48 protein-coding genes, 12 tRNA genes, 1 pseudogene and 1 riboswitch are annotated in these 57,671 nt (G+C 33.0%); of the genes and pseudogenes, 47 read left to right on the top strand and 14 right to left on the bottom strand.

Annotated elements, in window-relative coordinates; translation table 11 throughout:
• The first annotated feature begins 109 nt into the window (after positions 1 to 109).
• From ACIQAA_RS27335 to ACIQAA_RS27275, 13 genes are all read left to right on the top strand, one after another.
• A tRNA-Leu gene (locus ACIQAA_RS27335) sits at positions 110 to 194 on the top strand.
• Positions 195 to 246: 52 nt separating this feature from the next.
• A tRNA-Gly gene (locus ACIQAA_RS27330) sits at positions 247 to 321 on the top strand.
• A gap of 5 nt (positions 322 to 326) precedes the next feature.
• Positions 327 to 415: transfer RNA gene (locus ACIQAA_RS27325), tRNA-Leu, on the top strand.
• 23 nt (positions 416 to 438) lie between these two features.
• A tRNA-Arg gene (locus tag ACIQAA_RS27320) sits at positions 439 to 515 on the top strand.
• 8 nt (positions 516 to 523) lie between these two features.
• Positions 524 to 600: transfer RNA gene (locus ACIQAA_RS27315), tRNA-Pro, on the top strand.
• Positions 601 to 613: 13 nt separating this feature from the next.
• A tRNA-Ala gene (locus ACIQAA_RS27310) sits at positions 614 to 689 on the top strand.
• Positions 690 to 709: 20 nt separating this feature from the next.
• Positions 710 to 786: transfer RNA gene (locus ACIQAA_RS27305), tRNA-Met, on the top strand.
• Positions 787 to 823: 37 nt separating this feature from the next.
• Positions 824 to 916 (top strand) — tRNA-Ser (locus ACIQAA_RS27300).
• 29 nt (positions 917 to 945) lie between these two features.
• Positions 946 to 1,030: transfer RNA gene (locus ACIQAA_RS27295), tRNA-Tyr, on the top strand.
• Between the two features lie 10 nt (positions 1,031 to 1,040).
• Positions 1,041 to 1,114 (top strand) — tRNA-Trp (locus ACIQAA_RS27290).
• A 90-nt stretch (positions 1,115 to 1,204) separates the two neighbouring features.
• A tRNA-Leu gene (locus tag ACIQAA_RS27285) sits at positions 1,205 to 1,285 on the top strand.
• A 112-nt stretch (positions 1,286 to 1,397) separates the two neighbouring features.
• Positions 1,398 to 2,339 carry a tyrosine-type recombinase/integrase gene (locus ACIQAA_RS27280; RefSeq protein WP_402626021.1) on the top strand — a complete coding sequence of 314 codons (942 nt, stop codon included), beginning with the start codon at positions 1,398 to 1,400 and terminating at the stop codon, positions 2,337 to 2,339.
• 183 nt (positions 2,340 to 2,522) lie between these two features.
• Complete coding sequence (locus ACIQAA_RS27275) at positions 2,523 to 3,344, top strand: hypothetical protein (RefSeq protein ID WP_402626020.1); 822 nt, start codon at positions 2,523 to 2,525, stop codon at positions 3,342 to 3,344.
• Here ACIQAA_RS27275 and ACIQAA_RS27270 read toward each other — a convergent pair.
• Both ACIQAA_RS27270 and ACIQAA_RS27265 read right to left on the bottom strand, forming a co-directional pair.
• Positions 3,323 to 3,853 carry a hypothetical protein gene (locus ACIQAA_RS27270; RefSeq protein ID WP_402626019.1) on the bottom strand — a complete coding sequence of 177 codons (531 nt, stop codon included), beginning with the start codon at positions 3,851 to 3,853 and terminating at the stop codon, positions 3,323 to 3,325. The two genes, ACIQAA_RS27275 and ACIQAA_RS27270, sit on opposite strands and share 22 nt — an antisense overlap.
• 28 nt (positions 3,854 to 3,881) lie before the next feature.
• Positions 3,882 to 4,133 carry a hypothetical protein gene (locus ACIQAA_RS27265; RefSeq protein ID WP_402626017.1) on the bottom strand — a complete coding sequence of 84 codons (252 nt, stop codon included), beginning with the start codon at positions 4,131 to 4,133 and terminating at the stop codon, positions 3,882 to 3,884.
• Positions 4,134 to 5,331: 1,198 nt separating this feature from the next.
• Between ACIQAA_RS27265 and ACIQAA_RS27260 the strand changes: the two genes are divergently transcribed.
• The 8 genes from ACIQAA_RS27260 (at position 5,332) to ACIQAA_RS27225 (ending at position 19,982) form a co-directional block, all read left to right on the top strand.
• Positions 5,332 to 5,718, top strand: coding sequence for a hypothetical protein (locus ACIQAA_RS27260; protein WP_402626015.1), 387 nt, complete (start codon positions 5,332 to 5,334; stop codon positions 5,716 to 5,718).
• Between the two features lie 704 nt (positions 5,719 to 6,422).
• Positions 6,423 to 7,025, top strand: a complete 603-nt coding sequence (locus tag ACIQAA_RS27255) for a DUF1819 family protein (protein ID WP_402626013.1) — start codon at positions 6,423 to 6,425, stop codon at positions 7,023 to 7,025.
• A 2-nt stretch (positions 7,026 to 7,027) separates the two neighbouring features.
• Complete coding sequence (locus ACIQAA_RS27250) at positions 7,028 to 7,615, top strand: DUF1788 domain-containing protein (protein WP_402626012.1); 588 nt, start codon at positions 7,028 to 7,030, stop codon at positions 7,613 to 7,615.
• 22 nt (positions 7,616 to 7,637) lie between these two features.
• Entirely contained in the window at positions 7,638 to 11,207 is a 3,570-nt protein-coding gene (brxC, locus tag ACIQAA_RS27245; protein WP_402626010.1) for a BREX system P-loop protein BrxC, read from the top strand.
• A gap of 57 nt (positions 11,208 to 11,264) precedes the next feature.
• Positions 11,265 to 14,852 carry a BREX-1 system adenine-specific DNA-methyltransferase PglX gene (gene pglX, locus ACIQAA_RS27240; protein ID WP_402626008.1) on the top strand — a complete coding sequence of 1,196 codons (3,588 nt, stop codon included), beginning with the start codon at positions 11,265 to 11,267 and terminating at the stop codon, positions 14,850 to 14,852.
• Between the two features lie 65 nt (positions 14,853 to 14,917).
• Positions 14,918 to 17,467, top strand: coding sequence for a BREX-1 system phosphatase PglZ type A (gene pglZ, locus ACIQAA_RS27235; protein ID WP_402626045.1), 2,550 nt, complete (start codon positions 14,918 to 14,920; stop codon positions 17,465 to 17,467).
• An 18-nt stretch (positions 17,468 to 17,485) separates the two neighbouring features.
• Complete coding sequence (gene brxL / locus ACIQAA_RS27230) at positions 17,486 to 19,516, top strand: protease Lon-related BREX system protein BrxL (protein ID WP_402626006.1); 2,031 nt, start codon at positions 17,486 to 17,488, stop codon at positions 19,514 to 19,516.
• Between the two features lie 295 nt (positions 19,517 to 19,811).
• On the top strand, positions 19,812 to 19,982 hold the full coding sequence (locus ACIQAA_RS27225; RefSeq protein ID WP_402626004.1) for a topoisomerase DNA-binding C4 zinc finger domain-containing protein: 171 nt from the start codon (positions 19,812 to 19,814) through the stop codon (positions 19,980 to 19,982).
• Positions 19,983 to 20,099: 117 nt separating this feature from the next.
• On the opposite strand, the gene ACIQAA_RS27220 is transcribed toward ACIQAA_RS27225, so the two are convergent.
• The 3 genes from ACIQAA_RS27220 to ACIQAA_RS27210 all read right to left on the bottom strand — a co-directional run bounded on the left by ACIQAA_RS27220 (position 20,100) and on the right by ACIQAA_RS27210 (position 21,562).
• Positions 20,100 to 20,417, bottom strand: coding sequence for a hypothetical protein (locus tag ACIQAA_RS27220; protein WP_402626002.1), 318 nt, complete (start codon positions 20,415 to 20,417; stop codon positions 20,100 to 20,102).
• Positions 20,418 to 20,589: 172 nt separating this feature from the next.
• Complete coding sequence (locus ACIQAA_RS27215) at positions 20,590 to 20,835, bottom strand: hypothetical protein (protein WP_402626001.1); 246 nt, start codon at positions 20,833 to 20,835, stop codon at positions 20,590 to 20,592.
• Between the two features lie 175 nt (positions 20,836 to 21,010).
• The gene (locus ACIQAA_RS27210; protein WP_402625999.1) at positions 21,011 to 21,562 is read right to left on the bottom strand and encodes a hypothetical protein; all 552 of its coding nucleotides are present in this window, start codon (positions 21,560 to 21,562) and stop codon (positions 21,011 to 21,013) included.
• 261 nt (positions 21,563 to 21,823) lie between these two features.
• On the opposite strand from ACIQAA_RS27210, the gene ACIQAA_RS27205 reads away from it, so the two are divergent.
• Positions 21,824 to 22,069 (top strand): hypothetical protein, encoded by a 246-nt coding sequence (locus ACIQAA_RS27205; protein ID WP_402625998.1) that lies wholly within the window; start codon positions 21,824 to 21,826, stop codon positions 22,067 to 22,069.
• A 28-nt stretch (positions 22,070 to 22,097) separates the two neighbouring features.
• On the opposite strand, the gene ACIQAA_RS27200 is transcribed toward ACIQAA_RS27205, so the two are convergent.
• Both ACIQAA_RS27200 and ACIQAA_RS27195 read right to left on the bottom strand, forming a co-directional pair.
• Complete coding sequence (locus ACIQAA_RS27200) at positions 22,098 to 22,778, bottom strand: hypothetical protein (RefSeq protein WP_402625996.1); 681 nt, start codon at positions 22,776 to 22,778, stop codon at positions 22,098 to 22,100.
• Positions 22,779 to 22,975: 197 nt separating this feature from the next.
• Positions 22,976 to 23,995, bottom strand: a complete 1,020-nt coding sequence (locus tag ACIQAA_RS27195) for an HNH endonuclease (protein ID WP_402625995.1) — start codon at positions 23,993 to 23,995, stop codon at positions 22,976 to 22,978.
• Positions 23,996 to 24,211: 216 nt separating this feature from the next.
• Between ACIQAA_RS27195 and ACIQAA_RS27190 the strand changes: the two genes are divergently transcribed.
• Together ACIQAA_RS27190 and ACIQAA_RS27185 are read left to right on the top strand one after the other, a co-directional pair.
• Positions 24,212 to 25,078, top strand: a complete 867-nt coding sequence (locus ACIQAA_RS27190; RefSeq protein WP_402625993.1) for a hypothetical protein — start codon at positions 24,212 to 24,214, stop codon at positions 25,076 to 25,078.
• A 386-nt stretch (positions 25,079 to 25,464) separates the two neighbouring features.
• Positions 25,465 to 26,112, top strand: coding sequence for a hypothetical protein (locus ACIQAA_RS27185; protein WP_402625991.1), 648 nt, complete (start codon positions 25,465 to 25,467; stop codon positions 26,110 to 26,112).
• A 143-nt stretch (positions 26,113 to 26,255) separates the two neighbouring features.
• On the opposite strand, the gene ACIQAA_RS27180 is transcribed toward ACIQAA_RS27185, so the two are convergent.
• Positions 26,256 to 26,735, bottom strand: a complete 480-nt coding sequence (locus tag ACIQAA_RS27180; protein WP_402625990.1) for a hypothetical protein — start codon at positions 26,733 to 26,735, stop codon at positions 26,256 to 26,258.
• Positions 26,736 to 27,308: 573 nt separating this feature from the next.
• On the opposite strand from ACIQAA_RS27180, the gene ACIQAA_RS27175 reads away from it, so the two are divergent.
• From ACIQAA_RS27175 to ACIQAA_RS27155, 5 genes are all read left to right on the top strand, one after another.
• A complete protein-coding gene (locus ACIQAA_RS27175; RefSeq protein ID WP_402625988.1) occupies positions 27,309 to 27,482 on the top strand; it encodes a hypothetical protein in 174 nt (57 codons plus the stop codon).
• Positions 27,483 to 27,692: 210 nt separating this feature from the next.
• Entirely contained in the window at positions 27,693 to 29,192 is a 1,500-nt protein-coding gene (locus ACIQAA_RS27170; RefSeq protein ID WP_402625986.1) for a DEAD/DEAH box helicase family protein, read from the top strand.
• 366 nt (positions 29,193 to 29,558) lie between these two features.
• Complete coding sequence (locus tag ACIQAA_RS27165; RefSeq protein ID WP_402625985.1) at positions 29,559 to 30,053, top strand: HNH endonuclease; 495 nt, start codon at positions 29,559 to 29,561, stop codon at positions 30,051 to 30,053.
• 822 nt (positions 30,054 to 30,875) lie between these two features.
• On the top strand, positions 30,876 to 31,472 hold the full coding sequence (locus ACIQAA_RS27160; RefSeq protein WP_402625983.1) for a GIY-YIG nuclease family protein: 597 nt from the start codon (positions 30,876 to 30,878) through the stop codon (positions 31,470 to 31,472).
• The gene (locus tag ACIQAA_RS27155; RefSeq protein WP_402625981.1) at positions 31,469 to 31,645 is read left to right on the top strand and encodes a hypothetical protein; all 177 of its coding nucleotides are present in this window, start codon (positions 31,469 to 31,471) and stop codon (positions 31,643 to 31,645) included. Before ACIQAA_RS27160 ends, ACIQAA_RS27155 begins: the two co-directional genes overlap by 4 nt.
• A 407-nt stretch (positions 31,646 to 32,052) precedes the next feature.
• Here the strand turns inward: ACIQAA_RS27155 and ACIQAA_RS27150 are convergent, their stop codons facing one another.
• The gene (locus ACIQAA_RS27150) at positions 32,053 to 33,345 is read right to left on the bottom strand and encodes a GTPase family protein (RefSeq protein WP_402625980.1); all 1,293 of its coding nucleotides are present in this window, start codon (positions 33,343 to 33,345) and stop codon (positions 32,053 to 32,055) included.
• A 1,072-nt stretch (positions 33,346 to 34,417) separates the two neighbouring features.
• Between ACIQAA_RS27150 and ACIQAA_RS27145 the strand changes: the two genes are divergently transcribed.
• The 5 genes from ACIQAA_RS27145 (at position 34,418) to ACIQAA_RS27125 (ending at position 41,771) form a co-directional block, all read left to right on the top strand.
• Positions 34,418 to 34,582, top strand: a complete 165-nt coding sequence (locus ACIQAA_RS27145; protein WP_402625978.1) for a hypothetical protein — start codon at positions 34,418 to 34,420, stop codon at positions 34,580 to 34,582.
• 416 nt (positions 34,583 to 34,998) lie between these two features.
• Positions 34,999 to 35,904 carry a hypothetical protein gene (locus ACIQAA_RS27140; RefSeq protein WP_402625976.1) on the top strand — a complete coding sequence of 302 codons (906 nt, stop codon included), beginning with the start codon at positions 34,999 to 35,001 and terminating at the stop codon, positions 35,902 to 35,904.
• Entirely contained in the window at positions 35,897 to 39,538 is a 3,642-nt protein-coding gene (locus ACIQAA_RS27135) for a DEAD/DEAH box helicase (RefSeq protein WP_402625974.1), read from the top strand. The genes ACIQAA_RS27140 and ACIQAA_RS27135 overlap by 8 nt, the downstream gene beginning before the upstream one ends.
• Before the next feature lie 164 nt (positions 39,539 to 39,702).
• Positions 39,703 to 41,544, top strand: coding sequence for an HD domain-containing protein (locus tag ACIQAA_RS27130; RefSeq protein WP_402625972.1), 1,842 nt, complete (start codon positions 39,703 to 39,705; stop codon positions 41,542 to 41,544).
• Positions 41,541 to 41,771 carry a hypothetical protein gene (locus ACIQAA_RS27125; RefSeq protein WP_402625970.1) on the top strand — a complete coding sequence of 77 codons (231 nt, stop codon included), beginning with the start codon at positions 41,541 to 41,543 and terminating at the stop codon, positions 41,769 to 41,771. Before ACIQAA_RS27130 ends, ACIQAA_RS27125 begins: the two co-directional genes overlap by 4 nt.
• A 173-nt stretch (positions 41,772 to 41,944) precedes the next feature.
• Here ACIQAA_RS27125 and ACIQAA_RS27120 read toward each other — a convergent pair whose 3' ends face one another.
• A complete protein-coding gene (locus ACIQAA_RS27120) occupies positions 41,945 to 42,433 on the bottom strand; it encodes a hypothetical protein (RefSeq protein ID WP_402625968.1) in 489 nt (162 codons plus the stop codon).
• A 105-nt stretch (positions 42,434 to 42,538) separates the two neighbouring features.
• On the opposite strand from ACIQAA_RS27120, the gene ACIQAA_RS27115 reads away from it, so the two are divergent.
• The 3 genes from ACIQAA_RS27115 to ACIQAA_RS27105 all read left to right on the top strand — a co-directional run bounded on the left by ACIQAA_RS27115 (position 42,539) and on the right by ACIQAA_RS27105 (position 43,802).
• Entirely contained in the window at positions 42,539 to 43,186 is a 648-nt protein-coding gene (locus tag ACIQAA_RS27115) for a hypothetical protein (RefSeq protein ID WP_402625966.1), read from the top strand.
• Between the two features lie 77 nt (positions 43,187 to 43,263).
• Positions 43,264 to 43,343, top strand: a tRNA-Leu gene (locus tag ACIQAA_RS27110).
• Positions 43,344 to 43,505: 162 nt separating this feature from the next.
• Positions 43,506 to 43,802, top strand: a complete 297-nt coding sequence (locus ACIQAA_RS27105; protein ID WP_402625964.1) for a site-specific integrase — start codon at positions 43,506 to 43,508, stop codon at positions 43,800 to 43,802.
• A gap of 219 nt (positions 43,803 to 44,021) precedes the next feature.
• Here the strand turns inward: ACIQAA_RS27105 and ACIQAA_RS27100 are convergent, their stop codons facing one another.
• The gene (locus tag ACIQAA_RS27100; protein ID WP_402625962.1) at positions 44,022 to 45,260 is read right to left on the bottom strand and encodes a cation:proton antiporter; all 1,239 of its coding nucleotides are present in this window, start codon (positions 45,258 to 45,260) and stop codon (positions 44,022 to 44,024) included.
• Between the two features lie 254 nt (positions 45,261 to 45,514).
• Between ACIQAA_RS27100 and ACIQAA_RS27095 the strand changes: the two genes are divergently transcribed.
• Together ACIQAA_RS27095 and ACIQAA_RS27090 are read left to right on the top strand one after the other, a co-directional pair.
• Positions 45,515 to 46,861, top strand: coding sequence for a TrkH family potassium uptake protein (locus tag ACIQAA_RS27095; RefSeq protein WP_402625960.1), 1,347 nt, complete (start codon positions 45,515 to 45,517; stop codon positions 46,859 to 46,861).
• A gap of 44 nt (positions 46,862 to 46,905) precedes the next feature.
• Positions 46,906 to 47,562, top strand: coding sequence for a potassium channel family protein (locus tag ACIQAA_RS27090; RefSeq protein ID WP_402625958.1), 657 nt, complete (start codon positions 46,906 to 46,908; stop codon positions 47,560 to 47,562).
• Between the two features lie 94 nt (positions 47,563 to 47,656).
• Here ACIQAA_RS27090 and ACIQAA_RS27085 read toward each other — a convergent pair whose 3' ends face one another.
• Positions 47,657 to 47,779, bottom strand: coding sequence for a bacitracin ABC transporter ATP-binding protein (locus ACIQAA_RS27085; RefSeq protein ID WP_402625956.1), 123 nt, complete (start codon positions 47,777 to 47,779; stop codon positions 47,657 to 47,659).
• A 129-nt stretch (positions 47,780 to 47,908) separates the two neighbouring features.
• Positions 47,909 to 48,052: riboswitch (cyclic di-AMP (ydaO/yuaA leader) on the top strand.
• A 150-nt stretch (positions 48,053 to 48,202) separates the two neighbouring features.
• Here ACIQAA_RS27085 and ACIQAA_RS27080 point away from each other — a divergent pair.
• Positions 48,203 to 50,029 (top strand): APC family permease, encoded by a 1,827-nt coding sequence (locus ACIQAA_RS27080; RefSeq protein WP_402625954.1) that lies wholly within the window; start codon positions 48,203 to 48,205, stop codon positions 50,027 to 50,029.
• A 101-nt stretch (positions 50,030 to 50,130) separates the two neighbouring features.
• On the opposite strand, the gene ACIQAA_RS27075 is transcribed toward ACIQAA_RS27080, so the two are convergent.
• Positions 50,131 to 51,126, bottom strand: a complete 996-nt coding sequence (locus ACIQAA_RS27075) for a potassium channel family protein (protein ID WP_402625952.1) — start codon at positions 51,124 to 51,126, stop codon at positions 50,131 to 50,133.
• Between the two features lie 240 nt (positions 51,127 to 51,366).
• On the opposite strand from ACIQAA_RS27075, the gene ACIQAA_RS27070 reads away from it, so the two are divergent.
• The 4 genes from ACIQAA_RS27070 (at position 51,367) to ACIQAA_RS27055 (ending at position 53,566) form a co-directional block, all read left to right on the top strand.
• A complete protein-coding gene (locus tag ACIQAA_RS27070) occupies positions 51,367 to 51,834 on the top strand; it encodes a hypothetical protein (protein ID WP_402625950.1) in 468 nt (155 codons plus the stop codon).
• A 50-nt stretch (positions 51,835 to 51,884) separates the two neighbouring features.
• Positions 51,885 to 52,217: a sensor histidine kinase gene (locus ACIQAA_RS27065; RefSeq protein ID WP_402626043.1), complete on the top strand. Its 333-nt coding sequence runs from the start codon at positions 51,885 to 51,887 to the stop codon at positions 52,215 to 52,217.
• Positions 52,218 to 52,222: 5 nt separating this feature from the next.
• Positions 52,223 to 53,011: a response regulator transcription factor gene (locus ACIQAA_RS27060; protein ID WP_402625948.1), complete on the top strand. Its 789-nt coding sequence runs from the start codon at positions 52,223 to 52,225 to the stop codon at positions 53,009 to 53,011.
• Positions 53,012 to 53,245: 234 nt separating this feature from the next.
• On the top strand, positions 53,246 to 53,566 hold the full coding sequence (locus tag ACIQAA_RS27055; RefSeq protein ID WP_402625947.1) for an AEC family transporter: 321 nt from the start codon (positions 53,246 to 53,248) through the stop codon (positions 53,564 to 53,566).
• On the opposite strand, the gene ACIQAA_RS27050 is transcribed toward ACIQAA_RS27055, so the two are convergent.
• Positions 53,524 to 54,387, bottom strand: coding sequence for a MerR family transcriptional regulator (locus tag ACIQAA_RS27050; RefSeq protein WP_402625946.1), 864 nt, complete (start codon positions 54,385 to 54,387; stop codon positions 53,524 to 53,526). The genes ACIQAA_RS27055 and ACIQAA_RS27050 overlap by 43 nt on opposite strands.
• A 106-nt stretch (positions 54,388 to 54,493) precedes the next feature.
• Here ACIQAA_RS27050 and norA point away from each other — a divergent pair, with 106 nt between their 5' ends.
• The 3 genes and pseudogenes from norA to prsW all read left to right on the top strand — a co-directional run bounded on the left by norA (position 54,494) and on the right by prsW (position 57,008).
• Positions 54,494 to 55,678, top strand: a complete 1,185-nt coding sequence (gene norA, locus ACIQAA_RS27045) for a multidrug efflux MFS transporter NorA (protein ID WP_402625944.1) — start codon at positions 54,494 to 54,496, stop codon at positions 55,676 to 55,678.
• A gap of 216 nt (positions 55,679 to 55,894) precedes the next feature.
• Positions 55,895 to 56,104, top strand: a pseudogene (locus ACIQAA_RS27040) (oxidoreductase); the annotation flags it as partial.
• Between the two features lie 181 nt (positions 56,105 to 56,285).
• Positions 56,286 to 57,008, top strand: coding sequence for a glutamic-type intramembrane protease PrsW (gene prsW, locus ACIQAA_RS27035; protein ID WP_402625943.1), 723 nt, complete (start codon positions 56,286 to 56,288; stop codon positions 57,006 to 57,008).
• Positions 57,009 to 57,671 lie beyond the last annotated feature (663 nt).

Below are 57,671 nucleotides of genomic sequence, written 5' to 3'. Positions count from 1 at the left end.
GTGTTGATTTTTGTCGTAATTCGTTGTAAGATTATCAATGTCGCTGCTATGACGCAGTGAAGTTAGCAACTTAGTTTTCTAGTTAGTTCTTTAGAAGGCAATATTACATGCGGGTGTGGCGGAATTGGCAGACGCACCAGACTTAGGATCTGGCGCCGCAAGGCGTGGGGGTTCGACTCCCTTCACCCGCACCAAGTTATTTTCGTTAGAAAATAACAATAAATAAAATAAAATTTCCATAATAATGCGGAAGTAGTTCAGTGGTAGAACACCACCTTGCCAAGGTGGGGGTCGCGGGTTCGAATCCCGTCTTCCGCTCCAATGTTGCCGGGGTGGCGGAACTGGCAGACGCACAGGACTTAAAATCCTGCGGTAGGTGACTACCGTACCGGTTCGATTCCGGTCCTCGGCACCATTTCTAGAATAGAAGTTATAATTGCGCCCGTAGCTCAATTGGATAGAGTGTCTGACTACGGATCAGAAGGTTATGGGTTCGACTCCTTTCGGGCGCGCCATATTTTATCGGGAAGTAGCTCAGCTTGGTAGAGCACTTGGTTTGGGACCAAGGGGTCGCAGGTTCGAATCCTGTCTTCCCGACCATTAAACGATTTTTGGGGCCTTAGCTCAGCTGGGAGAGCGCCTGCTTTGCACGCAGGAGGTCAGCGGTTCGATCCCGCTAGGCTCCACCATAACTTTATATGATATATTTGGCGGTGTAGCTCAGCTGGCTAGAGCGTACGGTTCATACCCGTAAGGTCGGGGGTTCGATCCCCTCCGCCGCTACCAAATATTTTCACAAAGTTATACTATCTGTTTTTACTGCGGAGGAATACCCAAGTCCGGCTGAAGGGATCGGTCTTGAAAACCGACAGGCGGGTTAAACCGCGCGGGGGTTCGAATCCCTCTTCCTCCGCCATAAATTTTAATTTTCAATTTCTCTCATGTGGAGGGGTAGCGAAGTGGCTAAACGCGGCGGACTGTAAATCCGCTCCCTCCGGGTTCGGCGGTTCGAATCCGTCCCCCTCCACCAATGTTTTTATAGGGGTATAGTTTAAAGGTAGAACGAAGGTCTCCAAAACCTTTGGTGTGGGTTCAATTCCTACTACCCCTGCCAACAATTTGCCGGTGTGGCGGAATTGGCAGACGCGCACGACTCAAAATAGAACGTGTCTAAGACAAATCTACATTGGTAATAATTTAATTTGCCTGAGTGGTGGAATGGCAGACACGCCGCACTCAAAATGCGGTGCCGCAAGGCGTGCCGGTTCAAGTCCGGCCTCAGGTATCAATTAAAGATAGACTTTCAACATTTTGTTGAGGGTCTTTTTTGCATTTCGCATAAGATTCAAACAGGCCGAAATCGTATGCTTCAAATCTTATGCGGAGGTGGAAGAAAAATGGCAAGAAGGGGATTACTAACAGAAGAAGAGTTACAGATAGTAAGAAAGAAATTAACTGATGAAGAAGGATTTGCTAAGTTCGAGAGGGACTGTCAGCTTAAAAACCTACGACCTTCAACAATAGAATTTTATCGGAGTGAACTTAATGCAGTTAAAAGGTCATTAGCTGAAATGGACATTAAGAAAGAAGTTGTTGAACTTAAGAAGAAAGATGTTGAGCAACTGATTCTTCATTTAAAGGACAAAATTAAGATTGTCAGCATCAACACCAGAATCAGAGCTTTAAGTGCTTTCTTCAATTATTTGTACAGAATTCGAGCTGTTACTCCGAATCCAATGAAAAATATTCAGCAGCTTAGAGATCGTCAGAGAGTTATTGAAACATTAGATGATGATGAAATTGTTAAACTAACTAAATTCATGAAAAAACAAAGGAGCTTCATCGGAGAAAGGGACTTAACAATCTTTTTAGTAATGCTAGATACTGGGGTTAGATTAGCAGAAACAGTAGGAATTAAAGTAGAGGACGTTCGAAAGAACAAGCTATTAATTAGAAATACGAAGAACCTTAATGAAAGACTTGTTTTTCCATCAAAGAAAGTTCAAGCTATTCTTGAGAATTACATCAAACTACGAGGGAAACTATCTCATGAATGTTTGTTCATAAACAGAGATAATAAGCCTTTAAAACCAAGAAGTATTCAAACAAGATTTGAGAAGTATAAAGAGGATGTAGGAATTGAAAAACAATTCAGTCCACATATTCTAAGACATACTTATGCAAAACGGTCAATAATAGCTGGAATGGATGCTTTCTCCCTAGCTGCTCTATTAGGTCATAGCGATCTTTCTGTTACAAAGAAATATGTAGCTTTATGGGGAAATGACTTGGAAGAAAAAGCGAAGAGATATAGTTCAATCGACAAGTTAGAAATTTAATTATTTACAGAATATTCCAACTTATATTTTACGTTAATGCTTTAAAGTGTTAAAATATAATTATAAACAAAAACCTTGTCGGTCAATGGGCGGCTACCCTACGACAAGGTCACAACAAATTCACAAGGAATCGTTTCTTTAATTATAAGACGAACTTCCTTGTATTTCAAGGAGAAGATGAAAATGAAATTATTATCTATTCTTAGTGGTAAAGGATTCGTTATGTTCAACAAAGAAATTGCAAGAGAAGTATCAGTAAACGGAGCGATCATCTTTGGACAATTGTGCAGCAGTTTTGAAAGCTTCGGAAATAAGAACATGTTGACTAATCGGAATGGGAAAGAATACTTCTATCTAACGAGTGAAGTTATAGAAGAAGAAACTGCTCTTACATACAGACAACAAGTGAAAGCAATAAAAGACTTAGAAAAAGCTGGATACATTGAAGCTGTTATAATGTGTTCACCTGCAAGAAAGTACTTCCATATTACAGACAAGATTATTCAACAGTTACTCCCAAAAGAATTAGTCAGCTTTGACATAAGGGCAGAACTGAATGAGACTAATGAACAAGAAAATATAGTGGTTGAGCCTTCTGAGGATTTTGTTAGCTTTGACAAAAGTGAAATCCTAGCCTGTAACAAAGGTAAATCCAAGCCTGTACAAAAAGTACAAGCATATAAAAAGAAAAATGAAAAAGAAAAATTGAAAAATAACAAGGATAAAATTGTTAACAAAGAAGGTAACAAGGATGATATCATATTCAATTTGACAAATGAATTCAGGCTTAAAGGCATGTCAAAAGAATTATGTCTTCGTGTGGTAGATGAAACTAATGCAGCTCAAGGAGTTCAGAATTATGCTGCTTATCTTCGGACATGTCTTACAAACACTTTAAACAGAAGTCAGGTTAAACATGGACTGATCGATCCATTTGATAAGATGGAAGAAAACTTAAAGAAGGGTGGCTCAAGTATTCCTTGCTACGATTGGTTGTCCAGCTGATTGTTCACTTTAGCAAAACGATAAAGATGAGCATCAGGATAAATATTTTTATATTTAAATGTTGGATAAATATTTTCCATAATGGTTTTTTGTACCCATCCCACACTCATTATTTTATTAAAAGCTGCATATTTAAACGCTTCTTGGGCTGTATGAAAATTTGTAATAATTTTCTCTTCTCCATTATTCTGCTTTTGATACAAAACTATCTTCGGTGTCCGTTCTTGTCGTTGTGGTTTGGGTGGATTTTTTACAGTAAATAAATCTTCCGGATACTTTTTCTTTTCAACATATACAAATCGGAATTGACTTGCATTAGGAAATTTCCTTGTATTAAAAGCCTCAGAGTATTCATTAATTATTAAACTTTTTTGTGCACAGTGTTGACTCATAATTCCGTTTGAAACAGACCAATTTTTAGCTTCTGTATTACTTCTAAATAATCCTATTTGAACTTCTGAGCCATCCTCTAATTTTTTATAACAAATTACTGGAAAACCTACTCCCATTAATTAATCTCCTTTATAATTATAACTATCAGTTTTTATAATCAAACACTTTTTCAAAACGATACTTATTGGCATTGGGGTACCTTCTCCAGTTAACATAAAGTAGATCTGGATAAATATTATCTTTTATACTTTTTTGCACCCATCCTACTCCCATGATATGGTTATCAGTTGCCCATTTACATGCTTCTGCTAGAGTATTGAACTCACGAACAAATACTTCAGAACCATCTTCTAATTTTTTATAACAAGCTACTTTCATAGAGTATCCAACAGGCATGAATATTCCTCCAATCTTCATTTGCAGTCGTTTTCATTTTACAACAAATAATGGCTTCATAATAGTCTTTAGTGGATAACAGAATGAGTGTTGTTACTTCTATTTGTATATAACTTACATTTACTAACATTTCGCTAAAAATTCAACAGATGATCCACGTATGACCTTTAGGATAAATTCTAGATTGTAATTCAGGGACAATTAGTTTGGTCTTTTAAAATTATTTATTTTGTTAAGTTCCTTCAAATTGCGCATAGGAACAATCTGAAGAGAAAGAAGGAAGATTATGATGGACAAAAAAACACTGCTGAAGAAATGATGGAAATTGTTAAAAATCTTGAAAGGTGGGTTTCGTACGGAGAACGGGCAGACTTCTTACGAGAAATGTTTTATGAGTTCTACAATCCAACTGGACTAGAATGAGTAGAAGAAGACTGGGACTAAGGAAGGCTGAACTTAAATGTACAGTCTTTTTATTTTGTTCTCCCAATTTACGTTTAGAAACATTTGATTACCTACTAAAAATTGTTGATTTTTTTATTTAGTCAAAAGTTGAAAATTTTTTTACCGATCACTTTAAATGGTAATCATAAGTCATACGTTAGCTTGCTGTGACTTTTTAAATACCATTTAATACGTAACTCACAACAGGGAATTCAAGAGTCATGACAAGCTATCATATGACTCCTTCTGTTCATTTCGTTGTCAAAGTGAGGTTTATAAGGCTAACTTGAAAATAAACGTTTTGAATTGACTACTATGGTCAATAGTATCGGCATCACATCAGATTTTACTTCAGATACAAATAGTTTCTTGAGTTTTCTATAACAAGAACATCATTCCTCGAATTGAGTTAAAAAATCAGCTGATTCATAAAAAAAATATCTTTCAAACTATTGGTAAATAAAGATTTACATCCAAGGTTTCTCGAAAATTTAATATTTTTTCTGATTTTGATTTACATTCGCTATAACGTCCCTATAATGACGCCGTAAGAAAAAACAAATTACGGAGGTCCTTAAAATGGAATTAAAATCATTCGAAAAAACTTTATCAAAGGAACAACGAAACAAATTAAATAAGTCTATAGAAGTTTTTGAAGTGAACTTACTAAAGAAGGATATACTGGGCCCCCCTTACAAGAATCGAACTCTTAGCAGCAATATCAATAAGGGATGCAAGAGAATAGTATCTGAAGATGGTTAAAAATACTAAAGGGGAGATTACAAAGTTTCAAACATTTAAAGATTTTGTTTTGTTTGGAGCAACTGAACAATCTACAATACTACCGGCAGTATTCGCAAAATCTATTATATCAAAATCAAAAGGTATCTTTGGAGGCTTAGACTTTGAAACAGGTTTAGCAGGAATATCTGAATTAGACTATGGTGTAACACCTAGTTTTTTAAAACCGAATAAACCCTTGTCTATGAAATTAGGTAGACATTTATTTGAAGAAAATAGTCAGAAGGACAAAGAAATTTTAACTATAATGGGAATCACAAAGAAGGAATTCAAGAAGACTGTTATGAAAAAGCTGCAAATACTAATTGGATTCCTGAATCTGCTGAAAAGTATTTTCTAGCAGGGAAATTATCTAAATGATCGAGCAGAGTTTGCTCGGTCTTTTTGTTATAAAATTTCTATTTTATTATTAAGATTCTTCAGAGTATCCTCTGGAAGTCAGTGAATGTGGGCTGATACTTGTGATTAATTTCAATAAATAAATCATTCCAATGAACTGCTAAATTCCATCAAGTAGAATGAGAGCATATTTGAAGCAATGGTTTGAATTTTCGGAAGGAAATCTTGAATATGTAAAAGATTAAGGCAGCTTAGGCTGTCTTATTTTTTTCTTGTGTTTCATTTTTGACAGACTTAATACTAAAAATCGAAATTATTTAGACGATTATTCCAAAAACATCGAATTCACTTAATCCCTGTAGTTCGCAGAATATGAACTCTCTTATACACGTCTTGTGGACTTTCCTCCATGTTGTATAGACGTAGAGGATTTTTTTATTCATATTATATTTTTTGCTTTGAATTACATGTATGGCACCAGTGGCATGATATAGAAACTAACTCACTCAATAAATATCACTTAAGAATAGTCAGGCAGAACCCAACGTATTAATTCGAACGCTCATAAATTGAGAGATAAAAGATATCTTATATGATGTATTATACAGAGTTTTGTTTTAATGGTTTCACCTACTATTTTAAGTTAAGTTTTTTAGTGTTACTATAGAAAAGAATATAAATTTCGGACCAAAGGAATGTTAGATAATGGTAAAAGACTTACAATATCGTTCAACAATTAAGTCGAGACCTTTGTTTTATTTTGAGATGAAAAAGGTTTCATCCCTTATAAATAAAGGAGTTAGTTTAGCTCAAGTGAAAGATATAGTGATTCAAGAAAATATTTTTCAAGTGAATACAGAAACCCGTAAAAAGGAAATTGCATCAACAGTGTTAGGTCGATTGAAGAACTTGGATGACTTCTTAATCCAACAAATAGCTGAAGCTGATGTGGAAACGAGTAAATTACTTGTTTTATATTCAGTCTTAAAGACAGATCGATTGTTCTTTGAATTTCTGGATGAAGTGCTGAAGGACAAACGCATATTGAAGGAGAATATGTTATCTGATAAAGACTTCAATATTTTTTTCCAAAGGAAGCGTGAAGAATCCGAAGTTGTGAATGGATGGCAAGACTATACGTTCTATAAACTACAACAAGTATATATTCGAATTTTGTTTGAAGTAGGAATTCTGAAGAATCAAAAAGACGATAGAGAAATCGGTGAGCCATTCTTTAGAGAAGATGTAAAAAATCATTTAAAAGAAATTGGGGATGAACATTTTGTTCATTTATTAGTAGGTGAATAAGCATGATAAATATTCAAAAACGATTGGATCAAATACGAGATAAAATTTCAGACCCATCATTCCGTGAAAGTAAAGGATTAGGAAATGAAATTGGTTATTACATTTTTGATTACGATCCCCAGGAAGAAATGAGGGTTCGTGAATACATAAGTTATTTAAAGCAACGTATCAATACTTCAAATTCATCTGTATATATTCGTGAATTTGATTTATATGAAATAGTATTAGAGATACTAGAAAATAAAGGTTATTTACAGAAAAACTTTGATTTGGAACAAAAGCGTGGAAGTGAATTTGTTCTAAATGCAACAAAGAAAGCATTACGCTTAACCCTAAATGGTGATTTAGTAGTGGATTATATTTCGCAACGGGTTGAAGAGAATGATGTGGTGTTCTTAACGGGGATTGGAAAGGTGTTTCCAATTATTCGTTCTCATACAATTTTAAATAATTTACATAGTGCAGTAGATTCAGTTCCTGTCATTATGTTTTTTCCAGGTTCTTACGATGGACAAGAACTCGTGTTATTTAATGAGATAAAAGATGATAACTATTATCGTGCCTTTCAATTAATTGATAAATACGAATGAGACTAAGGATGGGGTGTAGTCTGTGTTATTAAAAGAGATGTTTGTAAAGCGGATTGACCGTGATATTAAAGGTGTTATTAAAGTTGGTCAAGCAGATGAAGAAAATGTTGCGCAGGAATTAGATGAATATGTTGTAACCAATGAATTACTACGACATATTCGTGATTTTTATGCTTCTTATCAAAAAGGGATTGCTGGACACACCGATAAAATGGGCGTATGGATTTCTGGGTTCTTCGGATCAGGTAAATCACATTTCCTAAAAATTCTGTCTTATTTATTAGAGAACAAGACAGTAATGATTGACCAGGAAACGAAGAAAGCAATAGATTTCTTCAGAGAAAAAATCAGTGACCCAATGGTGCTTGCAAATATGAAGCAAGCTGGTGATGTTACGACTGATGTTATTCTCTTTAATATTGATGCAAAGAGTGAATCTGACTCTAAGAATCAAAAAGATGCTATCGTTAACGTATTCAATAAAGTGTTCAATGAAAAGCAAGGGTTCTGTGGCTCAATACCATGGATTGCAGATTTAGAACGCCAAATGGTAAAGGATAATACATATGAAGCATTTAAAACAAAATTTGAAGAACTATCAGGTTCTTCATGGGAAGATGCTCGCTATGATATTTACTACGAGGAAGACGGTGTAGTAGGTGCACTTGCAGAAACAACGAAAATGAGTGAAGAAGCAGCACGTAGTTGGTACAACAAAGCTGAAGAAAATTATTCATTAAGTGTGGAACGCTTTGCTCAAAAAGTACGCGAATATGTGGAAAGCAAGGGTAAGAATCATCATGTCATTTTCTTAGTCGATGAAATTGGACAATACATTGGTGATAACTCACAGCTAATGTTGAATCTCCAAACAGTAGTTGAAGAATTAGGAGTCCACTGTGCAGGGAAAGTATGGGTTATTGTTACAAGCCAACAAGACATTGATTCTGTTACAAAAGTAAAAGGAAATGACTTCTCTAAAATCACAGCACGTTTCAACACTCGTTTAGGCCTCTCAAGTGCAAATGTCGATGAAGTTATCAAAAAGCGTATACTCGAAAAAACAGGTGTAGCAAGGCAAACCCTTGAATTGCTTTATAAAGAAAAGAGCTCTATCTTAAAGAACTTAATTACATTCTCAAGCAATACAGCTGAAATGAAAATGTTCAAGAATGAGGATGATTTTGTAGATATATATCCTTTTACTCCATATCAATTCAATTTATTGCAGCATGTATTCAGTGGTATTCGTACACATGGTGCTTCAGGTAAGAGTTTATCTGAAGGTGAGCGTTCACTACTTGCAGCATTTCAAGAAACTGCGATGAAATATGCAGATAAAAAAGTTGGTTCACTGGTCCCAGTAGCATCTTTCTTTGATACGGTGTTTTCATTCTTAGATGCAGCAATCCGTACAGTAATCATTCATGCTGAAAACAACGAAAGACTACATGCAAATGATGTTGAAGTATTAAAACTATTGTTCTTAATCAAGTACGTAAAAGAAGTTCCATCAACCTTAGAAAATATATCAACACTGATGGTGAAACATATAGATGAAGATAAAATTGACCTGAAAAAAGAAATAGAAAAATCATTAAATCGTCTTGTGAAAGAAACATTGGTCCAAAAAAATGGTGATGAGTATATCTTCTTAACAAACGATGAGCAAGATGTAAACCGTGAAATCAAAAATATGAGTATTGATTCTGGTGAATTGACCCAAAAAATTGGTGAAGAGATTTTCGAATCGATTCTCACAAGTAAGAGATATAGCTATTCAAAACGCTATAATTTCGGATTTAATGCGATTATTGATGACCGTACACGTGGACAACAAAATAATGAAATTGGACTGAAAATATTAACACCATACTTTGATAATGGTAGTGACTTGAATTCATCTGAATTACGATCTATGTCAACAAGAGAAAAGAACGTTATTGTTCATCTTCCTTCTGATACTTCTTATTTAGAAGAAATGGAAGAAATCATGAAGATTCAAGCCTACCTAAAGCAAAAAGGTGGTATAGTATCATCTGCCACAATTGAAGATATTAAATCAAGAAAAGGTCGTGAAGTAACAGAACGTAAGAATCGTTTAACTGTTCAATTACAAGAAGCTCTTCGTCAAGCACATGTATATGTTAATGGTAGCTTGCTAGAAACAAAAGAAAAGAACCCAATTGAAAAAATCAATGATGGATTCAAAGTTTTAATTGATTCCCTTTATAATAAGTTGAATTATGTGAAAACGTTTATTGATTCACCAAGAGAATTACAGGCATTGTTGGATGAAAAAACTATGCAAATGTCTCTAGGTGTAGCTAATGAAGATCCAAATCACCTAGCAGTTCAAGAAGTAAATAGGTACATCATTCGTGCCAAAGATCGTAAGCAACAATTAACAGTAAAACTTATCACAACACAATTTGGTAAAGAGCCCTATGGTTGGAATGAACTTGATATTATCGCTATCCTCATTAAGCTTTTTAAGGTTCAGGAAATCAAACTGGAATTAGCAAGTGAGATGGTATCACCGACAGATAAAAATCTGATCAATTATTTAACAAAACGTGATCAAGTTGACAGAGTAATTGTCAAACAACGTGAACGCATCTCAACTACATTAATCAATAAAGCTAAAGACATTTGTAAAGAAGTATTTGGTATTACATCCTTACCAAATGACGAAGATGGATTAATGAAGCGTTTGAAAGACTTGGTTCGAGATGAAAAAAGTGAAGTTGAATCACTATTAGTAAACTACAAATTCAGACATTATCCAGGGCAACAAGTATTAGAAGATGGATTAGATGCATTTAATACGATACTCACCATTCAAGATACTGCGACTTTCTATTCTAAGCTAAAAGATGTGGAAGAAGATTTTTTTGATTATGGTGAAGATGTGGGTGTTGTAAAAAGCTTCTTTAAGGATCAAAGAGAAACGTATGACAAAGCAAAAGAAAAAGAAGTTATTTTTGAACGGAGTCAAACGTATGTAACAGATCAAGAAGCAAGGAAAATTATTAAAGATATGAAAGATATCTTGAAGAAAACAGAGCCTTATTCAGATATTTATAAGTTGCCGAAATTGGTTGATAAATTTGTTGAAAAATACACCGAATTACTTGAAAAAGAATCCGAACCTGTTCGGGACATTATTAAAGGAGATTTCTCTACAGTAATGGAAGAACTTGAGCAGTATGAGTTTAAGAATAAGTTTGTAGCTAAAGTAAAAGCTACTTTCGATAATCTATTGGTCAAATTAGAAACTGCCAATGAATTCTCACAAGTAATTGCCATGAAAGAAGAAAGTGATCGTATTAAAACTAGATTTTTTAATGAATTTGCATTGGAGAAAGAAAAAATTAAGCCTCCAGTGGTTCACCCAGATCCAATAGATGATAGTGATACACCACCTATTATTGTTTTACCGGTAAAAGAAATTGTAAATATAAGTATGCGTAGTTTACTTACAGGTACAATGGAGATTAAATCAAAAGGTGATGTTGATAAAGTTCTTGATAATATTCGTCAAAAGCTTGAAGAGAAATTAAATGAGGATAAAGTGATCAAATTAATCTAAAAGGGAGGAATGTTTCTCCCTTCTCTTTAAAATTCGAAGCTAAAGGCAGGTTACATGATGGATAAATCAGCAATTAAAAACTTTGCGACATCAGCACGTGTAAAGTTAATGGGAAATGTCATGCAAAATGCATATGAACTAGGCATAACAAAAGATGATATTAAAGAACCTGAAATATATCAAGATGGATTTCGTATTGGAGAGCGATTATTTAACAAAAATCAAAAGAAACAATACGATACATTAATCGCAAAGATTCGTGAAAAAGGCTATGAACAAGTAGTAGAAGAAGTTGCTTATACATGGTTTAACCGTTTTATTGCCATTCGTTTTATGGAAGTAAATGATTACTTACCGATTGGTATTCGCATATTATCTTCCCAACAAGAAGGGAAAATTGAGCCTGATGTTATTCAAGAAGTAACAAATATTACAGATGATTTAGAATTAGATATTGAACTTGTATTTGGTTTGCAAGATGAAAATAACTCAGAAGAATTATTTAAGTACATATTAATAAAACAATGTAATAAGTTAAACGACATACTACCATACATGTTTGAAAAGATTGAGGATTACACAGAATTATTATTACCTGATAACTTACTTCAAGAAGGATCTGTGGTACGTGATTTAGTTACAATGATTCCAGAAGAAGATTGGACAAAACAAGTAGAAATTATTGGTTGGTTATATCAGGAATATATTTCAGAAAAAAAAGCTGAAGTAGCTGCTGCTGTAAAAAAAGGAAATAAAGTAAGTAAAGAAAACTTGCCGGCTAAAACACAAATATTTACTCCGAAATGGATTGTAAATTACATGGTTGAAAACTCGTTAGGCCGTTTATGGCTAGAGTCCCATCCTAATGAAGAACTGACACAACAGTGGAAATATTATTTAGAAGAAACTGAACAAGAATCAGAGGTACAGGAACAATTAGAAAAACTAAAAAACAAAGAATTAAATCCCGAAGATATTAAAGTATTGGATCCATGTATGGGTTCTGGACATATTCTTGTGTATGCATTTGATGTTCTTTATCAAATTTATAAAGAAGCAGGCTATTCTGAACGTGATATCCCAAGGTTAATTATTGAGAAAAACTTATATGGTCTTGATATTGATGATCGTGCAGCACAGTTGGCGTACTTTGCTATAATGATGAAAGCACGTAGTTATGAACGTCGTATTTTTAGACATACTCTTGAGCCCAATCTAGTAGCTATTCAAGAAAGTAAAGAAATTTCAAAAGATGCAATAGATTTTTTTGTTAGTAGTAATAATAGTTTAGAGATAGAACAGGAAATATTAAGAAATAATCTGTTTTATCTTATTGAAACATTTAAAAATGCAAAAGAGTACGGGGCTATAATAGAAGTGACAAATTTCGATTTTACACTTCTTGAGAAAGGGATTGAAGAATTACAAAATAAACAAAGTTTTGAGAACATCTTTTCTATAGAATATCGAGACATCTTATTAGAAGTTATTTTGCCACTAATTAAACAGGCTAAGATAATGAGTGAGAGATTCGATATAATTATTACCAATCCTCCGTATATGGGTAGTAGTGATATGAATACAAAGTTATTGGATTTTACTCAAAAGTACTATCCGAATAGCAAAAAAGATATGAGTACTGTAATAATAGAAAAATCTATTGCCCTTTGTAAAGAAAATGGATATGTTGGAATGATAAATATTCCAACTTGGATGTATCTATCTTCTTATGAGGATTTTAGACATGAATTACTCAATAGCACAGCAATCATTAATTTACTACATCTTGGAAGAGGTGTTTTTGGATCCGATTTTGGGACTGTTAGCTTTGTCCTTAAGAATAGCAATATAAAAAATTATATTGGTCTATATAAAAAACTATTTGTTAAAAAAAGTCAAGTTGAATCCAATGAAATTAAAAAACAAAAATTCTTTTATAATGATAATGTTTATTACAATAAACAAATTGAGTTTAAATCTATTTCTGGAAATCCTATTGCTTATAATATCAACGAAACAATTTTAGGTTTTTATAAAAATGGAGTTAAAATAAGTGATATTGCTGACCCTAGACAAGGTTTAGCAACTGGTAACAACGATACTTTTGTTAGATTGTGGTATGAAGTTAATTTTAATAAAATTGGATTTGAATATAGAAATGTACAAGAATTTATAAATTCACATAAATTATATGTCCCATTTAACAAAGGAGGAAAATTCAGAAAGTGGTATGGGAATATTGCACATATATTAAAATTTGATAAGTTTAATTACAATCAATTATCCAAATCTGGAAACAAGTTACCTTCAAAACAATACTATTTTAAAGAGTGTCTTACTTGGTCTAAGGTCACAATAGGAGGTATATCATTTAGAAATGTAGAACAAGGAGTTGTTTTTGCCGATTCGGGATGCTCAATTTTTAATGTTCCTGGTAAGGAAAATGTGAAATATGCCTTATTAGGACTTTTAAATTCAAAAGTAGCGGATGTAGTTATGAGTTTTTTGAGTGCAACAGTTAATTATGAAGTGGGACATGTAAATAATGTCCCTGTAGAATTTGGTGAATATTTTAACGAAATACAATCTTTAAGTTTAGTAAATGTTAACATCGCTAAAATTGATTGGGGTTATAATGAAAATACTTGGGAATTTAAGAGGCATCCATTTATTCAATTGAAAGGCGAACACAGGGAACTGAAGATAATCTTTGAAGAGTGGCAAAAAACTACTAATAAAAATATAGAGATTGTAAAGCAGAATGAAGAAAGAATTAATGAAATATTTATTAATTTGTACAATTTGCAAAAAGAAACTGGTATAGAGGTATGTGAAGATAATATCACTTTAACAAAAGCAGATAAACATTATGATATCAAGAGTTTTATTTCATATGCTATTGGTTGTATGTTTGGAAGATATTCAATACATAAAGATGGACTAGCTTTTGCAGGTGGAGACTTTAATATTGAAAATTATAAGCAGTTCTCCTTTATAGTTAATGATAATGTGATTCCAATTACCGATGATTATTATTTTGAAGATGATATTGTGAGTAGGTTGATTAAATTTTTACAAGAAGTTTTTGGCGATGAGAAATTAGAAGATAACATAGAATTTATAGCTAATAGTTTAGGAAGAGGAGCTAACGAAACATCGAGGCAAAGTTTAAGAAGGTATTTTTTAAAGGATTTTTACAAAGATCATATTCAACGCTATTCTTCGAATAACCAAAAGAGACCAATCTACTGGTTATTTGAAAGTGGGAAGCAAGATGGTTTTAAAGCGTTGATATATATGCATCGTTATGATGAAAGTACAGTTGCCAAGGTACGTACTGATTATTTACATATGTTGCAGGGAAAGTATGAAGCTGAGATGCACCGTCAAGAAGTGATTAGTGAATCCGATGTTTCTGATCGTGACAAGAAATCTGCAAAGGATAAAAAAGAGAAACTTCAAAAGCAATTGTTAGAATGTAGAGAGTACGATCAAGTGATTGCACACGTTGCGAATCAACGTATTAGCATAGATTTAGATGACGGTGTAAAAGTAAACTATATGAAGTTCCAAGGTGTTGAAGTTCCTCAAGGTGAAGGAAAGAAGCCATTGATGGCGAATCTGCTATCACCAATTAAATTGTAAGGTGTACAATTAAAAATGGTTTAGCCAAAAGCGGCTAAGCCATTTTTTGAAGGAGTAGATTTGTGATGAATTTGAAGGAAGTACAACGAATGTTAATGGAGATGTTTGCTCGTCCATTAGGTGATGGAAAGCAGCGACATATTGTTTTTTGGTATGATGAAGCAGGCGAATTTCAAGAAGATATTATAGGACTATCATTAGAGAATGTTCGGATTTGGGAAATGACGCAGAATAACTTATTTGCGACAAAGTATGAAATTGAGAAAGTGGACCCAGTATCTCACTTTTTAATCTATTCGGTAATGCCAAAGCCATCTCCAAGAGAAGATTGGTTGTTAGATACATATAAGTATAGTTTTGAGTTTGCTACGGATAAGATTACGGTTATTATGCGTGATTTAGGTGTGGATGATGATAGTCTTCGTTCTGTATTTAAAAAATATGCGAAGTTTTTTAATAACAAAGAACGTTTTGCTCTTTTTTCAGGCTATCGTATAGAAAAGTATAACGAGGAAACTATTGATATTGCAGTATTATCCGCCCTTTGTAAGTGTACATATGAAAGCTTAGAAGAAGTACTTAAGGCATTATTTTGTGAAGAATGTAAGAAAACGAATAAGTATTGGGAAAGTATAGGGAAGTTTGGTGATGAAGAAACGTTTTGGATGTTAATGGAGAAAGGATTCGGCTACCAACATTCGGACAAATCATTAAAGAGTCTATTTACATTCTTCAGTATTTCACATCTTTCTGAGAGCTTAAAGGTAGAAATCCCTTTAACATGGACGTCATTTGTCGCACATAATGTAACAAATAGTGTTGTATTTATTGATCACTTTATGAACAATAAAGAAACATACGAGGTATTATCAGACCAAATATCAGAACGAATCAATGTAGAAAAGTATATTGCAAATTGGGACCTTACGGCATTTGTTGGCTGCGATACATTCCGTTATTTTGATATTCATATAATCAACAAGCTTTCCAAAGACTTAGTAGAAGGTCTTGAAGAGTATGAAGCATATAAAGGGATTGTAAACCAAAGAAGAAAATCACATTGGTATCCTATTTATAAATATGAGCTAGGTGCGATATATTGGGCAATTTCATTGTTAGAAAAGGTGAAGGATCTTGAACAAACAATTCATTATGCAGATGCACAAGAAATGTTTAAATCCTATTGTAATAGTTATTCATTCCTTGATAAAGCGTACCGTAAATTCTATGCAGCACTTGATAAAGTAAATCAAGGAGAGCAACTACATGGATTACGAGAAGTTATAGAAAATGTGTACACAAATTGGTATGTGAATGAGCTTTCTGTTCAGTGGTCAAAAGCAATTGAAATCAATCCAAATAACCAGTGGGAATTACTGGGATTACCACAACAGCACAAATTTTATAACAATCATATTAAAAGCCATGTGAATAAAGGGGAACGTGTATTTGTCATTATTTCTGATGCGCTACGCTATGAAGCAGCAAAGGAACTTTGTGAGTTATTAAATGTAGAGCGTAAAGCATCAACGGAAATTAGTGCAATGCAAGGCGTGTTACCATCATATACAGACTTAGGAATGGCATCACTTTTACCACATCGAGAACTAAGTCTCGTGGAAAAAAGTATATACATTGACGGATTGAAGGCTTCGAGTACAGAAAATCGAAATTCTGTATTAAATAAGCATGCAGGTGATGCTATTGCTGTTCAATATAAAGATGTGATTGACTACAATCGTCAGCAATATCGTGATGTGTTTACTGGAAAGAGAGTAATTTATATTTATCACAATACAATTGATGCACATGGGGATCATGCAGTAACGGAGCGTAAAGTATTCGAAGCAGTTGATGATACGTTTAAAGAACTACTTGTATTGGTGAATAATTTAATTAACCATGTGAGTGCATCGACCATTTATATTACTGCGGATCATGGGTTCTTATATCAACGCAGCTCATTAGAAACACATGAAAAAGTGATAAAAACAACAAATAATGTCGTCCTTGATAATCGTCGTTTTCTAGTTACAGAACAAGAGGAAGATATTCAAGGGACATTAACGTTCTCAATGGATTATATTTTAGGTAATAATAGTTATATATATGTAACTGTTCCTCGTGGTGCAGAACGTTTTGCAAAGCAGGGAGCAGGTGCAAATTATGTTCATGGCGGTGCAATGCTGCAAGAGGTTGTTGTACCAGTAATTAAATTCAAAAATGATCGTAGCAAGAACAGTAAGAATGACATTAAGAAGGTTGATGTACAGCTAACGAGCTTGACTCGTAAAATCACAAACAGCATTACATATTTAGATTTTTTCCAAACAGAAAAAGTGGAAGATAAAAAAGTTCCACTGCGCTTAAAAGTGTACATTTCAGATGAAGAAGGAAATCGAGTATCAAACGAGAACATTATCATTGCAGATAAACGCTCAGACAAACCAGAAGATCGAACATTTAAAGAGAAATTTGTACTTAAGAGCATGACGTATAATAAAACAAAACGCTATTATCTCATTCTTGAGGACGAAGAAGAAAGTGTAGAAAAAGAATACAACAAATACCCATTCACGATTGATATTACATTTACAAATGATTTCGGATTTTAGAAATGAGGGGAAGCGAAAATGGAAGACTTAAATAAAAAACTAAACACTCATTTTGCAGGAAAAGTTGTTCGTAAAGACTTAACCAAAAAGATAAAAGCTGGGGCAAATGTCCCGGTTTATGTTCTTGAATATTTGCTTGGAATGTATTGTGCAACAGAAGAGGAAGATAGCATTCAAGATGGTGTAGAAATGGTAAAGAAAATCCTATCTGATAATTTTGTGCGCCCTGATGAAGCTGAAAAGATTAAGTCCAAAATTAAAGAGCTACGTCAATACACAATCATTGATAAAATTAGTGTGAAGTTAAACGAGAAGAAAGACGTATATGAGGCTGAATTTTCTAATTTAGGATTAAAAGGTGTACCAATCTCAGCTCATTATTTACAAAAGTATGAAAAGCTACTAGCTGGCGGTATATGGTGCATTTTGAAGATGGAATATTTCTTTGATGAAGAAGCAAAAGGAGTAAGTCCATTTGTTATTGCGGGGCTAGATCCAATTCAAATGCCAAATATGGACCTACAAGATTTACTAGATCAACGCCAACATTTTACAAAAGATGAATGGATTGATATTCTGATTCGTTCAATTGGAATGGAACCGACTCAACTAGAAGATAAAGTAAAATGGCATATGCTTTTACGACTGATACCTCTAGCTGAAAACAACTATAACTTATGTGAGTTAGGTCCACGTGGTACAGGTAAATCTCACGTTTATAAAGAGATTTCACCAAACTCCATTTTAGTTTCAGGTGGACAAACAACCGTCGCAAACTTGTTCTACAACATGGCAAGTAAGCAAATTGGGCTAGTTGGTATGTGGGATACGGTTGCATTTGATGAAGTAGCGGGTATTACTTTTAAAGATAAAGATGGCATTCAAATTATGAAAGATTTCATGGCTTCAGGTTCATTTGCACGTGGACGTGAAGAAAAGAATGCAAGTGCATCAATGGTATTTGTCGGTAATATTAATCAAAGCGTAGATGTGTTATTAAAAACATCCCATTTATTTGATCCATTTCCTGAAGCAATAGCAAATGATTCTGCATTTTTTGATCGAATGCATTATTATTTACCTGGCTGGGAAGTTCCAAAGATGCGTCCTGAATTTTTCACAAATGATTATGGCTTTATCACTGATTATTTGGCGGAATACTTACGAGAAATGCGGAAACGCTCATTTTCAGATGCATTGGACAAATATTTCAAGCTAGGAAATAATTTAAATCAACGTGATGTAATAGCTGTTCGTAAAACAGTATCTGGTTTTATAAAACTATTGTATCCACATGGTGGATTTACTTGTGAGGACGTAGAAGAAGTATTACGCTACGCACTTGAAGGTCGTCGTCGTGTAAAAGAACAGCTAAAGAAAATTGGTGGCATGGAGTTTTACGATGTACATTTTTCTTATATTGATAATGAAACATTAAATGAAGAGTTTGTTTCCGTATCTGAGCAAGGTGGCGGCAAACTTATCCCAGAAGGTATGGGTAAACCAGGTCACGTATATACAGTAGCTCGTGGTAAATCAGGGATGATTGGTGTTTACAAACTTGAAACAGAAGTAGTAGCTGGTAACGGTAAGTTTGAAAAGACAGGCTTAGGAACGGACCGTGAAGCAAAAGAAAGCATTGACACTTCATACCGATACTTTAAGGCCAATAATAAAAATATTAGTGGCACAATTAGTACAACCACAAAAGATTACTTAATGCATATCCAAGATATACAAGGTGTTGGATTAACAAGTGAATTATCACTCGCTTCATTTATAGGTCTATGCTCAGGTGCAATGATTCGTCCTGTGCAAAGCCAGCTCGTAGTATTAGGTTCAATCAGTATTAGCGGTACGATTAATAAAGTAGAAGAACTAGCAAATGTACTTCAAGTCTGTTTCGATAGTGGAGCTAAGAAAATATTACTTCCAATGACATCCGCTGTAGATATTCCATCTGTACCAGCAGAATTATTTGCAAAGTTTCAAATCAGCTTTTATCAATCCGCAGAGGACGCGGTGTTTAAAGCTTTAGGTGTAGAATAAATAGTAATCAATTCAAAATAGGTGACCAAAGAGGATGCTGAAATCGATCTTTTGGTTCACCTTTTTTAAAAGTGGTCTCTATAGCCATTTTTTTCCTCTATATATTAAAATTAGAAATAATTACATTTAATAACATTTTAAGATAAGTATGAGTAACTTTATAGATGATTCTAGTCGCAAAACCCAATTAGGCATTCTTTTACTTAAAATTTAACACCAATCTTTAAGTAAGCTGTCTGTTAGTTGAAGTTTAAATTAAAATCTTAGTCATAATATTTTGTTTTAAAATCATTAATTGTTTTCTTTATATTTGGTTCGCAAAAAAGGACCCTATGGCGAGTTTTATGGATGTTCTAATTACCCGGATTGTAGGCATAAATTAAAAGTTGAAATTGTAAAAATAAAATTGAGAACTCTAAAAACGTTGCTGCTTTATAATACTTTATCGAATTGTATAAAGTTGTAAATGAACCTAAGTCTTAATATCATCCACAAAAAAATGTTTTCTAATTAATACAAAAAGCAGTGTTATATTATAATTGATTACTTCACTGCTTTTTCATTTTTTAATATATATATCTTTTTAACGATAAATTCCATTCGGATGAAAATACCACAACCAATTATCTACCTTTTTAAATTGCTTATCATCTGTAACAAATGACTTTACTTCAATTCCAAAGAGATGTTTATGATACGCTTTAAACTGTTCACATCTTCGTATGAGTTCAATTGCAGCCTCTTTCCCCATATGATCTGTCGCTCCAACAACAATAAATGGGGCATCTTCTTCAATCTTAGCATCTTCATAATGAAGAAATAATTTTCCTCCAAAATAAATATCGTACAATTCAGGTAATTCTTCTCTCATAGCTACTTCCATAAGTACAAGTCTACTCATTTTATCACTCCTTTTCCATTAATTATGAACTTATTTTTATCTTGTAAATGGAAAAATTGTGAAAAGAATTTGACTTTTTAAAACCATCCCTATATTAAGTAAGAAATAAAGTTCGTTATAATAAAAAATTTACTAAAATAGTAAGCGGGCTTACTTTCTAAAAAGGTAAATTCTAATTATCATCAATATTTGTTAATTCCTGTTTCTCCAATACATTAACTATCTCGGTGATATCTTTATCTCCATCGACCAATACTTTTTCTAACTCTGCATGGTAGGACATTTCTTTCTTGATCTGTTTCCACCAGTGATATGCAATAAATTCGGGTTTCCGACCTTTTGATTGAAAAGAACCATGTTGTGCACATTTGCTTGTAAAAGCTCTGTAATGAATTTCAATTGTAATGTTCACATTCATCATCCTTTAAAAAATTGCTGATATACGAACCAGACTTTGTTTGTTCTTTGTTTGTTATGAAACAAACCTTACCCAAAAATAAACTTATTTTTTTCTATAATGTTGTTGTATTCTACTACACTTAGCACGGTAAGATGCTCCGGAGTTATTATATTGGGCAGCGGTAATTCAAAATTTATTTGTTGAGGATCAAAACCCTTTTCCAAAAGAACTGGAGTTGTTTAAAAGTATCTTTGACAAGTTTATTATTATTCTCTGACTGAAATAAAGAACAATCAACTCCTGAAGCAATAATAACAACTGGTTCATACGAACAATTTATTATATGACTTAGAAAATCATTGTCCAACTCAATAGGAACTGAATATTCCTCTAGAAAAAGATAAAGAATCATAGTATTTGAAATAAGTTCGGAGCCATATTTATTCCTTGAATATCTAACTGCTGTAAGTTTGCTGGGTGTCAAATAAACACCGCTATAACGAAAATTAGCTACTGCTTGATTAACAATATCACTATTTTGTTTTAGTCGCCAATGTACGGACTTTGGCAAGAATTCAATATACTCATAACCTTTATGAACTAGTTTCCCAAGTGTTTCCATTATACTATACTTTTTTATTGGATTTACCGCCCCTAATCCTTTTGCTAAAATGTCTTCCAAGAATAAGGTTGAAGTACCATGGTATAAAGGAATCATAAGCCCTCCATCTTTAATAATTTCCATGAAATTGCGCTCCTTAGCTTCAAAAATTGTCGCTCTTATCTTTTGAAAAATGAATGAGAATAGCCTCTTCTTAGTATTGCTTTTTTCCGGTGTTATAGAAGTGAATTTGTTCAATCTTGAAGATCGCAATTGCATTTGAATGGCTGTGTCATGAGACTGCTTATGATGTGTTTGATTGAAAAAGATGTAATTTAGGGGATATTCTAGTAAAATATAAGAATGATGCTTGAACATTACGAATAACTGGATGGGAGGCTTTCTATGAAAGAATTTGATGAAATACAAGTAACAAAAAAAGTTCTGAAATCTATCACTTGCAACAAATGCGGTAAGTCTAAAGAAATAACTGACTTCGGTTTCGAACAAGATGAATTCCATTCATTTAATTTATCTTTTGGATATGGATCAGGTTTTGATGAAGAAAGATGGAAATTTGACCTTTGCGAATTATGCCTCGTTGATTTTGTAAAAACTTTCAAATATTCTCCTACTATTATTGAAATCTAGCGTATAATCGCTAGATTTTTTATTTTATTCATTTACTCTTTGTTTGAGTACGAATTGTTAATTCCCTAATTTGTCTTGCTATTTCTTTTTTATATTCCTCAACGCAAACCGGAGAATTGTGATAAGGTGCCGGTGGATAATATGGATAGATGGAATAACCTGTTTCTGGGTGTGTTTCATCCTTTAACCAACCGATATAATTAAAGTTTCGGGTTGCCTCAAGCTCCTGAATCATTTGTAGGGCCAAATTCTCGTAAGATTTCACGTAAATTTTGTTCGGTGGTGAAACAGTCCATGCAAGCCAAATCCATGGGGAATCAATTAGTTTTTCTAAAACAGGGTAGAGTAATTCAGTAGGGGTTTCATTCATTATCTTCTCGTAAGTTTCGTATGCTGTTTGCCTATTCGAATCTACCAAATTAAAGAGATTATAAATATAAAGGCGTCCATCTGGTTCTTCAAAAGCATATTCAATAATATCTTTTACTCTTATAAGTGGGTCATTCTGTAATATATCGAGCTCTCCAAATGCAATATTTACTTTACCATTATTTATCTCTGTCCAGAGCTTTTTGTTTTTTAAGGCAACACTTCCTGGATTATGCAGCAGAATTACTCCTAAAGTATTTTCACTATGTCCCCATTGTAAATATGCTTCTTTCCTGTAAAGACGATCTTTAAAATTTTCATAAGTACCAAAGCCTTTCATTGATATCTTCCTCTCAAAGCCAGAATTAAAAAATAAGAATTTCAATGTAACATAACCTATTCTTTTTGATGTATATACTAAATATATATTAATAATTCTATTAAAAGAGAGGTATTTCCTTCAATAAACTAGATGCTTTTATTAGTTGAAATGGATAATGAAATCAATTTTTTATCAACCAAAATAAAAAGGACCAGTTAGGCCCTATTTAAAATACGTTTTCTTAGTTGTTCTATTGATAAATAGTCACCATTTTCTTTTCGATGAAGCATAGCATGGCAGTTTGGACAAACAGGAATGAGATCTCGAATAGGATCTACTTCGTAGCCACGTTGTATTTTGTGAAGTGGTAATATGTGATGGACATGAATAAAATCTTTTCCTACTTCTCCATATGTATCTTCAAAATTCAAATCACAAATTTGACATTGGACCCCATAATGATCCATACATCGCTTCCGAGCAATAGGATTGCGTTCATATACATTGACCATTACTGTTTTGCGCATACCTTCTTCTAAATTATCAGGGACTTCATCTGGATAATAACCTTCTGTTAAATCATGTTCAAAGTATACCATGATATAATCTCGAAGTTCTCCAGTGAGTTTCATCGGACCTTGGACATTCCCTTTCAAACCATGTTCACGTAATTTTGAAAGAGATAGCTCAGGAGTATCCACCTTTTCTAGGAAACGAAAACGAGTCCATTTTCCTCCTTTGGATTCCTCAAATTTCTTTAAATCCTTCCAAAACATTTTATTATACTTAACCTCATTAGGTGGTACTAACCCTTGTATAATTTCAACTTTAAAACAGACTTGTTGAATATTTCCTGAAACATATATATATAAAATATCACCATTTTCAAAATTCCGAGATCGCTTCCATTCTAAAGTTTCACGTTCACTATACGCTCTCGCTAATTCAAATTCTTCTGGATTATTTGATACTAACCAAATACGACGAGCATTTTCATGGTCACTTTCTTCAAGTTCTTTACGGCGTTTTGAAGAAATATCTTCTGGTACAACAAAACGAAACTCGTCTTGCTTAACATAGTAAGGGATGTTATATACATATCCACGTTCAATTGGATCATAGCACCTTGATGTAGTTGTATTGAGGTGGTCTGCTAGAAATCTAGCTGCTTCTAGAATATTTGGTGCTTCAAATAAAAGTTCATCATTTTTGATTATTGTAATCGGGCTAGCCATTAAATTGCCTCCATTTATTAATTATATTCTTTATTGTACTTTATAAATACGCCCCTTACATGCTTTATCTTTCATTTACCTTTTCCTTAGTTAAAATAGAATAAAATTCTCAGTTTAATTGCCTAATTGATTCTTGTTTGATGTGTGACTGGATAATTATGTAATATAATACATTTATAAAATACTCGGAGAACTAATAGGGATGGGGGAACTTAATTGGATATTGAGATGACTTTACTTAATGCCGGGGTTAACGAGGAACATTTATCTTTTTTGAAAAATGACACATTAAAAAGTGATGCACCATTTTATTATTTTTTTGACGTCAGCGATCAGCGAGAATATCGACTTGTCCCTGTTAACAAAATCAAAGGATTATCAAGGGGAGAACCTGGTTTTTCATGGTGGGACCATGTTCTGTTGAAAGCTGGAAATATCGCTGGTAATAGATTGGAAGGAAATGAAAAGAGATTACAATCTACGACTTTAGAGGAGTTTAGAAAACGTTTTGTAAGTAACAACTTCCCAGCAGTAGAATTAAGTTACTATGATGAGTTTGATGAATATTACGTATCTAGTGATGGGAATCATCGAACTTTATGGGCTAAATTAGTCGCTGCCGACTATATTAGGGCTAGAGTATACGACTATAAGTATAATCCTATAAAGCATGGCAGTTATAAGAGGGTCCAAGGTATCTTAAGTGATTATACGAAACTTGTGGAGGTAGCTAACTTGCAACTAGAAGGGGATCAGTACGATTGCTGGGATCTTGAGTATAAAGGCATTCAATTATGTTCCGATGAAATACCTTATATAAGGGACTACTTAAATGAAACAAAGATTTCTAATCTCAAAAATTGTGTGGGTAAAAACATTAAAATGATTGAGAACATTATGGATAGATACTTTAAATTCGCGAGGATACCAGATAAGTTGCGGATGAAATTATTTAAATTATTCATGAATCACTTAAACAATGAAAAGAAATTCATTTACGTAAATCTAGTTTGGCTTCAGGAACATGGGTGGGTTCCTAACATAAGTGTTGAGAATTGGAAGAAGTTGAAAATCGAACAATAACTTAACCTACTCAAATAAAAAGTTAGATAGTTTAAATTCAATTTTAAAATATAAGCATAATTGAAAAACTCTAATTTAAAATAGGTTTTCTATTTCTCTCAGTCGGGCTAATGCCCGGCTATTTTACAATAAAAATCTATATTTCAATTATCAAAACAAAAAGGACCATTTCGGTCCCTGCACCTCTATTCAACAAAAGCTACCCCTAAGTTTAAGTGAGTTATTTAACGAACAATCCCTAAAAATGAAAGTAAGTTCGTTTGAGTTGTTTCTTCACTGATTTATCATCCTTGGTAATTTCCTTTACAATTTTATACCTATTTTCCATAAACCAGAAGAGAAAATCTGGTAAAATAGGAACATACCAACTAAATGGGGGATGTCCTTTGCAGAGAATATTGTTTGTATTATGTTTGTTGATTGGCTCATTTTTCGCACATAATGCTCTTGCCAATGAAATCAGTAACATAAAAAAAGAACATCCTGAATGGTTTTCGCAAAATATCAAACCTTACAAAGTTGTGGAAGACTACAATTCCCCTACGGGTCGACCAGGAGATATTGAAGACAATTCAAAGGCCTATTACACCAAGGAAGATCAGCAAGTCTTGGACGAACGAAAACGTGTGCTGGGTCCGATTCCGTTTTTAAGTAGCTTTTCCGGTTTTCTTTCTATTGGGAGCGCCATTGTTTTCCTTGTTCTTTTATATTTAAAGATAGATGATTACCTGGAAGAAAAACGCTTAAAAACCATCAAGATAAATCAGGAGTTACATCAAGAAAAGATCCGTCAAATCAACAAACATTTCATTGAAAAAGTAGAAGGCATCATCAAAATCCATGAGGCATCAGGAACGGCGATGTCATATAAAGAAGTGATTGCCATACGCACAGAAAAGGACAACACGATACACAGCTTCAGCACTAATAATCAAGCGGAATATATGATCAAAAAACATATGAAAACTCATAATCCCAAGTGGAAAATAAAAAAGGTTCATCAATTGCTGAACTTTTTTATTCTTCCGATTTAATCAAACTAAACTGCATCGTTAGTAAAAAGCGACTGCTCATATTGAACAATGGCCACGTTACATTATTAAGGAAGTGTCGATTAAATTTTCTTTATTTAACTATTGCAGCATTCGCACACTCAAAGAAATTAATAAAGTTCATTCTAAAATTCGTTTTGTAGTACAAAAAATTCTAAGTCATTAATCTTACTAATTAAGTTCAGTACCTCATCACTTTTTTCAAATTCCCCTGATAAAATTTCGCTTTTCAATAAATTAGCAGCATTAAAGCATTCTTTTAGATTATCTAACAATCCGTTTAACGTACTAAGATTTAATTCATCAATGTTGCTAGGGTCTGTAGTGTCTGTAATGTACTCATAATAAACACCACCATCTTTTTTATACTTAGTAACATTTAACTCACGCATGTATTTATTAAGTGAAACAAATGCTCCGTTAATATTTCCATTTGAAAAGAAAGTTTCCCCAGTAGTTTCATCTTTAACTTCAGTCAAACGCTTAACAATATCCTTATGCTGCAAAGGTTGGCCTGTAGTTATTAATTCTTCCACAATTAATTCTCTTGCTTTTTGTGTTTTACTACTGTTTTGAAAAGAATTGGTAGAGAGCTGTGTAATCATTTTTTTATCCCCCTTCGTATTACAACTAAATAATATCAAATTAAATCTTTCTTATCAACGATTAATTTGAATTAATTTAAATTAATTTAAATTAATTGTTATTTCATGATGGTAAAACTATGCCTTCACGAAGCCAAAATGATCTGAACTCATTTCTATTACACGTACACACTATTACAGGGGTTATGAAATCCTGCGAATATGTGAGCGTTCGAGAGATATTCGAATTAAACTGAGGGAATTGAAGAAGAGAAAAAATCCTTTTTTATTCTATTAGAATTTGAAATATTACAGTTGTATTACAAATGACAAAACTTGTCAAAAACTCGTCAAAAAATTGTCTAAAAAATGGAAGTTATGGAGTATATTAATAGAGAGAGATATAAAGTTTATAAAAAGTTGTTACAAAAAAAGGATTTCGTGGTGTATATAAATGAGAGGGCTAAAAAGTGTATAAAAAATGTCCGAAAAATGGAAGTTGTATTAAATATTTATAGAGAGAGCTCTTTAAGGAGTTCTATTTTTTTTACTAATATGTATTACAAGTAATACAAAACAAGGAGACTGATAGTTATGGTAAAAAGAGATGATATTCGAACATTCTCATTTGATGTTCGAGTTATTCAAGACTTTATGAAATACTGCAAAGACGATCATCTGAATGCAAGTTCAATCGTAAACGAGCTGGTCAAAGATTATATGAAAGACAAGAAACAAAAACTCAACGATTCAAATAATTGGGATTAACTGTACTTACGAGTTGGCGAAAGCTGACTCTTTTATTTTGTCTGAAAGGCGGAAAAGGCATGGAGAGATTCGTTCTTAAAGCAGCTGAAATTCCGTTCAAATTTTGCATCGGTATGTTTACAGCTGCTGCAATTGAATTAGTAAAAAATTTGATCAGTTAATTTACGTTTTTCTGGATTTAGATATAAAGTCTATAAGGAGGAATGAAAAATGGAAAGCAGAATTTATGTAAGTGATTTAATTACTACTGACATTGTTGGTCTATTGGAGCAAGGGAAAAACTATCTTATTGGTTCTGAAATGAACAGTGGAAAGAACTACTGGGTAAGACATGTACTACTCCCTTATGCTTTAGAAAATAACAAAAGAACATTGTTCTTGTCTCATAGAACTCAAACATTAAGACAACAGGAAAGCTACTTAGATGAATACAAACAAGAATGTATTCGTCAATTCAAAGGCGGCATGTTTGAAAGCAAGACTTATCAAGCTTACCAAAAAATGATAGAGCGTAATGATATTATGTTGAAATCGTTCGATTATATTGTTTGTGATGAAGCTCATTACTTTGTCAGTGATAGTTCATTTAATACAAAGACGGAGTTATCATTTAACTTCATAAATCAGAATGACAAAGCAGTAAAAATCTTTATGACAGCAACTTCTGACGGACTCTCATATCTTCCTTGGAAAAATAATCTTGAAGTATTGAATGAAGCAAACTTCTATAACAATAACGTTAAAGACATGTTTCGATATGAACAAGATGAAACAGCTTTATCAGTTGTTCATGATGAAGTTGAAAAAGGGAATAAAGTTATTGTATATCATAATTCCATTGGCACAATATCTGACTTCAATATTGGGGACAGTAAAGTTTTACATTCAGGCAATCGTGAAAATTCATTAGAATTCAAACAGATTGCTGAGCAACAACAATTCGAATGTGATGTATTGAATACAACAAAACTCATGACTGAAGCAACAGAAATTAAAGATGATTCAATTGAAACGGTTATTATTCATGGAATCAGTGACATCGATACTTTCGTACAAGCTACAGGTCGAGTTAGAAATAAAAAAGTGAATGTTTATTATAAACGAATTTCAAAGAAGTCTATTCAAGCAAAGTTACGATATCTCGATAAGCAACTTGAATACTATGAAAGATTCATGGAACTTGGTGAAATTGAATTTGTTAAAGAATATGGTTTAGACATTATCAATAAGTCAATGAGAGCTTTTTATCTTGATACGGTTATGGACCCAATCAGCCATCAAAATTATACTTGCTTACGGGTTCATCAAACTGGATTAGCATATCTTCAGTATCAGTATCAGATGTATGAATATATGGACCAATTCGGATTTGAAAAGTTCTTCGAACATTACTTTCCTAATGTACAGTATATTGACTTGGAACAATTGAAAAGAGAAAATTTTATCAAGCTTGATATTATCGACAATTACTTAAATAAGAAGATTTTTAAAGAGGGTCAACAAGAACTGGTCGATGTGATTAGTAACAAGTATGGTTTACGCGCAAAAGATGGTTCTACAAAAATTGGTATGAAAACTATCAATGCTTTCTTTGTTGAGAATAATATTCCGTATGTGATTGAAAGTAAAAAGGAAACTAAAGGCGAAAATCGCATGAAAATGTACTGGATATTAAATGAAGCAATATTAAATGTTCCAAATCTATTATAATTCTTATTTAATAACAAAGGTAATAAATTTGGAACAACGATAACTGAAATTAGAAGAGTATCATAAAATGATAAGCGTTCGAAAAGAGCGCTTATTTTTTTTGAGATGTAAGTATTGGTGCTACAAAAAAGAAAAGTAAATCAAAGGAGAATTACAATGATAAAACAATTCTTATTTAACTATCCACTAGATTGCTTAGGTATTGTATCAGTAATTATATCTGCCATTAAATTTCTTATTACTGGAGGAAACTGAAATGGAACAGTGGAAAATTATTAAAAAACCTGGAGTCGTTTTTAAAGTAAGTAATGAAGGACGAGTTAAAGTTCTCAAGGTGACAAATTTATATTAGTTCAAATTTATTCTTTGAATGGTGGTCATGAAGGAGATCGTTATCTTTCAACACATGGTTATTATGTTCATAGATTAATAGTTGTAGCATTTCTTGGTCCAATTCCAAAAGGTAATCAAGTTAATCATAAAAATGGTCGAAAAAGATGCAATTACCTTACGAATTTAGAACTAGTTACTCATTCTGAAAATATTCAACACGCTTTTAAGTCTGGGGCACATGATAGTTGGACTCTTTCGAATTTTGAAATTGAACGTAGAGCGGTAATAAATGACATGAGAAAAACAAATAATTATTGGGCTGTGTATGATGAAAATCTTAAATACATTCGTTCTTATCCTTCACAAGAAGACGCATCAAAATCAATTGGAGTAAGTCGTCAAACAGCAAATAATTCGTTTCGTTTAGGACGACTAATCTTAGGGCAATTATACATTTGCATGCCGAGTCAATATAAACAGTTAAATGAAAATGTTGCAAATCGAGCTATCGGGGAAGTTTGTAATTGATTCTCTTAGTAAAAGCATTTAAAGATTTAATAGTAAGATGAACGACAAGGAAGCGCTGTTGGTCAATTCAACTTAAATAATAATTACTTGACTCTTTTCAAGAGTCTTTTTCTTTCTAATATGAAAGGATGGTACAAATAGCTTTATTTGAAGAAGAGGCGATGTAAGTGCAGATGAAGTGGTCAATCAACAAACAAACAGAATATTCATTTTTAAACCATAATCATAAAGAGGAATAATAATTAAGAATATATGGGCTATTTATATATAAGTGTTATATATGTATGTCCCTATATATGTATGAGCTTATGTATAGCTGGCTCTTATAATGTATGTAGCCAAACATTTTCTAATAACTATTATAAAAGTTATTACAGTGTATAAAAGTAGATAGTTAGAGCAGTTATAACAGTAAAATATGTATGTATAGATGATGATGTGTAGTGAGAAGTGTTTAGTAGTGGTGAAGTAGTGTGTATGTATGTGAAGTAAGTATGTATAGACTATAAAGAGTTATAGATATGAAATAGATAAGTTGTTTGATAGTAGTGTGAAGTGATGAAGTGTATAGATGTAGTTGTTGTTGTATAGATCGTTATTAATTAAGTTTTTCTGAGAGTAAGTGAAGATGTTGAAGGTTAAATAGAGTATAGATAGATTAAGTAGCAGTGCTGAGCACGAGACAGCTATCAAAAGGTACCGCCTCTATGTTCTAAAAAAACGCTGACAATCTTATAATTACGAGGGAGAGTCCACTTTTGGTGACGGTCCCAATTCGCCCATTTGAGTTCAAACCTGACCCTTTACTGAAAGGATGATTTTATGTACTACGTATATGAATATTTTAATGTTGAAACTGGGGAAGTCTTTCATGTAGGAGCTGGAAGCAAGAATAGATTGTTCAGCTATTATCAAAGAAGTAAAGAATTTTATAGAATGGTTGCTCTTAATAAAACATCTGTACGAATCTATCGTAAAGACTTGACCAAAGAAGAAGCTATTCAAGTTGAGACAGAACGGATTGCAGAACTAAAGTCTATCGGAGAAGCCCAGACAAACAAAGCTTTAAAAGGAACAATTCCAGACCTCTCTGATGAAACTAAAGTTAAAATGAGTATAAATAGCCAGAAGAAAGTTTTCACAGAAAAACATCGGAAGAATTTAGGTCGATCATCGGCAACTCTTAATCCTAATATTAAGAAGAAAGTTTCGGATGCATTGAAAGGTCGAAATTATAGAAATGAAGAATGGGTAATTACTTTAACCACTGGTAGTCAAATAACTTTTGATACAAGGAAGGATGCTGCTGAATATTTCGGAGTTTCGAAATCATTAATTGGAAATTGGGCAGCAAGTTCGATCAGCGTTAGATGGAAGAAGATAATCAAACGAGCAGAAGTTAGGATGAAAGAACTATGAATAAGAAATTCGAATTCATAATTGGTGGAAAACTACATGTAATCTATGCAGAAGATTTAGCAGCAGCTAAGATACTAGGTTACAAGATTTGTGTCGAACTCGAAGGACTAAAGGAGTCGGTCCTAAGTATGGCAAGAGGAAATCATAAAGAATTACGAATGATAATCATGTGAACAGTAGGAAGAAGAAGTACAATGATTACAGCCACAAGAAGGTACCACTTCTGCCATGTTTTGTACCATCAGTTGCCATGGAATTTACCACTTGCTGTCAACGCATTTACCAATAGAAAAACTTTTGAGATATTGAATTAAAAAAGCATCCTCCTATTTTTACCGAGGAATTAGGCTTTTGTTAAGCTTTCCGTAATAGCGCCAGAAAGTGGACTACCAGCTTTTATTGCACAGTAAGGTTGTAATGCGAAGCAAATAGAGTTCTGGTTTTTTTGTCGCTGAATCAAGATTAACACCCTAAACAACAAAAAGACGCGTTATGAAATAAACGCGCCCGATTGTGGAAGAACATTATTTTAAATATTATTAATGTTACGGTTCTCAGTAATGTATCTAAGTGAGGTTTATTATTGCAACTGTTCTTCTTTTTTCGCATCTTCCATTTCTTTCTTTGCTTGTTCTTTTGTTTTTCCATCTATATAGTAAGCTATTGCTGCTTTACCTACTGCATAAGTTCCCGAATAAGCTATTGTACTACTGATAGCAGATCCTGAACCTGGTATTAATACATTTAAAAATTTCGCACCTTGTTGAGCTACAAATCTCAATCCTAATCCAAACAAAGCTACTCCTCCTAACGAAAGAATAAATTCTCTCGCCATCTTACTATCTATCTTTTGTCCACTTAGATAAGCTATAAGAGTAACTTCAACTATTTGTATAGGTATTAGAACTACAATATCACTTGCTGGTATCGGAGTAATTGCCACACCTGCACTTGCTGTTGAAAACACTTTGACAAACTTATTGGCAATTTTCTCAATAGCTATATCAAGTTTGTTGTTCAACATTAAATATACAGCGGCACGAAAGTCAATGTTTTCTTCTAAAAAGTTTACCAGCTTATCAATATTGTATCTTCCATCAAATTCAATCACTAGTTCCGCACGCTCTTCTGGAGACAAAGATTCCGGGTCTTCATGATTCCATTCAATATATGAAGAAACTGGTACTATAAAAGTATCTGATAATCCTACTTCTTCTAATACTTGACTAACCTGTTGCTCTTTTATTGCAATGTTATCTTTTTTCTTTTGAGTATATCTTGTTGGTTCCTTAATTCTAGCTGGCTCTATATCATCTATTCGTGTAATAACTGTAACTAAAGGGACAGTTATATCTAGACTACTATAGACTTCTTTAAGATACACAGCATCTTCTCTTAAAGTAGATCTTTCAGCACCATTGGTTAATAATAAAAAGGCATCTGGTTCAAATTCTTCAATTACATTTTTTAAATCTTCTTCAGCTGTACTTGATAATGCATTTAAATTTTCTTTAATTCCTCTAGTATCAATAATTTCAAATATTACTTCATCATTCTTTTTATATTGAAATACTTGAGAATCTTTAGTACCAACCTCTATAGCACTAGTCTCCGCTAAATATGCACCAAATATGGCATTAATAAGGCTGCTTTTTCCTACACCTGTGCGCCCCATTATAACTAATCTAGGGGGTCTTCTTTCTTTGATTCCTTCCATAATACTAGTAATCTCATCTGATTTTAAAGCATTAATCACTAAATCTTTCGCTTTTTTCGGGATAACAAAATCTAACCCATTAATTAATTCTTCAACAGCGTCCATCGTATCTGTAATTTGTTGCAATCTTTTTTCTAAAACCTCTCTGCTATTCATAATTCTACCTCCATTTTAAATACCTAATTCATATTGCACTACTTAGAATCAAAACATACAGTATTCAATACAGATTTCTGATTTAAATAGTTGAATCTAATTTATACGTAATGGTATAGGGAAAATTACCCACTTATATAATAACATTATAGATTCATTAAATATAATTAAATTTACTCGAATTACTTTTATTCATAATTTAAAGCCAACAAAACCCATAAAGGAGCGAGAGAACAATCTAATGATGACTCTCCCACTCCTAATTGTAATTCTTCAATTACCTCTGTATTGAGCCTTGGTAGTTTACAATTGTCTTATTCGAGCTTATAGTGGTCCTATTCTGGCTATCAAATCGTTTATTTCACCTTCGAGAATTGCTCTAGCTTTTAAAAACCTCATTTATTTATGTTTGGTTCACTCCAATTAATCTCAAAAAACTTAAATGTGATACCAATCCAATTCACGAACTCTTTCTCCACAATCTGGACCGATTGTTGAAAGCCTACCACCGATAAAATAAAACCTCCATTAAAGGACATTCGTTCATAAAAGAAATTAATTGTTGCGCATTATACGTCTACTACGTAATACAAGAGTTAATCTGGACCGTTTGCAGAAGACTGATCTAATTGAAAGTCAATCAATTTTTTATAACATTTTGATTATCAAAACTAGGTTTTATATCTTTTATCACCAGATGGATTGCAGTGGTAAACAGTCTGTCATTCGGTGGTAAAAACTATGTCGGAGGTGGTACATTTCAATGACCGTAATCATACAAACAAGTAGTTCACAAAAACGATCGATAATAACAGTTTCTTTATCAGAAAGCTGAAATATAAGCTAGGAATAGAAACATAACAAGTCTGATCAAAAAATGGTCAGGCTTGTATTTTTTTTTGCACGTCTTGTAATAAATATAATCTTGAACAAACATCCGAAAACGCTTACAATAAAGTGGAATTCTACTAGCATTAAAGTATGTCAAAATAAATACTAGATTAAGAGTGAAAAAGTTAGGTACAGAATTCAGAGCTGTGATTTATTAATAAATTTGAGAGGTAGTGGGGAAATGATTCAAATCATCAAAAATAAAGATGAGAAGAAGTTTTTGAAAGAACTTGAAGAGGCATTGAAAAAGAATCCGAATGTTGAAGTTCATTACTCAGTCGGTCAAAGTTCTAGTCTCGGTTCGGCAAATCTTTTGACATATACTGCACTTTTGATTTCCAAGTAAGTATTTATATCAGAGAACTAATAATTAGTTAGAAAGTCTTAGACAAATTCAGATGAATCAACATCGGAATGTCTTCTGGCTTTCTTTTTTATTTCCTATAAATCAATATTTTACGTCTTAAAAAAATGGTATATCTAAAGAAAAATAGTCGAATTGAGTGAGGTTGATGAACCGAGTTTGTACAGTGCATAAATGTTAAATCAAAAATTATTGAAGAAATTAATTAGAAAAATACAACCTGAAAATTTACTACAAAAATGTCCATATGGTTAAGAATAAAACAAGGTCCAAAACTCTAAATCTACGTGAAAAATCTTTTGAATTTTTTATTACTAATTTTTTCTATAATTACAAGGAATATATCGGAAATTGTAGTAAAATGTAACCAAAGCTGTAAACATTTTGGAGGATTGCCAATGGATATTAACTTAAAAGTTGATAAATTAGATTCTTGGTTATTATCTAGTAGAAATGAAAATGAAAGTTTAAAATATAATCATTTAAAATTAACAGAAGTTGTAGATTTAAGAGATGAATTCTTACCAATATTGCAAGAAATAATTGATAATGCTCATGATGATTATAAAAGGCATAAAAGATCGGTTTTAGTTAAGTCTTTAGACCCCAGTGTGGAAATTGATTTTGATAGACTAGGGAAAAGTGACCCAGCTTATGGTTACCCAAGTGAACTAAATTTAACAACATTAAAAGGATATTTCGGTGAGATTTTTGCTGGGATAATAGCAGAAAATTTTTCACCATTTAGTATTAATGATTGGAAAGTACCGGTTTTTTGTTTTCGTCACCATGAAACAGCATTCGATCAATTAGAAACTTTCAAAAGAACAGGAATGAAAAAGAATGCAACTATCGGAAGGCCAGGCGATGATTGTGTAGCCTTTGTTTTAGACAACGAAAAAAATGAAATAGTAAAAACCTTATTTTGCGAAGCCAAATGTACTAATGATCATGATAGTTCATTAATAAATAAAGCACATAGTCAAATAAGTGATTTAAATCCAGTTCCTGTAGAACTATTAAGGATTTTAGAAATACTTAATGACTATGACACTGAATATGCAAAAAAGTGGGCAAAGGCAATTTCAACCCTCTATATAAATAATTATCAAACTGAGCGTTTTGATCTAGTTAGTTATGTTTGTGGTAGAGCTCCGGTAAATAGTGAAACTTGGATAGATTGTAATAAACCTCATAAAACATACAAAGGTGACCGTAACTTAGAGTGTGTTGAAGTTCATCTTTCTAATGTTAATGAACTTGTAGAAAATCTCTACTGGAAGGAAATGACTAACGTTGGATAAAAACGGAAACAGGATGGGTATAGAGGAATTAGTTGAATTGTATAAACAAGAATTCTCCTCAAGGAAGTTTCCGCCTACTATAGCCAAATTATATAGCCACTATACAAAAATCAATTTACAACAAGAGGGATTGAAAAGTTGGAGTGAAAGTAATTTTCACAGTCTCCTAAATGAATCTATAAGGTTCATTTACCTTGGATTTGAATTAAAAGAAAGTAAAAAGACGGGGTGGGACGAATTTTTTCGTAAAGCAGGAGAAATCCTTGAATGGCTTTCTCATCCTAAAATTAATATTTTCGAATATCCATTACACCTAATTGCTGCAGCTTCTTATCAGATTGCAGGGTACCCTGCACTTGCGTATGGTTTATTAGGTGAAAGAAACTTCACCACATATGAATCTGAAATTTTAAGATTGTTTGTAAAAAATGACTTTATAAATTTATTACCGAAAATAAAAGATTATTGGGATACGAACGATTTTAAAAGTGGGAATACTGATAAGGAATTTTACGAAGAGGATTTCAATGAATATATTGTACGTGAAATTGTTAGCATTATAGGAATTGTAATTAACTACCTACAAGGAGATACCAAGGAAAGAGTACAATTGGCAGCTAGTAAGTTTTATGATGTATCAAAATTACTTCTTCATGACAGCCAATCATTAAATTGGATTCTTTCAAAATTATATGCAGAGATTACTAGAAGTTTTATAAATAATTCTCTTAGGTATGTATTGGAAGATTTAAGAGACAAAGACAATGAAGAGTTGAATGTTGCTATAGAATCTTATATTAAGAATCGTTTTCTAGAGAATAAGGTATTATTATGGCCATCTCAACTTAGAGGAATAAAAAAACTTAAAAAAGAAAAGTCATTTGTATTATGTACTCCTACCGGGTCGGGAAAAACAACTATTGCTGAGTTGGCAATAATAAAAAATATCTATTCAAATGTAAATAGTAATATTCAAGCTGATTCTGTAGTTGATCACTTAACTATAATGGAAATACTGGCACCAAGTGAACCTATAATTCTATATTTAGTACCCTCTAGGGCTTTAGCAACTGAGGCAGAATGGAAAATAAGTAAAGTGTTAGAGGGTATAAGTGATACTAATATCAAGGTTACGGGTTTATACGGTGGGAATGATTGGGGTCCAACTGACGCATGGATAAATCAAGATGAAAAGACTGTTCTAATATGTACATATGAAAAAGGTGAAGCGCTACTAAGATTTCTAGGGCCACTATTTTTACATCGTTTGTCACTAGTAATTATAGATGAAGCCCATTCAGTTCAATATGACAACAACATTGAATCTTTAGTTTCAGGAGACAATCGGTCATTAAGATTAGAATCATTAAGTAACCGATTAATAAATTTTTTACATAATAATAAAAGAGCAGTAATAGGACTATCTGCTGTTATTGGAAATAACGCTAAAAATTTGTCAAACTGGATTACAAATAATCAATCGGAGGCTGAACAGACTCCATATAGAAGTACAAGACAATTAGTTGGAAGATTAGAGTTTACTAACAAAGGAGACTTTAGTATACGTTATGATTTACTAAATGGAGCAATAATTAGGTTTAGTGAACAAGAGGAAGGGGAGAATAGTCCTTTTATCCCTAAGCCATTTCCTTCTAGTCCATTAGGAATTAAGGATTTACCCAAAAAGTATACAGGAAAGGATAAAGGCTTTGGCAAATCCTCTAGACCTTTTCTTTTCTGGTCTGCTATGCAACTAGCTAAAGAAAAACAATATGAGAAACAAAATACCATCCTTATTTCTATTATGCAACATGTTAATGGGTATGCGACCGATTTTCTTGACGTAATAGATAACATATACGGGGAAGATGCTATACCAACTTTTTTTAGAAAACCAACACAAGATGCAGAAAAAGAACTTTGGGATAAATGTTTAGAATCGTGCAAAGATTATTATGGTGAACAATCAGTTGAGTATAAACTGTTAAACAAAGGAATCGTTGTACATTATGGGAAAATGCCAGGTCTTCTTTCTAGACTTTTAATAGAAGTTATTACAAAAAGAATTGTTCATGTTGTATTGGCCTCATCGACACTTTCAGAGGGAGTAAATTTACCATTTGATATAGTAATAATTCCGGTTCTTAGCAGAAGAGGAAATCCAATATCAGTAAGTGAATTTAGTAATTTAGTAGGAAGAGCTGGGAGACCAGGTAACGGTACTGAGGGAAAGAGTTTAATTTTTTTAGAAGGATTATCTCCGTCTATTAAATATAGTTCAAAAAATGCACGTAATGATTATAATGAAATATTGACAGGATTTTTGGCTAATAATAAAGAAGATTTAATTGATGAGCAGGAAAGTATTTCAAGTTCAGTAGCAAAATTACTTACATATATAAAAGAACAATGGCAAACTATTACTGATTCAACTTCTTCTGAGGAATTTTCAAAATGGCTAGAAACGTGTATCCCAAGTGAAAATGAAGATATTTTTGAGAAAGACTCGAAATATGAGGCGGAAAAAGCGCTAGATACATTAGATACTATCCTTATTTCTGCAATTTCAGAATATGAAAATATAAGGAACCAGGGTATTTCAAAAGTTGAACTAGAAAAGTTACTAAAAGATACTTGGAAAAAGACATATGCTTATTTTACAACGAAAAAAGAAGAATTAGAGGAAATCTATATTAATAGAGGTACAGCTATCGTTGATAATATTTATCCCCAAAAATCTGAAAGACGTAAAATATATAAGACCGGATTACAACCTAGATTTGCATCACAACTATTTCAATTGCATGAGGATATAGTAAATCAATTAAAAACAGGAGTAGACTATAAAAACTGGACTAAAGAAGAGAAAATTAAATATATTATTTCTTGTGTAAAAGAAATTTCTTATTTAAAAAAATTTGAAATGAAAAATAAGGTGGGGAAAGGAAAAGCTGCCGCGGATTGGGAAGATGTTTTATACTGGTGGCTTTCTCATAATCAGAGTACTATAAAACCCAAAAGTAAAGACATACCTACATGGATAAAATTTGTATATGATAATTTTAATTATAAGTTTAATTGGGGTTTGGGTACCGTTATATCACTGCAAATGGAGAAAGTTGAGGAGAATGACGTATTAAGGTTTATTTCTCTAGATGACTGGCCAAATACTGGACTCCCATGGATTGTTTTTTGGATTAAAGAATTAATTACTTGGGGAACTTATGATCCAGTAGTAGCTTACCTTCTATCTAGCAAAATTTCAATTACTCGAGAGGATGCAAGTATTCTTTCACAAGATTATTATAAAAATGTAGATTTTAAGGAAGATATATTTGATGCAAAACTAATAAGCAAATGGACTAAGGAAACTTTCTCAAATTTGAATGATAAACATAAACCTAAGAGTGATCTGATAAGTATAGAGGTTAAAACAACTAGAAAAGTAGAGTTAATTTTCAAAAAGAATTGGAGGGTATTTCCAATTATTAGGAATAATAAGGTCTATTGGTTAGAATATGGTGGATATTTAATGGCTGAATCAAATATTGATGGTAATCAATTAGAATTTTTAGATAGTAACAATGAATTTATATTGGATGAAAACATTTCTAAGGTGATAGCCAAACTATAATTATATTTACCTAAACGAAATGTTATAAATAATTAAAGATTTTTATATTACCTATATGAAATAAAATATTAATTTTGGGGGAATTAAATATTTTTAGAGGAAAATATTAGTATTTGTAGAATAAATTTATAGATATGTAAATGATTGGGGGAATAATTAAAACCGTGTCAAACAAAACAAACGTACGAGATCCAATACATAATTATATTTATATGACGGATGTAGAGGAAAGTGTTGTTCAACACCCATTATTTCAAAGATTAAGATATATCTCACAAAATGGATCTGCATACTATACCTATCCATCAAACAGACATGATAGATTTCTTCATTCTTTAGGTGTAATGAAAATTGGAGGTGACATATTTTTAAATGCAACCGAAGACCTTCAAGATAAGGATGTTAGAAATTTTTTAATAAAAGCTTATCAATATATAAAAACCCAAGCCACAATTGTAGGGGTCAATATAATTGCAGTTACAGATGATTTTATTGAAAAGAAAAATCAAACGTTTATAAAATATGGTTTGAATTTAGATGAAGATGTAAAGTTCGTTAAAAATGAATTAACAAAAGAAGATTCCAATACTGCTTTTAAGCTAACAAAGTCCATACTCTTTCAAAGTTTACGTTTAGCGTGTTTATTGCATGATGTTGGGCATTTCCCATATAGTCATACAATTGAGTACGCTTTGGGAGATTACATTTCGGAGTTACAGGAATCTCAAAGGGAATTAAATCAAAAAGAAAAAGAATTTTTAGAAAATTACTTAAGCATGAAGAAGTTTCTGAAAGTTGAAACTGTAGACAAAGCACTACACGAAATGATTGGGATTAAAATATTAGATGAAATAATACCTTCAGGAAATTTAAATAATTTTCAACGTCTTTGTAGAACAATTGCTAAACAAATATTAACTAAACAAGAACAAATACCTGTTCTCCAAACTCTTTATGAAGTGGTGTCAGGTGAGTTGGATGCTGATCGGTTAGATTATTCCTTAAGAGACCCGAAGTCATCAGGATTAGAACTTGGTCAAATAGACATGGAAAGGCTCTTAAATAATTTTACAATAGTAACTGAAACAATTGAAAAATCTGAAACATCTGAAACAGTTGAAAATGTAGAAACTTTTAGAATATTACCGAAGGTTCAAGCGCTTTCTACAATTGAAACCTTTTATCACCAACGCTATTTAAATTATAAGTATTTAGTCTATCATCATAGTAAAGTCAGAATGGACAAGATTATAGGTGAAATTACAAAAAAATTAGTAGCAATTTATTTTAGGACCAATTCAGGAGCAGAATGGATAAAAGGGATACTTGAGAAAAATAATTTCCACTTCCTTTGGAGTAAAATTAATGGTACGGTAAGAGTAGCTACTAATGAAGATAATTATTTCTATTGTGATGAAGGTTGGTTTAATAGTTTAATAAAAGAGATTTATTATTCAAGATTAGATAATAATATAATCGACAATGAGATAAAGTCATTGCTTCTTCTAATTAATACATTTATCTTTAGAAGGACAGATAACATAGTAACTCTTTTTAAAAGGTATGACAAATACCTAAACTTTTTTGACACATTAAAAATTAGAATAGAAAAAGAAACACATACGACTATTGATCAAAAAGAATTTATTAAGGAATGTTTTGGACTATTGTTTGCAGATGGGGTAATTGAAGTGTTTAAAGAAAAAATTAAAAATAAACACGATACAATTTTACTTATGAAATCGACACCTCCAAAATCAATCTCATTTGATAATGAAGGAAACTCTGAACTTAAAATTGTTGTAGGCACTGAAAAAAATGTTATTCCAATTCATAGGCTTTCACCTTATTTAGATAGCTTAAAATTGATGAATGATTCTGATCAATTGTTTCATATTTTCTTGATTGGAGAAAACATAAAAACTAAAGAAATCGGTAGTTTGATAGAAAATGAATTATGTGATTTTATGCAGAATATTTATATAGAGGAGTTGGTTAAAAAATGACAATTCTTAAGAGCAAAGCAACTAAAGTTTTAGGAGAAATAAGTCGTGAAACAGATGGTATTTCATTATATGAATTAGGAAAAAAATTAAATGATAAATATTCTGAAACTTTGTCTTTTACCAATTTTGAAGAATTTATTAATATCAATATAATTTCTGGTAGATTAGAACAGAAGGAAGAAAAGTTGTATATTACCGAAAGAGGTAAGAAGGCAATTGAAGTATGAATGAATTATTTGGATATTACTGAATAATATCAATTGTTAAAAATTTTTTTAATAAATTCATAGGGACCCTAAAAGGGTTCTTCTTTTTTACAGTACAAATATAAAAATCCTTTTAAGAGAGTAAAATAAATTAAAATCACCTTGATTTGAAATTCAAGGTGATTAAATTTTCTTTATAAGCCATATCGTGCTTTTTGCTCTTTAATTGTATTTTGTTTGATCTCATCAATATATTTATTGACACACCATTCTGAGCAAAATTTTTCTCCGTGTATCTGATTATGCCAATTTTGAGCTATCCAATATCCTTTATCTGTTTTTGTGGATATTTCTTTAAGGCAATTTACACATTTAATTGTATAATGTCTTTTTAAATCTTTTCTAAAGAGCTTTTTTATTAGAGGACCTTCAATAAATTGTTTAAACGAATCTTCAACATCGTATTTTATTTGAGCAAATGTTCTTTCTTCATATTCTTTTTCACTTATATTTAAATAGGTAGTTGTTAAGCCTCCTATAATTTCTTGAACTTCTTTCAGAGTTAACTCCTCATTTAATCCGTTAAAGCCTCTTAAGCCTCCTGTTACTTCGTCTTTGTAGAAATTATAAAAAGTTCTTCTTATGTTAGAAAAATCTTTGTCTGTGAAAAATCTATTCTCCATCTTCCCATTCACTTTTCCCTTTTGTTGTAATTTACCTCAAATTATTTTAACACATTTTTTTTACAAATGATTTCTACAAGATATAAAGTAAAAGAGGTGATAGAAATGCTACCAACAAAAAAACAATTAATGGAACATTTAGAAGATAAGATGACTAACCAGGATATTGCAAAAATTTATGGCGTAACATTTCAAAAAATAATTCAATTAGTCAAGAAATATGAACTTCATCCCAATGAACTTAGAAGAGTTGATAAGTTTATAGTCTATGAACATCTTCTTGATGGGAGTGTTTGCTATGTTGGCTCTGGAGTTTGGTACAGAATGAGAAGATCGAGCACAAGGAGAAATATCGAACATCAGCAGCTAATGGAACAAGGGTTTATTGAATACAAAATTGTAGCTGAATTTGATGATAGGGACTCAGCTAAGGATTATGAAGACAAATTAATAAAAAGATATAGAAGCTTAGGGCAAAGTAAGTTTAATTTTAAGTATGCTGGAGTTAGAGATGAAATTACGAAAAGAGGTTATTCCTCTACAAGACCAAGAAGAAGTAAGAATCAATCAATTGAAGTATGGAAAAATGGTCAGTATTATGGAACCTATAATTACATCATAGATTTTGCAAGAGAAATTGCTGATCAACCTGAAAAACTACTTAGTGGGATTTCTACAATGATTAACAAGAACTGGAGACCACAGAAAGGTCCACTTGCGCGGTTCGTAATTAAGAACAAAAGTGTTGACTAAACAGGCGGGTTAAGGCATAATTGAGCTATATCTTATGCGGAATTATTAACCAAAACAATCAAAATGTTGATATGTCAGCCGGTGTGGCAATTTGTCAGACGAAGACGACTCAAAATCGTGTTCCTCTGGAGTGTCGGTTCGACCCCGACCACCGGTATCAAATAAAGGTTAAAAGCCTTATAGGTCAATGCTTTGAAGTAATTCGAGCATTGGCCTTTTTTCGTTTTAGTGGACTAAAGCGATATGCTAATCGTGTGGACACAATTTACGGTTATTAAGTACCTTTAAGACCAAATTTTCTTAAAGGGAGAAGAGTAAAATGACTAAAGCAAGAAAAGTGAAAAGAATAGTGGCACAAGCTGAAGAAAAAACTATAAGGGAAATGTATGAGGATTTTCAGTTGGCAAACCGAATTAAAAATTTATCTGGAATGACAATCCGGTTCTATGAGCAAAATCTGGTTCGTTTTTTTAGATTCCTTGATGATGTTAGTGTTGCTGATATTACTGCTATTAATAAACAAGTGGTGGATCAGTATATTCTGTCAATGAAACGAAAGGAACTAAAGGACACAACAATTAATACTTATCTCAGAGCAGCTAGGGCGTTACTGTAAATTAAGTAAGTGAAGAAATGTACTTCAAGTAACGGGGGAGGTTTAGGTCAAGAAACACACATTGCATTAAATTTTTAAATACAAAAAACCACTACTCTAATGCAGTGGCTTTTAAAGGAATGGTGCTTATAAATTATAAATGTAACATATGTTCAACAAGTCAGATGAGCTAATTCCTTTTTTAACTAAAGATATTTGGAGAATGGAATTATATATAATTTAAACAGGTTTTAATGTAATTCCTAATTTCCTTGCTACAAAACCTGTTGTACTTGCTTGAATCAAGATCGTCACTAGTATGGCGATAAATGTAACTGAAGCTATTTCATTACCATAATCGACCCCTGAAGCCACAATCATACCAGAAAGTGCGGCTGGGATTACGCCTGTTTCACGTACCCAAAACATAAAAACAATCTCATTCCATTTCCATTTTGCCCTTCTATCAGGCAAAGTACAAAGAATGACAGTAAGAGGTCTAGCAATAAACATAAAGACTAGGACTATCAATATCCCTTGTATCCAAAAGTCATATAAAATATTAAAATCAACCTGGGTACCAAGCAGCATAAAGATAAGGCTTCTCAAAAGTAAAGTTATCGTTTCAGAGAATTCAAATACAGTTTCATTTGTTTCTTCGGAAACTTTAAGTCGAAATAGTTCAGGATTCCCCGATATTAAACCCGCAGTAAAGGTAGCCATAAACCCACTTGCATGTATATAGCCTGCTGCCAAATAAGAACTAATTGCTACAACAAGACTAACAACCGTACCGTATTTTCTTAATAGACCCCATCGGTGATCTGAAGATAATATATTTCCTATCCAGCCAATTAACGTTCCGACTAAAACTCCTCCTCCAGCTTCCCGAAAGAAACTCCAAATACTGGATGATACAGAGAGTTCTGTTTGTCCCAAAATGACCCCTAGAACGGTAAATGTCAAAATAGAAGCAGTTGCATCGTTAAATGCTGATTCACTCTCCACCGTACGCCTTACTTTTTCTTGAATTGTGATTTGTTTAAATACAGGCATTAAAGTTGCGGGATCTGTAGACGCAATTACGGAAGCTAGCAAAAGTGCATACATGATAGGTATATCTAATAAATAATAAGCAGTAACCGCTACAATAACGGCTGTAACAAGGACTCCTAGTATAGATAAAAGAGTAATTGTAATCCAGACCTTTTTCAGAACAGAGAAGAGAATGGCTCTTCCTCCTTCAAAAAGGATTAAAATCGAGCCTATTACAATGATAAATTGATAGGACACTGAATCATTGGGAACTGTTATCAATTTGAATACGGATGGTCCGAGCAAAATCCCTACTATCATAAAAAGGGCGACATCTGGAATTTTTGTTTTTTCAGAAAGTTTCATGGCCGCTAATCCAAAAAGAAAGACCATAGTAATCATGTATAATTCACGTTGAACAATACTCATAACGTTGGCTTCCACTTTTATCTCACCTCCTCTAGATTCTCAAATGTTAGTTTGTTCATTAAAAAGCTAATATATATTCCATTAATAAAAAAATTCTTTTAAAGAGAAGGGTAACCGTTTTCTATTTAGCTTACCAGTAAAGTTCTCTAAATGGAGTTCATAAACCGAAGACAATTGGGTATAACATAAAAAAGAATTTCAAAATTTTTTTAGGATAAATATTTTTTAAAAAGCATGATTTATTTGAATATTTAAAGGGAGTCAATAATGTGGAATTGTTTAAACGAAAAGGGAATTTAATTAGTTTGCATCCTGCCCAAATACTTGTAATAGGTTTTGGTAGTCTAATACTGTTGGGGACCCTTCTTTTCATGCTACCAATATCTACATATGAAAAAGGACGTGGACTTAGCTTCATTGATGCTTTATTTGAAGCAACTTCTGCTGTCTGTGTTACAGGTTTGGCAGTTGTGGATACTGGAACAACCTTTACCTTATTTGGTGAAATTGTTCTTCTTTGTTTGATTCAGATCGGTGGTTGGGGTTTTATGACCACAGGTATATTCATGTTTATTATCTTAGGTAAAAAGATTGGTCTGAAGGAACGTTTATTATTGCAAGATTCATTAAATGTATTTTCACTTGCTGGAGTAGTGACCCTTGTAAAGAGGATTATCCTCATTACTTTTATTGTAGAACTAATTGGTGCTACTACTCTAGCCATTCGTTGGTCATTTGAAATGCCCTTGGAGAAAGCAATTTACTATGGTATATTCCACTCTATTTCAGCCTTTAATAATGCTGGGTTCGGACTTGAACCTGACAACCTAAGCAAATGGGTAGGTGATCCGACAGTTAATATAATGGTTACCCTTCTTTTCATCACTGGGGGTATAGGTTTTACAGTAATTCTCGATCTTTTTCATAAAAAATCCTTACGCAAATTATCCCTTCATTCTAAAGTCGTATTGCTTATGACACTAATACTTAACATTATAGGACCTTTAATCATTTTGGTCTCAGAATACGATAATCCTTCGACTATTGGAAAGTTGGAGTTGGGGGATAAGCTATGGGCATCCTACTTTCAAGGAGTTGTAACAAGGACTGCCGGTTTTAATACCATTGATATTGGTGCTTTGAACTTATCTTCCCTTGTCTTCATGATGGCTCTAATGTTTATTGGTGCATCATCAGGATCTACCGGTGGTGGAATTAAAGTAACGACCTTTGCCATTATTATTTTAGCTTTTTGGACAGTAGTAACGAACCGGGATGATGTGAATATTTTTAAACGTAGAATCTCGTGGGGATTGGTAAATAAATCATTATCAATTGTTGTGACGGCAATGACTTTTATTTTCCTCATTTTCTTTTTATTAACTTTTACCGAGAAAGCTGATATGAGCAAAATATTATTTGAAACGATTTCCGCCTTTGGCACAGTAGGTTTGTCTGCAAATTTTTCGCCAGAACTTTCGCCTATAGGGAGATTTTTGATTACGATTATGATGTTTATTGGTAGGCTTGGACCTTTAACAATGGCTTTCGCTCTTTTAAATACTCGAAAAGAAGCAAAGGTTAGATATGCAGAAGAAAAAATATTAATTGGCTAGGGTTTAATCAATAATTAAGATTCTTTTGGGGTGACTAATAAACTATGGCAAAGCTCAGTTATGCTGTTATTGGACTAGGTAGATTTGGAACAAGTATTGCATCAAAGTTATTCGAAGCAGGGCAAGAAGTCATGGGGATTGATTTAGATGAAGAACGTATAGAAGATAGCAAATTATCGCTTACACACGCTGTTGTACTTGATTCTACTGAAGAGGAATCACTTAAATCAGTTGGAATTCGAAATTTTGATTATGTAATCGTAGCAATTGGTGATGACATGCAAGCTAGTATCCTAACGGTTCTCCTCTTAAAAGAAATTGGGGTACAAAAAGTAATTGCAAAAGCTCTTAACAAACGTCACGGACAAGTATTAACAAAAGTTGGAGCAGATTGGGTAATACATCCAGAAAGGGATATGGGAGAACGGGTTGCACACCAGCTCCTCTCACCTAACGTGTTGAATTATATAGAACTTTCAAGAGAATATAATATTGAAGAAATAATGATTCCTTCAGGAATAACAAGAAAAAATTTACGAGATCTAGATTTGCGAGCAAAATATAATTTGACTGCTATTGCGATTGTTAATAATGAAAATATAATCATTTCCCCATCTCCTGATCAGATTCTTCAAGAAGGGGATAAATTAGTTGTACTAGGACATCGAGATAATATTAATGAGTTTGCAAATATTAGGTGAAATGAAAGGTAATCAAGACATCCACCGAATGGGTGTCTTTTTAATTTTCGCCTGCATATAAAAAGACCGCAAGAACAATGCGGTCCATGAAGTCTTAATCGTTATTTATTGCTTCTGTATTTTGTTCATTTATATGTTTTCCATATAGCTGGTTAATTTCATTAGCTAATTCATCTAAAAATTCATCAGATAATAAAGGTTTATTTTCTTTTAACATATTAATTCCTCCTTCGAACTGGGCAAATCGTTTAAAATTACGTTTTCTGTATTCATGTTTTTTTAATCTTTTTCAAAAAAATTTATTTACTTTTGGTAAATACAGGAGTAATATAATCACAGTTTCAAAGTTCTTAAATCGCTGAAACCATATGGTACGGGGGAAACATTATCCTGGATAATTTCTCAATCCTAGGGGTGAATCCTTTTTAGGTAGGGCTACTCAAAGGTCCGAATCCGACAGCTAACCTCGTAAGCGTTAATGAGAAGGAAGGTGGAGCTTGTGATGCAAGTAAAATGATGTGTCTACAGGTCTATTAACTATGACTTGTAGACACTTTTTTTATTTCAACTTTGAAAAAAATTGTTTATTGGGCAACATATTACATAACTTATTCATTTCAAAACCTGGCGGTGAATTTTGATGTTTTCATCAATAAAAAGATTATTAATTGGAAGACCCTTGAAATCACATGAATTAGGGGAACAAAAAATCAATAAAACCAAAGCACTGGCTATACTTTCTTCCGATGCACTATCATCAGTAGCGTATGGTCCTGAACAAATATTAATCGTGTTGGTAACAATAGGAACAGCAGCATTTTGGTACTCCATTCCTATTGCAGTGGGTGTGTTAATTCTTTTAACAGCTCTCATACTGTCCTATCGGCAAATCATATTTGCTTATCCTCATGGAGGAGGTGCCTATGTTGTTTCGAAAAATAATTTAGGGGTAAATCCAGGTTTAATTGCTGGTGGCTCTCTTTTGGTAGATTATATTTTAACTGTTGCTGTAAGTGTATCTGCAGGTACGGATGCTATCACATCTGCTTTTCCTAAATTACATGACTATAATGTTGAAATTGCCATTGTATTTGTTATTCTTCTCACATTGTTGAATTTAAGAGGAGTAACGGAGTCTGCTTCTATATTAGCCTACCCAGTGTACTTATTTGTTTTAGCATTGTTCATATTAATTGGTGTCGGTCTTTTTAACATTGTAACAGGAGGAGTTGCACCTGAATTACACACCCCTATCGGGACACAAGTAGCAGGGATCAGTTTGTTTATTCTTTTAAGGGCATTTGCTTCGGGGAGTTCTGCCTTAACAGGAGTTGAAGCTATATCTAATGCAATCCCTAACTTCAAAGATCCTGCACCTAACAATGCTGCAAAAACCTTAATCTTGATGGGAATCTTGCTTGCTATCTTGTTTTCAGGAATTGTAACTTTAGCCTACTTTTACGGAACTGCTCCAAGAGGAGAGGTGACCGTTGTTTCGCAAATTGCAGAGGAAATCTTTGGACGGAATTTTATGTATTACTTTGTCCAAGGAACTACTGCTTTAATATTAATCCTTGCTGCCAACACTGGATATTCTGCATTCCCATTATTGGCGGTTAATCTTGCGAAAGATAAATTTATTCCAAGGATGTTTCTTATTAGAGGGGACCGATTAGGATATTCAAATGGCATTATTATCCTTGGGGCAGCTTCAATCCTTTTAATCCTTGCCTTTCACGCAGAAACTGAACATCTTATTCCACTTTACGCAGTTGGAGTGTTTATTCCATTCACATTGTCTCAAACAGGTATGATGGTTAAATGGCTTCGTGAAAAACCAGAGGGATGGGTCCCAAAATTTATTATTAATACAACTGGTGCATTAATTAGCCTTATCGTCACAATAATGTTCTTTTTAACTAAATTTAATCAGGTCTGGTCAATCTTAGTTTTTCTGCCTATAATTATTTTTGTTTTCCACCGAATTAAAAAACATTATGATACCCTTGGTGATCAGTTGAGGATTACCACTTGTGAGCCTGCTGTACCGATTGATGGAAATGTGATCATTGTGCCAGTGGCTGGAATTACTCATGTGGTAGAAAATTCAATTAACTATGCCAAATCGCTTAAACCAGATCAAATTATTGCCGTTTATGTCGCATTCGAAAGGGACGACGAGCATAAGTTTGAAGAAAAATGGAATAAGTGGCAGCCTGATGTAAGACTGGTGACATTGCATTCTCATTACAGAAGCATTATTACGCCTTTAACTAAATTTGTCGATACAGTGGAACATAAAGCAAGTGAAAATAATTATAAGGTTACCGTTGTGATCCCACAATTTATTCCTAAGAAAGGCTGGCACAATATTCTCCATAATCAATCTAGCTTATTGATTCGTACTTTCTTGCTTCATCGGAGTAACGTGATAATAACAACAGTACCTTTCCATTTAAAAAAGTAAAAATGAAAGCATACTTTTTGTACATTTTATGGGTACAAAAAAAAGTATGCTTTAATTTTATTTTAAAGAGAAGGGATTATTCGCCAGGAAGTAACACATTACTATTCGGTAATTAATATTGCAAGGTCATCTTTTTTAATAACAAAATCATGTGAGGGGTTAATAAGTGATTTCTCCCCTCTTTTTATTCCAACCAACATGATATTCTTATTAAAGAAATGAATATATGCATCGTTAAAGGATTTCCCCACCATCTCAATTTTAAAAGGTTCTGATGTTAAGAGTACTTGGTTATCTGAATGACTTATTAAATCGATCATAGAGGCCATTGTTGACGGAGATGATAAACTGTTAAGGATGAGTGAGCTTGCAAGAATATTGGATTGGATTATCTCATCTGCTCCTGCTCTCCTGGCATTTTCCACTTGAGCAGAAGTAAGGATTTCTGCAATGCAACGTATTTTTGGATTCATTCCCTTTACCGCTAATAACATAGTAATCGTATTCATATCTGCAAACGACTCGCTCTTATGTTGGTCGGCTGTTATCACAACACATTGAGCACCATGAATGTTTGCCTTTTTTAAAATGTCATCTTGATTGGCACGTCCTTTTATAAAATGAATATTTTTGTACTCTACAGGCATTTCATCCAGTGTTTCATCAATAAGGACTACTTTTCTTAATGGATCTTTTTTATAAATTGAGGCAATCATTTCTTTAGACCGTTCATTCCATCCTATTATGATCATATGTTGATTCCCCTTAAAGTTGAGTTTGCCTTCGATAAAGGCTGCCTGCATGGTTACAGCTGTAGCAGCTAAGCTAACAAAATAGGACGATACGATTGCAATCCCTACTAACATGAGGATAATTCCTGTTATTCTTCCTGCAAATGTTTCTGGAGCATAGTCCCCATATCCAATAGTAGCAGCTGTAACAACTGCCCACCAAATACCTTCAAAAACCGTTGGGAAATTGTTCGGTTCTATCAGATGAATGATGTATCCAAAGAGGATCATAATTAATGAAGCTAACAACAATATTCTTAACACAACGTGCATTCTTAAAAATTTAGCAATCCAGTGATGGACCATCTCTTCCCACCTCAAATATTTCATTCACTGTTCATTATTACCGAATTTCCCTTATTGAATAATAGCAGATGAGCTTCATTTTGATAAATTAATTCAAAACCTAGTATGACAAATGATATATTGGTGATTTAAATGGTAATGAAAAGATTGATTAATTGGTAAAATAGATGATATGTATAGTAACAGGGGAAGTGGCGTGGTGAATTGATTAAATAAATTCTTTTTGAAGGGGTCATTTATTTGGTATATATAATACTGTTGGCTATTGTAACGGTTTCATTTTTATTTATATTTCAGATATTACGGAAAGAAAAACAAATGAAAATTAATAATTTTTTTAAAACCTTTGACCAATTGAATAGCTCATTAAAAATCGCCACACAGACTCTTTATGATATTTTGTCAGTAGTAGAAAACGAAGTGCAAACAGGTATTTCCGAACGTGTTAATTTATTAGAGAGACAAATCGACACTTTAAGTAATTGTATTTATCAATTGAGTATTATTAAAGAAAATTGTCTTCTACCAGAAATGAGAGAGACTTGTGTGCATACAATGGCATTACTACAACATGCCGTTAAGAAAACTACGATTCAATTATTTAATATGGGTTTTATTGCACACGACTTCCGTGATTATTTCCTTAAGGTAACAGAATACAGATTAAAATTAATAAAATTAGAGAAGGAATTTACTGGTTCACAATAGTTTCTGACTCAAATGGAGCTAAAGTATTTAACGAAAAATGATATAACAACATTATTGAAAACGCAATCATACATGGGAGTAATAATCGGAAAGAAACCATTAAGATTATTGCAAAGGAAAAAAAGAACACGTATCTGGAATTAATCATTACCGACAATGGTAAAGGAATGGATAAGCTTACACTGGCAGGATTGCGAAAGAAAATTTTCCACCCAAATAATCATGATAATGTAAAAAGTAGTAAATCGTTTAACGGAATAGGGGTACAAAATGTTTACCAACGAATGAAATTGATTTATGGAGAAGCATTCCAAGTGAGGATAGACAGTATTGAAGGAGAAGGCACGACTTTAACGTTTCAAATTCCGGTGGATAAGAGGTGAGCAGGATGTATGAAGTTGTATTGGTAGATGATGATGTAATCGTGATTGAATTTTTAAAAAAACATATTCCATGGCATGATTATGGCTTCCAAGTAGTCGCAAGCTTTCAAGATAGTAAGGAAGCTTTAGCATTTATGCAAGAGAACCCTTATGATGTTTTGATAACCGATATTGGCATGCCAAAACTAAATGGAATTGAATTAATCGAGCAGTTGAAAAAATCGAACATCAACTCTTATAATGTCATACTTTCTTGCCATGATGAGTTTACCTTTGCACAACAAGCTATCAAGTTAGAAGCCTATGATTATATATTAAAAGAATCAATGGAAGAAAGTAATATCATCGCATTACTTGAAAGATTAAAAAATAAGTTGGACCAAGAACGGTATCACCACAATCAGCACGTAAAAGTCACCAAGTTATTAGAAAGAAGTACTAGAAATGAAGATGTATTAAAAGCACAAAATTATGTACAAACCCATCTTGGCGAAAAGATTTCGTTGACAGAGGTAGCTGCCCATTTACATCTAAATTCTAGTTATTTCAGCAGGATGTATAAGAAAGAAACGGGAGAAGGTTTTGTTGAATATGTGACGAGAGTTAAAATGGAAAAAGCCCTAGAATTACTAGATCAGTCGATTAAGTCAGTGGAACAAATCGCTTATGAGTTAGGATTTGAAAGTAAAAGTTATTTTTTAAAAACATTTAAACGGGTTTATGGAGTATCTCCAAAATCATACAAATATAATGAAAAAGTATCTGCCGACAAACAAGCAGGGATTAGCAAATGAAACGATGATGAGTATTTTTCGATATCTCGATAGTCAAACAGTCTGCAGACATTTCTACCTTCGCATATGTATGAACAAAAGTGTAATGTTGTTCATACATTAAGCGAGGAGGGGAAGATGCATTGGCATACTACTATTTTTCCTCCCGATTGGGTGGCCTGCTATCGTATCGAATGGACTTGAAATGGTAGGAAAGATGACTATTCCTCTTTCTATGTCATCATTGGGAGTTTAATGGCAAACATAAAAGGGGAGTCATTTTTTTCTTTGTTAAAAATGCCGTCATTATGGAGAATGGCCACTGCTAAACTACTCATGATTCCGCTGCTGCTGAATCCATTTTTGGCGCTGTCTATCCCGTTTCCTTTAGTTGTGATTGCAGGTTTGGTTTCGGGTATGCCATCTGCCCCGACCATTTCTCTCTATGGACAAAAATATGGAGCAGATTCTTTTTTTGCCTCCATTGGAGTTTTAGTAACGACAGTATTATGTATGATGACGATTCCGTTTCTTTATTTCATTCTAAACCTGATATCACAGTTCATCCGAGGATGAGGGTCCACTTGAATCATAATTTTGGTAACATAATGTTCCTTCTGATTCTTTACAACGGAATCATAGATATACTCCTCAAAAACATATTCTCCTACCTCCACATGTAACCGTTCCATTTCTAATAAAAGCCGCTTATACGTGTGATGGATGGTATTCACATCTCCAATATGATAGCCGATGATAAAATTCCCCTTAACACTTCTAAAATACGGATGTCCTTCCTTTGGATTTGGTTGTTCCATATACAAATAGCTGTAATTCGTGTATTCACCTTTTAATACTTGCTCCCTTTTGGTGATAACGCCTATGGGATATCCCGTATCAAGATGTGATTCGTTCAATTCTTTTAGAAAATCTGAAACCAACTCTACAAATTCTTCTTCCGTTATATTTTCAATGTTCCTACTTAAATAGAGTGTTGCTTCTGGCAACGGTTCAAGCGTAACTTGATGAAAATCAAGGTGTGACGCTTTTTCTATTAATCCTATTTGTGCATCGATAAACTTTTCCTTCATTTCGAGTTCCTGACGCTTTTTCACAATCTCTTCCTTCTTTTGATACATTAACGACAAATAACGTTCTGGAGATTTATTTTGCATATAGAGTTGAATATCGTTAAGCGACATATCAAGATCTTTTAATAAATCGATCACAAAGAATAACTCTATTTGGTGAATTGAATAATAACGGTACCCTTTTTCATTTTTCAATATCGGAGACAAAAGTCCAATTTGATCATAATAAAAGAGAGTCTGTTTGTTTACTTTGCAAAGTTTCGCGAATTCACCCGTCGTTAAATATTTCCCATTTTTTTTATCCATTTTTACAGCACCACCCTTGACTATATAGTTACTATATACACTACGATGGAAATTGTAAAAACAAATGATAAACAAGAGGTTCGTTTTGTTAAGGAGAATGTAGAAGATGAAGAATCAAAAAGTTACTTTAGGATTATTATTAATGAATTTATTCATAGCCTTTTTGGGAATTGGACTTGTGATTCCAGTTTTACCAACGCTGATGAATGAATTAGGCATAACAGGGACAACAGTGGGTTATTTAACAGCTGCTTTCGCCATTGCTCAATTGATTGTATCTCCATTTGCAGGGAAAGCCGCAGATCAATTTGGCAGGAAAATTATGATCGTCATTGGCTTGTTTATTTTCGGCCTTTCAGAATTTTTATTTGGAATTGGCAAAGAAATTGAAATGTTATTTATCTCTCGTATTTTAGGTGGAATTAGTGCAGCCTTCATTATGCCTGCAGTTACTGCTTATATTGCAGATATCACAAATTTGGATACTCGTCCAAAAGCACTCGGGTATATGTCAGCTGCCATAAGTACAGGATTTATCATAGGTCCAGGAATTGGCGGGTTCTTAGCTGAATTTGGAACACGTGTACCATTCTTGTTCGCAGGTGCTCTTGGTGCCGTCGCTGCTGTTCTTTCCATTATTTTATTATCTGAGCCAAATCGTTCTCAGGAAAATATGGAACAGGTTTCAGGAACTAAGAATGGCATTAAGCGAATGATTGAACCAAAATACTTCCTTGCATTTATTTTAATTTTTATTGCCTCCTTTGGTTTAGCAGCGTTTGAATCTTTTTTTAGTTTATTTGTGGATCACAAATTTCAATTCAAACCATCGGATATCGCCATTGTAATCACAGGTGGTGCTGTTTTCGGTGCAGTTTCACAAGTGATATTATTTGACCGGCTTACAAGAATGTGGGGAGAAATAAAACTGATTCGCTACAGCTTACTATTATCAGCTGTATTGGTCTTTTTAATGACCGTTGTTCATTCCTATTTCTCTATTTTACTTGTTACCTTTATTGTTTTTGTAGGGTTCGATTTATTCCGGCCAGCCATTACATCGTATCTATCAAATATAGCTGGGAATGAACAAGGGTTTGTGGGAGGAATGAACTCGATGTTTACCAGTTTAGCCAATATTAGTGGACCCATTCTAGGGGGAATATTATTTGATTTGGATATTAACTACCCATACTACTTGGCGACGGTCATCCTAACATTAGGAATCGTTATTACTATGTTCTGGAAGAAACAAGCAAATCGTTCGTCTATCGAAGTGAAGGCCGGTTAATTCGTCGGAGATAAAAATAATTGATTTTCCAGTGAAATGCCATTTGTATATACTATATTCAAATGAACGTTTGAATGAAAATTTAATGTGACATTAAATGGCTTACCACTTCTTAGTGAAAAAGACAAATAAGACATGGCTTCCTGACATTTTTGGGAAGCATTTTGTCTATTTTTAAGGGGAGAAAGAACATGCTTTATGACGTATTAGTTATTGGTGCTGGTCAAGCAGGGTTTCAAGTCGGATTATAGTTGGATTAATATTCCTTCCATTTTTAATGAAAAGGGACTGCCGATTCATAACAGAGGCATTACATCGATTCAGGGACTCTGCTTTTTAGGGCTACCCTGGCAATATCGCAGAGGTTCAGCCTTACTCCAAGGGGTTGGAAATGACGCTGAGTATCTAATAAAAAAGCTAGTTTAACCAAGAGCCAGGTATTGGATACTTTAAAAAGTATATATATATATATATATATATACAGGCGGACTTTCTGGAGGCTGTCGATGACAGAAGTAAAAGTATTCCGTAGCATGGAATCAGTTTCAATTGTATTCTATTTAGGGTATTATTAAAAATATATTTTAATTTACCTAGGGGGTTGTAAATGTTAGGAATCCTATTAGCTGGTATTGCCCCTGGTTTTGCTTTATTGAGTTATTTTTATTTAAAAGATAAGTATGAACCAGAACCGGTATCGATGGTATTAAACACGTTTTTTTCTGGTGCATTGATTATCATTCCGATTGCATTTATTGAATATGTTCTTAAAATAGAAAATATTGTTCAATATGACTCTATTTATGCTATTTTTTCTTCGGGTTTGATAGAGGAATTTTTTAAATGGTCGATTTTATTTTTCATTGCATACAAGAGTTCGGAATTTGATGAGCCGTTTGATGGAATTGTCTATGGTACCTCCATATCTTTAGGGTTTGCAACCGCCGAAAATATTCTGTATTTAATGAATAATGGGATGGAATATGCGCTGACACGTGCGTTACTGCCTGTCTCAGGCCACGCCTTGTTTGGTGTTATAATGGGGTATTATATTAGCAAAGCAAAGTTTACCCAAAAATTGAAATGGCCTTTATTCTTGGTATCTCTATTGCTTCCTGTTTTACTACATGGGATATTTAATTTTTTATTGTTAAACCAAGGATCATGGTTTACGATGTCTCCTTATATGATGTTTTTATGGTGGTTCGGTTTGAAAAAAGTGCAGCTAGCAGAAATCTCAAGTTATAATCATTTCCAAAAGAAGCCGATTATAAGAACACGATTAAGCCTAAAGTCAGGAAAGAAATTATTCCTTCCTATAAGTAGATAGTGCTTCGGGCGTTTATAAAAAACTAGGCTTTATAAACTGAGAGTCTGAAGCCCCAGGTATGTCCTTGTTTTTATAAATTTAATCTTTATTCGCTTGGTGATAGACCAGAGAAACATTAAAATTTTTTATATACGATCACGACTCGTTATACGATACGTGGGCAAAAAGAAAAACAAAAAGAAAAACAAAAAGAAAAAGAAAATGAAAAAGAAAAACAACAACAAGTTCTTTATCCAGATATAGAGAAAAATTCAGACGTAGTGAATCCAACAGAATCATCAAAAAGACGTTCCAAAAATGATTAAGTTTTCAATTCGACTGGATTTGTTTTTTCAAAATTTGATTTCAAGTCAAATATATAGAACTCTCATCTGAATAAGATGAATTTTTGTAAAAGAAATAGCACCTGCAAATGTTGATATATCAATGTTTGTGGGTGCTTTTTGTGTTTGGGTACGACCTAATAGAGGAGAAGCATCCATAAATATCAGTCACAAATCGATTGGAGCAGTGGGGACCCTAAACCCAGACAGACATGTACCGGCAACACTCAGAGGGCTATAGTGACAGATAGAGAACTCTTTGAAGGGATTTTTTCAGAGTTAAAAGTGGTAAGGAACGATATTGACCGATTAGAAAAAAATTAGAAGTACAAAATGGTAT

Source organism: Neobacillus sp. NPDC093182 (genome assembly GCF_044754045.1).
This window is presented reverse-complemented; position numbering and strand designations above follow the sequence as displayed.

Coding starts and splice junctions, on each gene's coding strand:
- ACIQAA_RS27280 (WP_402626021.1), top strand. CDS start 1,398: ATGGCAAGAAGGGGATTACTAACAGAAGAAGAGTTACAGATAGTAAGA.
- ACIQAA_RS27275 (WP_402626020.1), top strand. CDS start 2,523: ATGAAATTATTATCTATTCTTAGTGGTAAAGGATTCGTTATGTTCAAC.
- ACIQAA_RS27270 (WP_402626019.1), bottom strand. CDS start 3,853: ATGGGAGTAGGTTTTCCAGTAATTTGTTATAAAAAATTAGAGGATGGC.
- ACIQAA_RS27265 (WP_402626017.1), bottom strand. CDS start 4,133: ATGCCTGTTGGATACTCTATGAAAGTAGCTTGTTATAAAAAATTAGAA.
- ACIQAA_RS27260 (WP_402626015.1), top strand. CDS start 5,332: ATGGTTAAAAATACTAAAGGGGAGATTACAAAGTTTCAAACATTTAAA.
- ACIQAA_RS27255 (WP_402626013.1), top strand. CDS start 6,423: ATGGTAAAAGACTTACAATATCGTTCAACAATTAAGTCGAGACCTTTG.
- ACIQAA_RS27250 (WP_402626012.1), top strand. CDS start 7,028: ATGATAAATATTCAAAAACGATTGGATCAAATACGAGATAAAATTTCA.
- pglX (WP_402626008.1), top strand. CDS start 11,265: ATGGATAAATCAGCAATTAAAAACTTTGCGACATCAGCACGTGTAAAG.
- pglZ (WP_402626045.1), top strand. CDS start 14,918: ATGAATTTGAAGGAAGTACAACGAATGTTAATGGAGATGTTTGCTCGT.
- brxL (WP_402626006.1), top strand. CDS start 17,486: ATGGAAGACTTAAATAAAAAACTAAACACTCATTTTGCAGGAAAAGTT.
- ACIQAA_RS27220 (WP_402626002.1), bottom strand. CDS start 20,417: ATGAGTAGACTTGTACTTATGGAAGTAGCTATGAGAGAAGAATTACCT.
- ACIQAA_RS27215 (WP_402626001.1), bottom strand. CDS start 20,835: ATGAATGTGAACATTACAATTGAAATTCATTACAGAGCTTTTACAAGC.
- ACIQAA_RS27210 (WP_402625999.1), bottom strand. CDS start 21,562: ATGGAAATTATTAAAGATGGAGGGCTTATGATTCCTTTATACCATGGT.
- ACIQAA_RS27205 (WP_402625998.1), top strand. CDS start 21,824: ATGAAAGAATTTGATGAAATACAAGTAACAAAAAAAGTTCTGAAATCT.
- ACIQAA_RS27200 (WP_402625996.1), bottom strand. CDS start 22,778: ATGAAAGGCTTTGGTACTTATGAAAATTTTAAAGATCGTCTTTACAGG.
- ACIQAA_RS27195 (WP_402625995.1), bottom strand. CDS start 23,995: ATGGCTAGCCCGATTACAATAATCAAAAATGATGAACTTTTATTTGAA.
- ACIQAA_RS27180 (WP_402625990.1), bottom strand. CDS start 26,735: ATGATTACACAGCTCTCTACCAATTCTTTTCAAAACAGTAGTAAAACA.
- ACIQAA_RS27175 (WP_402625988.1), top strand. CDS start 27,309: ATGGTAAAAAGAGATGATATTCGAACATTCTCATTTGATGTTCGAGTT.
- ACIQAA_RS27170 (WP_402625986.1), top strand. CDS start 27,693: ATGGAAAGCAGAATTTATGTAAGTGATTTAATTACTACTGACATTGTT.
- ACIQAA_RS27160 (WP_402625983.1), top strand. CDS start 30,876: ATGTACTACGTATATGAATATTTTAATGTTGAAACTGGGGAAGTCTTT.
- ACIQAA_RS27155 (WP_402625981.1), top strand. CDS start 31,469: ATGAATAAGAAATTCGAATTCATAATTGGTGGAAAACTACATGTAATC.
- ACIQAA_RS27150 (WP_402625980.1), bottom strand. CDS start 33,345: ATGAATAGCAGAGAGGTTTTAGAAAAAAGATTGCAACAAATTACAGAT.
- ACIQAA_RS27145 (WP_402625978.1), top strand. CDS start 34,418: ATGATTCAAATCATCAAAAATAAAGATGAGAAGAAGTTTTTGAAAGAA.
- ACIQAA_RS27140 (WP_402625976.1), top strand. CDS start 34,999: ATGGATATTAACTTAAAAGTTGATAAATTAGATTCTTGGTTATTATCT.
- ACIQAA_RS27125 (WP_402625970.1), top strand. CDS start 41,541: ATGACAATTCTTAAGAGCAAAGCAACTAAAGTTTTAGGAGAAATAAGT.
- ACIQAA_RS27120 (WP_402625968.1), bottom strand. CDS start 42,433: ATGGAGAATAGATTTTTCACAGACAAAGATTTTTCTAACATAAGAAGA.
- ACIQAA_RS27115 (WP_402625966.1), top strand. CDS start 42,539: ATGCTACCAACAAAAAAACAATTAATGGAACATTTAGAAGATAAGATG.
- ACIQAA_RS27105 (WP_402625964.1), top strand. CDS start 43,506: ATGACTAAAGCAAGAAAAGTGAAAAGAATAGTGGCACAAGCTGAAGAA.
- ACIQAA_RS27090 (WP_402625958.1), top strand. CDS start 46,906: ATGGCAAAGCTCAGTTATGCTGTTATTGGACTAGGTAGATTTGGAACA.
- ACIQAA_RS27085 (WP_402625956.1), bottom strand. CDS start 47,779: ATGTTAAAAGAAAATAAACCTTTATTATCTGATGAATTTTTAGATGAA.
- ACIQAA_RS27080 (WP_402625954.1), top strand. CDS start 48,203: ATGTTTTCATCAATAAAAAGATTATTAATTGGAAGACCCTTGAAATCA.
- ACIQAA_RS27075 (WP_402625952.1), bottom strand. CDS start 51,126: ATGGTCCATCACTGGATTGCTAAATTTTTAAGAATGCACGTTGTGTTA.
- ACIQAA_RS27060 (WP_402625948.1), top strand. CDS start 52,223: ATGTATGAAGTTGTATTGGTAGATGATGATGTAATCGTGATTGAATTT.
- ACIQAA_RS27055 (WP_402625947.1), top strand. CDS start 53,246: ATGGCAAACATAAAAGGGGAGTCATTTTTTTCTTTGTTAAAAATGCCG.
- ACIQAA_RS27050 (WP_402625946.1), bottom strand. CDS start 54,387: ATGGATAAAAAAAATGGGAAATATTTAACGACGGGTGAATTCGCGAAA.
- norA (WP_402625944.1), top strand. CDS start 54,494: ATGAAGAATCAAAAAGTTACTTTAGGATTATTATTAATGAATTTATTC.
- prsW (WP_402625943.1), top strand. CDS start 56,286: ATGTTAGGAATCCTATTAGCTGGTATTGCCCCTGGTTTTGCTTTATTG.